A 47,552-nucleotide genomic window follows, 5' to 3' on the forward strand; every position below is an offset into this window, starting at 1 on the left:
TCTCCTCTGCCGCAAACCGTTTCCTTGGCATCGCTGCCTCCCTTTCCGTCCAGGCATTTTCCCACTTTGCGCCTGGTCTAGTTTTTGGGGGGCAGGTCACTTGAACCAATGTTCGTGAAGAATCTCGAAAACGTACAAGGGGACGAACGCGATGTCATTTTTATTTCAACGGTGTATGGCCCAGAGCAACCTGGTGCACGGGTACATCAGCGTTTCGGCCCTATCAACTCTGTTGTCGGCCATCGTCGCTTAAATGTCCTATTTACTCGCGCCAAAGAAAAGGTTGTAGTGTTCTCTTCCATGGATTCGACCGACATTCTTCCCAATGAGTCTACTGGGCGTGGGGTTGGCATTCTCAAAGACTATTTGGTTTACTCCTCCACCGGTAAGCTTGACGCCGGAACGACCTCGGGCCGAGAGCCAGATAGTGACTTTGAGATAGTTGTTGCAATGCGTCTTAGGCAGCAGGGCTTTGATGTGGTGCCTCAGGTCGGTGTGGCTGGATATTTCATAGATTTAGGGGTAAAAGATCCAAGAAACCCTGATGTTTTTCTTCTTGGAATAGAGTGTGACGGTGCTACATACCACTCAGCTAAATCCGCCCGAGACCGTGATCGACTAAGGGAAGAAGCCCTCCGGCAGAAGAAGTGGAACATATATAGGATTTGGTCAACCGACTGGTTCCGCGATCCTGACCGGGAGACCAGCAAACTGCTCGCATACATTAGGCAACTCTTGAGACCATAACTGGCCGTCGTTACAACCCAACGGACCAACTCGGGGTATGCGGCCTTTTATGAATTAGGAAGAGCCGGGCAGGATTCAACATACCTCGAAGTCCCCACCATCTAACAAATCCCCTTCCGAAAAGTAATCCTTCGGGGCCCCCTCTTGGCGAGGGCGAATCCCTTCGTTAGACTCGATGCACACTTTGGAGCAAATGTGCCCTTCCCCCGTCTCTAGTATCAGGGGGGATCAGAGTGCCGTGGGTGCTTCAGCATACTCCCTTGGAGTTATGGCGGCCAATCGGCCAGCGAAACTGACAACTCCCCGATAAGGCACTGCCCTAGACGCTTATGCCCGGCCTGACGGTAGTTCTGGAGCCACCACGTGCGGACGGCCTTGATCCCCGGCGCCAGCCTCCCATCCTTCTCCAAGTCCCGCAGCACTTCCCAGGCGTGCAACGCCGCCCCGTCCATCGCGACCAGCTTCTCCTTGACTGCCTGCTGCATGGCTTTCCTCCCCCGCGTGCGCAAGCGCGGTTTTAGGCTGTTTACCGCTTCCGGCGTCCCCGTTCCATTGAAGCGGCTGCCCCCTTGTCGCTAGAGCCTTCCCCGGCGCTTAAGGGCCATGACGATGATCCGGGGGTTTACCCGCCGCATACGAGGGTCCCCTTCGCAGGCCATATGCACCAGGGTCTCGTAGTAGTCGCCGCCCATGACTCGATAGGCCCATTCGAGCGCCTCCCTGAGCTCATGGTCATGCTGCATCCAGTCGTAGAGGGTGCTCCGTGATATACCGGCGATCTGCGCGGCAGCAGCATAGCCGTGGCCGTGAGCGAGGGCATCCAGGACCTTTCTGATGATCTCAGGGGTCTTTTTTTCACGAGGATCGGTTCTGTGGACGAGCTCCCGGCCATCCTCATTTTCAACGTGGGCCACTGCGCCTATCCCACCTTCTGGTTAGCCTGTAAAGGCCCCCCGCCGACCAAACCCGCCTCTTTAAGCCGCCACCACACTAGGCCAGGCCCTAGGCCCACGATTCGCGCCGTCGCCCTCACGCTACGAGTGCGCTCATAAGTGTCAATTATCAATTTGACGGGAGTATCGAGCCTTTTCCGACCAGTGCGGCTTTTCGATGCTCCGCACCTAGGGCAGCGGGCGCTATCGTTCAGCATTTGGTAGCCCATTTTTTCTTTTGGGCGGGGATAGAGACAGGGGTCTCCCGGAATTCATGAAGCCACCCGTCGTCTTGCTCGCGGGTACGGCCCAGGGGGGTACGGGGTACGTTGTCACTCCCGCGCAGTGCGGGCATGTAGACGCGGATGGCATCATGCGCCCCGGTGCAACCATCTGTTCCGGCGCGGCTTGTCCGAATGCCTCACTGTCGAATTCTCCAGTGGCCGCTCGCAGCTGTTGTTCTTCACCCAATGATCCGTGCGCCCTGCCTTTTTGCTTCGTGTAACAAACGCAGCGTCGAGAGGGTGGCCGCACCTTTCGTGAATAACTTCCTGAATTCGTCCGCGCTATAAACGACACAATTACGTGGAATTTCCGCCAGCGCCGAGATGTGGCTGTACACCGCCACGCGCCCATCCAGCCCTTCGACGTTGACGATAGCGAACACCAACCCTTTGGGCATGTCCGGCTGAGGGATGCGCTTATGCATTGCACAGCGGACCTCGACCGACTGGCCCACCGGGTCATATCCCGCCACGTCTTCGCTGCCGCATGCCGCGCAGTGGGTGAGTTGCCACTCGCTACGCAGCTGACCCAGCGTCGCCTTTTCGTCACCAAAACGTCCTACTTGCTCACCGCCAAAACCGACAATAGGGCTTTTGTCAGTTTTGTCAGTGGCTTTGCTAGTCGTTTTCGGTTCGTAGTTCAGCCACTTGGAAACGAACGGTTTGCTCATTGCACACCTCCAAAGTCTGGATGAAGTCTCACGACTTGCTTGGCACGCCCGCCAGTCTCGCCAGGTCGCACAACGTTTTCGCTCCGCGTCAGTTGTATCTGTACCCAACCAGACGCTTCCAGCACGTCCAGGCCAGCGCGAACGATGCTGGGCTTCGTGAGTCCAGCCCACTCCTTGCGAGTGATGTCTCTCACGGTGTCACCGTCCCGGACCATGCCCGCGCCGATCTTCTCAGCAAGCTTGTGGGCAGCATCTATGCCTGGGGCTACTTCGTCGGCGTAAATCTTCCTGGCGTGTTGCTCCAGAAACTCGCACCACGCCGCCGCCTTTTGCGCAGAAACCAACCCGACATTGCCGACAATAGGTGCTTTTCGAGCAGCCAAGTCGATAAGGTGGAACACAAGAGCCAGCGAGGGCATGAGGCTCCGATACTTCGACAGGTGCGCTTCAAGCGACGGGGTGTCTGCTAGTTCCTTGCCGCGTAGCCGATTCTCCAACTGCCGCCTCCAGTCGTCATAAACACCTTGCGCGGCATCGTCGAAGTACACGACGCCAACGCCGCGCGCATCTTTGGTGTCTGCAGGAAGCAGCTTGGATAGTCCATCAAGCCACTTGAAGATCTGATAGGCACGCTCGCGAGCTTCCTTATTCGGTGGATTCTGCGCTTCAACCCATTCGCCGATATCATCAGGCCAGACCGTTACTTGTAGGCGCTGGATCATCCCGTCATCGCCCATCGCCCCGTCCTGCGCCTCCGACACGTAGCGTTTGAGCTTCCCCGGCTGAATGCCGCCTACGAGGGAAAGCGTCATCGCCTCAATGTGGACGCTCCCCCTACCAACTCGATCTTGAACATATGGCCTGTCTCCGTCCCAGGTTTCGAGGTAAAGTTCCCTATCACCTTCGCGCCCTGGTTTTTCCAAGAGACTGAAGAAGCCCGCCAGTTCATCACGGAACTGGAGCAGTCCATTTGGATTTCCACGGAACAACTCACATAGCTTTTCGGTCGTGGCGTCCTGAACGATGTAGCGACGCTGCGGGGGTGCAGCCTGTTCAAGCTCGCCCTTCTTTTTGGCGTAGGCACTCTCCAAATCAGCCATCGACCGCTTGATGCTCGGCTTATTTGACATTTTCGGCCATCTCCTTCTTGATTTGCCCTAGCTCGGCTTCGAGGCGGACGCGCCGCGCCTCGTCATGTGCCTCACGCGCCTTGTGCTCATCTAACGCCTCTTCTACCAAGCGATAGAGCGGTTTGAGCGCCTCGTTGATGGAGGAAGTCTTCATTAGTCCAGGACGCGCCACGATGCCACCCCAGAGGTTCGGGATAACTCGATATTCCTCACGGCGCATCGGCTTTATAGCAACTTGCCGGCCGATTACAGAAGCCGTCGCGATGATCGCCGGAACCGCTACAAACTCGATGGGCAGGCAGCTTCGCTCAGTCACGTCGAGAAGCCAGTCTCGGAAGCCATCGGGAATCAACTCAGGGGGTAGCTTAGGAACGCCCTGTGGCTCCGGGAGGGGTTGCCGAGGCTCCCACTCCAAGGCAGGGAGTGACGACCGTATTTCGCCGCCGTTGGAGGATTGGCTCGAATCCGTCTCGCGCAATCTATGCGGTTTGGCTTGATTGATCACATCATGAACGGTTGTCATGCAACACCCCTCAGCACGTCGTTTAGGTCCAATCCCACCGGTGGCGTCGCGATGCGCACCTCCCGGCCCTGTTTAGTCCAAGTATCGGCGGCCTTATGCGCCGCGCTAAGGCCAGCATCATCAGCGTCGGCGGCAATAATGATCTCCCTGGCAAGAGGAAAAGGCGGTAATACCAGATTCGGCATGTTCGATGCGCATACCGTCGCCCAGGCGGGAATATTCGTGTCTTGCTGGCCGGACATCGCCGTTTCTATTCCCTCTGCAATCAGAAGTGTTTCACCGACAGTCCCAAGCCTGACAGCGCCGCCTTTGATTGGGCCAAGGGACATTTTGGGTTCAGCTACAGAAGCTTTGCCTTTGCCCCCGGAGGCCAAGTACGTCCTGTGGATCGCTTGGGGTTGAGGCTCCGGCCAAACGGTCACAGCGGCCACCATGCAGCCGTGGTAGGAGCCTTGCGGGTGGCGTAAGACCGAATATCGAAGCGATGGCGGAATTGCGCACGTCAGTCCCCGTAATCGAAGATAACTTTCAACCGATGTACCAGCCGCCGCCCGTGTCTTGCTCCATATCTCCCTCGCCCATGCAGACCGCTCACCGTCATTGACCACCCTCGGAGGGGCTAACCGGGGCGCATTCCCGCCATGAATGACGCCGCAGGTACAGCCGTCTTCGATCCGGTGGGCATACGTTGCAGCGCCAGTTTCCCGCAGCGCCCCGCGATACTCCGGACGGGTGCAATGGGCGTAACGTCCGTCGCCTGAAACGAAGCCATAGCAGCGAACGCCTCTCCCGCGTGGAGCCTCGGAAAACCCGCCACATATGGGGCAGGGGTGCCGACGTGTGAATCGTTGGGAAGAGGGGATTGCCATGTGCTTAGTCCTAGGCGTGACTCCCGCAGTCGGGTTGATCAAACACCGGCGGGCGTCTTAGCGCCTGCCCCGTACGAGGGGTCTCCGGCAAGCACGCGATCAATGGCCGCCTGGGACACCACGTACCTATGACCGAGCTTGATGACGCCTGGCAGCTTCCCTCCCCTCGCCAGTTCGTAAGCCAGTTGGCGACCTATCCCAAGCTGCTGGCCCGCATCTTCCACGCTGACGGTTCGAGCCTTTTCACTCATTCGGTGTCCTCCTGCTTTTGACCAGAACGGCTTCGTGCCGTACAATACCTCCAGGTTACGATTCATATGGGCGCATAACAATACATCAGTTCATACCGACATGAGCGCACAGCAAACCGCACAAGCCGCACAAGACATCCCCAGGCGTGTCAAAGTAACCGACGACATGGTGGCCAAGATACGCCGCCTGTATCGAGAGATGCGCGATCGGCGAAAAGGCACACCTCCGACAGCGCCCGAGCTCCTTGATGAGCTGCCCGTTAGATACGGAGCGCAGCCCTTCCCAAAGGTGCGCAAAATTCAAATGCTCATGGCGGACTGGGAGGGAAGGACTGCCCATGAATTCAAGGAAGAGTGGAAGCCTTGGACAGACCCCTACGAAACGCCGGAGCAAACCGCATACCTTCTTCTCATCGAGCCGCAATGCAGATCGATCGGAGGAACGTTCACGGTGGCGATGGCAAAGTGGGCACGCCGTTTCAGGCCCATCATCCAGGATGAACACTACGGGATGCAGGCCAATCTGGTATGGCTGGCCACGCGTTGCGAAGAGGACAAACTGCTTGGAGTTCGAGACCTCGGAGCGACCGAGACTCTGGAGGGTATACAGGCATTTATCACAATCCGTCATGCCCAAAAGTGCAACGTGTTGTGGTGGTCACTGCTCCGGCACACGCTGAAGGACACTTGGTGGGAGGTCGAGCGTTGGTATTGGGTATGGAATCGAGATACCGAACAGTTTTACTTTGGCCCGCTTCCGCGTGAGTTGAAAGAATACTTTGGGGAGCAGTACGCAGTTTACGCAATGGGTGGTGAGTTCTTTATCAGTAACTTGAAGGACTACGGGGAGCGGGATCGAGTAACCCGGTACATTGCCGAGGGCGCATATAAGGGCCCGTGCGATTTCGATTGGTCCTCGGTTCCATTCTGGATTCAGGAATACCTCTCAAGCGGACATTCCCGGCATGGCGAAGAATACTATTACCCAGGCTTCAGAGGCGGATGGGTGGCGGAGAAGCTGGATGAGGATGAGCGACAAGCCCTAGACGCATGGATGAAAGAACACAGAATCGAAACCAATTCAGGCGGTCATCGAGTGATAGGCGAGTTCCTAAAAGGCATCGGAAAAGAATCCATACTTGAACCTCCATCTGAACGCGAGCCGGAGAGAGCCATCGAACGCAATGAAGAGGAGAGGTAAACCATGATCGGACGCATACGCCGCCGCAGCAAACATAGCTGGGAGATTTGTATAGACATAGGCCGTGATGCCCAGGGTAAACGTCAACGTAAATTTGAAAACGTAAAGGGCAAGAAGGCTGACGCGGACAGACGTTTAAGAGAGCTGATCGCTTTGCGGGACGGCGGTATACCGCTTACCACAGAGAAGGCGACCGTGGCCGAGTTCTTCGAGGTTTGGTTTACTGCCCGTGAACGTAACATCAGACCGCGCACCCTTCATGGCTATCGCGGCTACGTTCGGCGGTACGTGCTTCCAAGCTTGGGCGCTATGCGATTATCGCAGTTGCAGCCCGCGCACCTCGATACCCTATATTCCGAAATGGAGCGCAAAGGCCTGTCCGGCACGACGGTCCTGCAAATGCACCGTATTCTGAGCGAGGGGCTCAAGCACGCTATGAGATGGGGGCTTGTCACCCGTAACGTTGCCCAAGCGGTCACAACGCCGAAGAAAGCTCGCCCCGAAATCAGATACCTGCTGGCCTCGCAGCTAAACCACTTGCTCTCTTCAATCAAGAATGAGTGGTTCGGACCAGCTGTGCATCTCGCCGCTTATACGGGCATGCGGCGTGGGGAATTGGTTGGCCTCCGCTGGTCTGACATCGATTTGGATCGGGGAACGATTTCGGTCCGTCGCTCAATGGTTCGCATCGGCGGTCAAGGGTTCGTAGAGACGGAGCCAAAGACGGCGAAGGGAAGAAGACTGATCTCCATTACGGACGCCGCCATACTCATGTTGAAGAAGCTCCGTGCCAACGAAGCCGAACGCCGACTCACAGCGGGTCCCGCTTGGCAAGAAAACGACCTGGTCTTCACGTCGGCGCTCGGTGCTCCCGTAGACCCAGACACGCTAAGCCACGCCTTCAGTGACGCAATCAAGGACCTGGGGCTACCCAAAGTCAGGTTGCACGACTTACGCCACTCACACGCCACGCTGATGCTGTCAGCAGGTGTCCACCCCAAAATCGTCCAAGAGCGCCTGGGCCACGCGAACATTGCAATCACACTGGACACCTACTCCCACATAATTCCGGGCCTTCAAGAGACCGCAGCCAAGACCTTTGACGGCCTAATGGCGGCAGCAAGGCGAGCGCCGGTTTCTTGAGCATGGCGGCAAAATGGCGGCAAAACCGGCCTCAAGCCTTCCCGGCCAACCGCGCATCAAAGACCATTCCACACCTGTTGGTGCCAAGGGTGGGACTCGAACCCACACGGGTTGCCCCAGCGGATTTTAAGTCCGCCGCGTCTGCCGTTCCGCCACCTTGGCGTATGCGGTGTATTGTACCGTCGAACTAGAGGACGCGGCGGACTTGGGGATTTTCTTTCTTTCGCCTGCGGCTGGCGCGTCTGCCGTTCCGCCACCTTGGCGTATGCGGTGTATTGTACCGTCGAACTAGAGGACGCGGCGGACTTGGGGATTTTCTTTTTTTCGCCTGCGGCTGGCGCGTCTGCCGTTCCGCCACCTTGGCGTATGCGGTGTATTGTACCGTCGGACTAGACGACGCAGCGGACTGAGGGATTTTCTTTCTTTCGCCTGCGGCTGGCGCGTCTGCCGTTCCGCCACCTTGGCATGCCACCTCATTATAGGTGGCGGGCGACCGGTCGGTCGCCCCTACCTAGGCCCGACTATGGGCCAGGGTTCTTTTGGCCGCCGGTGAGGCGCTCGTTGACATTATGGAGGTAGGTAAGGAGGCCGACGGGGATTCGGCTGCCGCCGGTGAGCTGAATGACTTCGCCAGTGATCCAGGCAGCCTCATCGGAGGCGAGGAAGACGCAGGCGTTGCCGACGTCTTCAGGGGTGCCTAAGCGGCGCAGGGGGACGGTCTCGATCTGCCGCTGGATGCGGCTGGGCTTGCTGAGCATGCCGCCGAGGGCGGTGAAGGTCTCCGTGACGACGACGCCGGGGGCGAGGGCGTTGACGCGGATGCCCAGATGCCCCCACTCGACAGCCATGGTGGCCGTGAGGTTTTCCACGGCGGCCTTGGCGGCGCCATACTGGCCGGTCATGGGGTTGGGCTGGGAGCCGCTGCGCGAGGTGATGTTGATGATGGAGCCGCCCTTGGTCATGCCGCGCGCGGCCGCCTGCGCGGCAAAGAAGGTCCACTTCATGTTCAGGTCCACGACGCGGTCCCACTGGTCGGGGCGCAGGTCTATGAGCGGGCCGACGTCCTTGGGGTCGGCGCTGCCGGCGTTGTTCACCCAGCAGTTGATGTAGCCGAAGCGGCGCGCCGCTTCCGCGATGATGCGCTGGATATCGTCGGGCTTGGTGACATCGGCCTGGAGGGCGAGGACCTTGCCGCCCATCTTCTTGATCTCATCGGCGACGGCGTTGAGGGGCTCGAGGGAGCGCCCGGCGACGACGACGTTCGCGCCAGCCTTGGCCATGCAGAGGCTGATCCCCTTGCCGATGCCGCGCCCGCCGCCGGTGACGACGGCTGTTTTGCCTGTAAGGGAGAACATGGGGGCAAGGATAACAAAAGGGCGCGCGATGTGACATCCGGGAGTTTTAAGAGGAGAAGAAGAGGCGGAGCAGAATTAGTTCTTGGTCTCGTTCACCACATAGGTAAAGCCGACGGCGCGGCCAGCGTGCTTGTGCATGTTGCCAGCCTCGTTCACCACCTCGCGGGCCTTGATGAGAATCATGTGAGGCTCAACGTTGATGGCCTTCTTGTGCTGGAACTTGTACTCTTTGCAGCTTACGACAACTTCAACGGGACGGGTGGCAGTGTCAGCCAGGAACCGGGTCTCCTTGGCGAAACTTGGACTACCGAAAGGTTTGGCGCCGAAACAATATACACCGAACGGTCGTAACCGGGTAGCCTGGGCTACTCTGAGGCGATCTTGGGAGGAGGCGCGACGGCCGGGCCGATCCAGAGGGTCTGGATGTTGACGAACTCACGGATGCCGACATCGGAAAGCTCTCTGCCGTAGCCGCTGCGCTTCACGCCGCCGAAGGGGAGACGCGGGTCGGAGGCGACCATGCCGTTGATGAAGACCTGGCCCGACTCGATGGAGCGGGACAGCTCTTTGGCGCGGGCGATCTCCCGCGTCCAGAGCGCGGCGCCGCGGCCGAAGACGGAGTCGTTGGCGAGGCGGACGGCTTCGGCGGCATCTTTGGCTTTGGCGATGGCGGCAACAGGGCCGAAGGTCTCTTCGCGGAAGACGGACATCCCGGGCGTGACGTTGGTGAGGATGGTCGGCTCGTAGAAGTAGCCCTTGCCCTTGGGCGGCTCGCCGCCGAGGAGGAGCTTCGCGCCGACATCGAGGGCACGCTTCACCTGGCTGTGGAGCTCATCGCGCAGGTCGCCCCTCGCCAGGGGGCCGATGTTGACGCTTCGATCCATCGGGTCACCGACTTTGAGGTCGCGGACGGCCTTCACGAAGAGCCGCTCGAAATCGGCGGCGACGGCCTCTTCGACGATGAAGCGCTTGGCGGCGATGCAGCTCTGCCCGGCGTTCTGGTTGCGCGCCCTGGCGCCGACGGCGGCGGCCTGCTCGAGATCGGCATCGCGCAGGACGATGAAGGGGTCGGAGCCGCCAAGCTCCATGACGGTCTTCTTGAGGCTCTTGCCGCTGAGCTCGGCGACGCGCGAGCCGGTGCTATCGGCCCGGGTGATGGTGACGGCGTGAATGCGGCTATCGCCAATCAAGGGCTCGATGGCGGCGCCGGGGACGAGGAGGGTCCGGAAGAGGCCGGACGGAAAACCTGCGGCGCGGAAGGCTTCCTCGATGGCGAGGGCGCACTGGGAGACGTTGGAGGCGTGCTTCAAGATGACGGCGTTGCCGGCCATCATGGCGGGACAGGCGGCGCGGAAGGCCTGCCAGAAGGGGAAGTTCCAGGGCATGATGGCCAGGAGCGTCCCCAGGGGCTCGTACTGGACGTAGCTCTCCGTGGCGGTGGAGGCGATGTGGCGCGGCTTGAGGAAGGCTTCGGCGTTTTCAGCATAGTAGTCGCAGTTCCAGGCGCACTTCTCCACTTCGGCATCGGCCTCGCCGATGGTCTTGCCCATCTCCGCCGTTGCCATAGCGGCAAGTCGCGTCTTATTGGCGCGGAGGTAGGCCCCGGCGGCGCGCATGGGCCTGGCCCGCTCGGCGAATGCGGTCTTGCGCCAAGAGGCGAAGACTTTCACCGCCCCGTCCAGGGCGGCTTCGATCTGCTGGGGCGTGTGGGGCGGGAAGGTGGCGATGACCTGCTCGGTGGCGGGATTAATGGACTGGATGGGCATGGGAGTCTCCCCTGTAAAGGTGCCGCTATGCTAGCGCGGAGGCGGGGAAAGAAAAAGCCCAGCACAAAGCTGGGCCTTTTCAGAAGGGCGCGAGGTGGAGGCGCCGAGCGGATTTGAACCGCTGCATAGGAGTTTTGCAGACTCCCGCCTTAACCGCTTGGCTACGGCGCCACTCCGGTTAGGATACCAGAGCCACTTCTGGCTTGGCAATGAAGAAAAAGAGGGGAATTTCTCCACAGATGACGCAGATGAACACCGATTTTAATGGAGTGAGGCGATCAAGAGAACGGGATGCGGAGCAGTCGCGGCAACAGGTGTGGGACGGGGGATTGTTGACCGGAATCGGGGGGCATCGGTATACTGAAAGGGTGGTAGTTGACCGAAATGGTCTACTTTAGCGCAGGCTAGCGGCTTTCCCCCTAGGTTGGAGTGAGCGATGCAAGCGACAGAGACAACCCATGAAGCGCCCAGCGTCTCCATCAGCGAGAGGGCGGCGGCGCAGCTGAAGAAGATCGCCCAAGCCGAGAGGCTGGAGGCGACGGGCGTGCGCGTGGCGGTGCAGGGCGGCGGGTGTTCCGGCCTCACCTACAAGCTGGCGATGGAGACGAAGGAGCGCGAGGGCGACAAGGTGTACGAGCAGCACGGCGTGAAGGTCTTTGTGGACAAGAAGAGCGTCATCTATCTGGTCGGCACGATGCTGGACTTTTCGGACGGTCTGAACGGCAAGGGCTTCACCTTCAGCAACCCGAACGCCAAGAAGACCTGCGGCTGCGGCACCTCCTTCGCGGCGTAGCACGACGATATCTGCGATATGCGAAGGGGCGCTATGAGCGCCCCTTCTTTTTTGGAAGGCACGATGCCGTTAGACCCTGAAACCGAGCGCGGATATTGGGTGGCCCGCAAGGGCGTGGCCGTCATGGACCTATCGCAGATAGGCAGGCTGAAGATGACGGGGGCTGACGCGCTGGACCTGCTGCACCGGCTCTGCACCCAAGACGTCAAGGGCTTGAAGGTAGGCGAGGGGGCCGGAGCCATCATCACGAACGAGAAGGGCCGCGTGCTGGACGTGATCAACGTCTACGTCTTCCCCGACCATCTCTTCCTGTACACCGGAGCAGGGAACCAGGCAAAGACGGCGGCGTGGCTGGAGAAGTACACGATCACGGAGGACGTCCAGACGACGGACGTGACCGGCGAAACGGCCCTCGTCTCCTTTTCCGGGGTGAAGGCGCGGCAACTAGCGGTGGCGATCGCGGGGCCGGAGCTGGAGCACCTTGGGCGCTACCAGCACCGCCCTGCGGACATCGGCGGGCCGGAGGCCTTCATCACGGTGGGCGGACCCTTCGGCGGCGGGACGAGCTTCAGCGTGGTGCTGCGGCAGCGCAAGTATGTCTCGAAGGCGCTGGACTATCTGCTGACCAAGGGCGAAAGCCTTGGGGCCGACCTTGTGGGGCCGCGCGTCCACTACGTCCTCCGCATCGAGGCGGGGGCGACGATGTTCGGGAGGGAGATTGACGAGCGGTTCAACCCGCTGGAAGCCGGGATGGGCCACCACGTGAGCTTCACAAAGGGATGCTATATCGGGCAAGAGGTCATCGCGCGGCTGGACGCCTACCACAAGGTGCAGAAGCACTTAGTAGGCCTGTTCTTGGACGACGAGCGGCCCGCGCACCGCGAGGACAAGCTCACGCGCAACGGGAGCGGGGTCGGCTTCATCACGTCAACCACGTACTCGCCCACCCTCAAGAAGAACATCGCGCTGGGCTACGTGCGCACAGCCGATGCTGCGCCGGGGACGAAGCTCATCGCGAAGACAGAGGCGGGGGAGCGCCCCGTCGAGATCACGCCGCTGCCGTTCCTGCTGTAGCGCTACCGGTTCTTGAACTGGGGCTTGCGCTTTTCGGCGAAGGCTCGCGGGCCTTCCTTGGAATCCTCCATCGTCATCAGGGGGCGCTGGATGTGCGTTCCCAAGGCGCGCGCCTGGGCGATGGGCATGCCGTGGCAGCGGTAGTACATCTCGATGAAGGAGCGCGTGCAGGCGGGGGCGCAGCGCTCGGCGATGGAGACAGCGATCTCCAGCGCCTTCTCCAGGGCCTTGCCCTTGGGGGCGACCCAGTTCACAAAGCCCATCTCGTAGGCGCGCCGGGCCGTGATGCGCTGGGGGACGACGCTGACTTCGATGGCGTGGCGGATGCCGATGCGGCTGGTGAGGTCGGCGGCCCAGGGGCCGGGAAGGTTCCAGAGGGCCTCCGTGATGCCGAACTCGGCCGTCTCATCGGCGACGACCATATCGCAGTCTTGGGCCATCCACCAGCCGCCGGCGAGGGCATAGCCGTTCACCGCCGCGATGGTGGGCTTGTAGATCTCCAAGCCGCGCGGCGTTGAAGGAGGGACGACACTGCCGCGCCCGCGGGACTTGGGCTTGGCGCCGGAGGCGTTGGCCTCCGCCATATCCTTGAGGTCGGCGCCTGCGCTGAAGGCCTTATCGCCCGCGCCGGTGAGGACGCCGACCCAGGCCTCCTCATCATCGGCGAAGCGGGTCCAGGCCTTGTTGAGCTCATCGAGCATGCCGACGCTGAGGGCGTTCAGGCGGTGCGGGCGGTTCATCGTGATGACGACGACGTGCCCGCGCTGTTCATAGAGGACGTCACCTTCTGCCATGGGAAGCCTCCTAGAGAATCTGGGCGCATGATAGCAAGCTAGGCAATCCGAATGGGAGGGCAGGCGCTACCGATAGCGGGTCGTTTACTGTGCTATCCTGTGCGCGCCATGATTACCGGGTACAACCATACGAGCATCACCGTGGGCGACATGGAGAAGATGCTCCACTTCTACCGGGACATCGTCGGCATGGAGCTGGTAGCCATGCTGGATAACCGCCACGAAGGCTCGGGTGCGCAAGGCTCGGGCTTCGAAGGCATGCACATGAAGGTCGCCAAGCTCAGGCTGGGCGGGCGCTTCATCCTAGAGCTCATCGAGTACGTGAACAAGAAGGGCGAAAAACTGGATACGCGCCCCACCAACATCGGCTCATTCCACATTGCCTTCACCTGCGTGGACATCATGGAGACCTACCGGCAGATGGTGGCCCAGGGCGTGAAGTTCCGCCAGGCGCCCCACGTGTGGGCCGGCGGCAAAGAGGGCGCCGTCTACGGCTTCGATCCCGATGGCAACCGCTTCGAGCTGACCACGGAGACGAAGTACTTCGCCTAGCGTGCGCCTTAGGCCCCGGCCGGCAGCGATGAGCCGTGGTGGTGCACCATCAGCCAGCGGCCGTCGCGCCGGGTGAAGACGTTGGTGGCCTGCACCTTCGCCTCGGCTACCTTGCCGTCCATGAGGGTGTTGATATTCTCGGTGCACATCACCCATGCCGCATCGCCTTCGATACGCACCACGGCGCCGGTGATGGTGAACTGCATCATGGAGATGTTTTCGAAGATGCGCTTCCAGCTCTCCATGACCTTCTCGAAGCCGGTGAGCAGGGGCCAGCCCGGATGGACGCAGGCGATTTCTTCGCTCTGGGCCCAGGCGGCGCGCATGCGATGGACGTCGAGGGACTCGAAGGCGCGGTAAAAGGCGCTGTTCGCCTGTTTGACGGCCTCGATATCGTCAAGAGACGGCATGGCTAATCCTACAGGAGATTGCCGGACATTATAACGGAGCAGAGGCCTTCGTTACTGGGGCGTCGCGGCCAGCGCCTGCCTGAGCTCTGCGCTGTTCATCTCGCGAACCATCCGCGCCTTGATGAGCCATCGGCCGTCTCTTTTGCGAAGGGCCCATCGGACTGCGCCGTAACTGGTGACGACAGCCTTTCCCCCATCCAGCCCAAGGGCAAAGGCGTAGCTGCTGGCGGTGGCCTCATTCCCGCTCAGGTGAACGACGACATTCGCGCTCTGAAAGTGCATGCGATTGTTCGGCTGATCGCGCCTCTGTTCGGCTGCGCCCTGCCGCCAGGCTGTCATCTCCTGCTTCCCGGCCCAGCGCAAGAGCCTGCCCTGGAAGTCGATCTCCTCAACGCCGTCATCCGTCCACAGGTTCAGCCATTCGCTCACGCGCCCGGCATCCGTGTGGATGGCATACCGCGAGATGAGGGTGCGGATGGCCCGCTCGTCCTGCAGTTCGGCGAGGGCCGCTTCGAGCTTGGCGATTTTGGCTTCAAGGCTGTTGCTCACACGGGCTCCTTCATCGAGCGTTGTCACGAGTATACCGATAGAAAACAAGAAGCCCCCGCGCTAAGCGCGGGGGCTTCTTCAGCGTCATGGGACGATACGCCTAGGCGTCCGCGTACAGGAAGAATTCGTAGGGGTGCGGGCGCAGGCGCATGGGGTCAATTTCCTTCTTGCGCTTGTAGTCAATGTAGGTCTCGATGAGGTCCTTGGTGAAGACGCCGCCGCGTGTGAGGAAGTCGTTGTCCTGCTCCAGGGCGCCGATGGCCTGCTCCAGGGAGCCGGGAACGGTGCGGATCTTCTTGAGCTCTTCAGGCGGCAGCTCGTAGATATCGGCGTCCAGGGACTTGCCCGGGTCAATCTTGTTGGTGATGCCGTCTATGCCGGCCATGAGCATGGCGGAGAAGGCCAGATAGGGGTTGCAGGTGGCATCGGGCGGGCGGAACTCGATGCGCTTGGCCTTTTCATCGTTGGCGTAGACGGGGATGCGGACGCAGGCGGAACGGTTGCGGGCGGAGTAAGCCAGGTTCACCGGCGCTTCAAAGCCAGGGACCAGGCGGCGGTAGGAGTTGGTGCCGGGCGCGCCGAAGGCCAGGATGGCGTGGGCGTGCTTCAGCAGGCCGCCGATGTAGTACTTGCAGGTCTGGCTGATGCCTGCGTAATCGCTCTTGGGGTCAAAAAAGAGGTTCTTCTTTGCCTTCCAGAGGGACTGGTGGGTGTGCATGCCGGTGCCGTTATCGCCGAAGAGGGGCTTGGGCATGAAGGTCAGGACCTTGCCGTGCTTGCGGGCGACGTTGCGGGCGACGTACTTGATGAGGCCCACGGTGTCCGCCTGGGTGACGAGGGTGTTGTAGCGCACATCGAACTCACCCTGGCCGCCGGTGGCGACTTCGTGGTGGTGGACTTCCATGCGGATGCCCAGGTCCACCAGCGTCTGCAGGACTTCCGAGCGGAAGTCCTGGTAGGTGTCCGTGGGGGCCGTGGGGAAGTAGCCTTCCTTGTTGCGGATGCGGTAGGCAAGGTTGGGGCTGCCGTCCACGGCGCGCTCAAGGCCGGTATTCCAGACGCCCTCATTGGATTCCAGGTAGTAGTAACCGCTGTTCTGGTTCTGGGCGAAGCGCATGCTATCGAAAACGAAGAACTCGAGCTCAGGGCCCCAGTAGCTGATTTCGGCGATGCCGGTCTTGGCGAGGTAGGCCTCGGCCTTCTTGGCGATGTAGCGGGCATCGCGGTCATAGGGCTTGCGGTTCACCGGGTCGGCGATATCGCAGTTGATGACCAAGGTGGGATGCTGATAGAAGGGATCAATGTAGGCGGTGTGCGGATCGGGCATCAAGAGCATGTCGCTCTCGTGGATGCTCTTGAAGCCGCGGATGCTGGAGCCATCGAAGCCCTTGCCGCCCTCGAAGGTCTTCAGGTCGAACTCTTCGATGGTGGAGGTGATGTGCTGGAGTGTGCCGAGGAGGTCAGTGAAGCGATAGTCCACAAAGCGAACGCCGTTCGCCTTGCACAGTGCGAGGACCTCGGCGGGTGTCCTCTTTTCGATGCCTTTCCCCATAGATGCTCCTTTAGCGGGCGATTTCTCGCCGGTACATTGTTCGTGCAACAGGATACGCACTCCTGGCGACGCGCACTAGGGCCGTATTATGCCTCAGATTCACCCTGGGTACTGAATCGTCATGTAACAACAGTGTTACGAGCTTCACAAACCAGGTGCTGAACCCGGTTCAGGTCTATCGTTGAAGCGATAGCCGACGTTGCGGACGGTGTCAATGAAGACGTAAGGGCCGTGCTCGATCTTGCTGCGGAGGCGGCGGATGTGGACGTCCACGGTGCGCGTGCCGCCATAGTAGTCGTAGCCCCAGACTCGGTTGAGGAGCGTTTCCCGGGTAAAGACCTTGCCGGGATTGGTGGCAAAGAATTTGAGGAGCTCGTACTCCTTGAAGGTGAGCTCCATCCGCTTGCCGCCCTGAAGTACTTCGTAGCGCGAGAGGTCAATGACAAGGTCGCCCACACGGATGACGGCGTCCGCGCCGACGCCCTCAGGGGCATGCTTGCGGAGAAGGGCGCGGATGCGGAAGGCGACCTCCGGCAGGCGAAAGGGCGAGACGGCGAAATCATCAAAGGGGCCGACCTGCTCGAAGGCAGGCAGGCTGCCGGCGGAGAAGAGGGCGAGGATGGGAAGCCTTTCGCCATCGGCGCAGGCGGCCAGGAACTGGGCGAGCTCCGGGTTGGAGGGGGCGACATCGTTTAGGTCGAGGATGGCGAGGGTGGGGCGGTCGCCGTCAAGCATTTCCAATGCGGCGGCGAGGTCGCCCGCGGAGACGGTCTGGGCGTCAGCCTGGGTTGACGCGGCAAGGGCGGCCTGAGCGCCAGGGGTTTCGCCGCCGATGATGAGGATGCGAGCCATAGGAAAAAGGACACCGCCACAGGGGGATGAAGGGACGCCCTATGATAGCAAAATCAGGGGCTGAACGGGAGCGACGAGCCGCAGCAGCAATCGAGCGGCCCTTTGCCTACCACCAGAGCTTGCCCTTCACCTGCTTTTCGATCTCTTCATAGCTCTTGGTCCAGAGGTGGGTGCTCAGGTACTTCCAGCCGCCATCGGCAAAGAGGCAAACGACGTTGCCCTTTTCCAGGCGGGCGGCGACCTTGAGCGCGCCGACGAGGACGGCGCCGGAGGAGATACCGGCGAAGACGCCTTCCTTCTCCGTGAGCTCGCGGGTGGCTTTGAAAGCCTCCGCGCTGCGGACGATGATGCGGCCGTTGAGGACAGACATATCGAGGACGGGCGGGATGAAGCCGTCCTCTAGGCTTCGGAGTCCCTGGATAAGCTCATCGGGATGGGGCGCGATGGCGACGACTTGCGTCTTGGGGTTCTTCTCTTTGAGGTAGCGCCCGATGCCGGTGAGGGTGCCGCCGGTGCCGAGGCCCGCAGCAAAGACGTCCACCTGGGGGAGATCGCGGATGATCTCCGGACCGGTAGTCTCATAGTGGGCCCGGGGGTTGGCCTCATTGCCGTACTGGTAGGGCATGAAGTAGCGCTTGTCCTTTGCCGCCATCTCCTGCGCAACGACGATGGAGCCGTTGGTGCCGGACTTGCCGTCCGAAAGGACGATCTCCGCGCCGTAGGCGCGCAGGAGCTCGCGCCGCTCCACGCTGACGTTCTCCGGCATCACCACTTTCACCTGGTAGCCGCGGGTCCGGCCGATCATGGCCAGGGAGATGCCGGTGTTGCCGCTGGTGGGCTCCAGGATAATGTGCTTCTTGGTGAGGGCGCCGGACTTTTCGGCGGCGTCCAGCATGTACTTGGCGATGCGGTCTTTCACGCTGCCGGTGGGGTTCTGCCCCTCCAGCTTGGCGAAGATGCGCACGCCCTTTTTGGGGCTGGAGTTGCGCAGCTCCACCAGGGGCGTTTTGCCGATGGCCTCGACGAGGTTGGCGTAGAGCATACGGGGTGTTGTGCGAAGCCCGGGGTTAGGCGCCGCCGCAAAAGACCTCGTAGTCTATGAGCTCTTTCACCGTCGGGTGGTTGCCGCAGAGGGGGCACTTGGGATCGCGGCGCAGCTTGACCTCGCGGAACTCCATCTCCAGCGCATCGAAGATCATCAGGCGGTTCACCAGAGGCCGGCCGAGGCCGAGGATAAGCTTGATCGTTTCGACGGCCATGATGGAGCCGACGATGCCGGGGAGGACGCCGAAGACGCCCGCCTCGGCGCAGCTGGGCACCATGCCGGGAGGCGGCGGGGCCGGGTACAAGCAACGGTAGCAACCCTTGCCGGGCTCGAAGACGCTGACCTGGCCATCAAAGAGGAAGATGGAGCCGTGGACGAGGGGCTTCTTGAGGAAATAGGCGGCATCGTTGCTCAGGTAGCGGGTGGCGAAGTTGTCTGTGCCGTCCACGATGATGTCGTACTGGCTGAAGACCTCCATCGCATTCTCTGAGTCCATCCGCTTGGCGATCTGAATGACTTTCACATCAGGGTTGATATCGTTCAAGGTCTCGGCTGCAGAAACGACTTTGGGACGGCCGACATCGTTGGTGTCATGGAGGATCTGGCGCTGGAGGTTGCTGAAGTCCACCACGTCAAAGTCCACGATGCCCAGGGTGCCGACGCCTGCGGCGGCGAGATAGAGGGCCGTGGGAGAGCCAAGGCCGCCCGCGCCGAGGAGCAAGACCTTGGCATCAAGGAGCTTGCGCTGGCCGTTGCCGCCCACCTGAGGCATGATGATGTGGCGCGAATAGCGCTTCAGCTGTTGCGGCGTGAATGTTTTGGTCATCGTCATGGCGAACGTCCTTCCTGCGGAAAGAGGCGGGACCCGAAGGCTGTCTCCACAGATCGCACAGATTCTTGAAGAGCGTGCGTTCCTATCGGCTTAGATGATGCCTTTAGCGGCTAAGGTGCAGGCGCTGTTGCCTCAGAGCCGCCCCTAGAGAAATCAGGGGAAGTATATCAGAGGGCGTCTGACGACGGCAAACGGCGGGAAGGATTTATGTTCACTCCTGCCGGGCGGCCTTACCTGCCAAAGTCGGCACAGACGGCCTCCTGAAGGCCTCGGGCCCTGGCTGGCTGTCGCAGACCTGCGCCCGGTGCTAGAATCTTTTCCGCAGCTTTCCCGAATGGAGTCCCACGATGCGTTTTGCCTTTTCTGCCGAGGACGAGGCCTTCCGCAAGGAGGTCAAGGACTTCTATACGAAGGAGCTGCCGCCCGATTGGTACGGCGGGTACGACGAGCGGGACGAACAGCACCACTTCATCGAAAGCGTCCGCAAGAAGCTGGCGGCTAAGAAGTGGCTGACGATGTCCTGGCCGAAGGAGTACGGCGGGACGGAATCGCCCATGAGCATCCAGCTTATCTTTGCGGAGGAGAGCGCCTACTACCGCTTCTATGCCCGTGACGCCGGAGTCGGCTATCTTGGCCCCGCCATCATGCGCCACGGGACGCCCGAGCAGAAGAAGCGGTTCCTTGCCCCCATCGCCAATGCCGAAATAAACTTTCACCAGGGCTTTTCCGAGCCGGACGCCGGGTCCGACCTTGCCGGGCTGAAGACCAAGGCCGCCCGCGACGGCGACGACTTCGTCATCAACGGCACCAAGATCTGGGGCGGCCACCTCCACCTGGCCGACTACAGTTTCCTGCTGGCCCGGACCGACCCGAATACGCCGAAGCACAAGGGCATCACCTTTTTCATCATCCCAGCCAAGACGCCGGGCATCCGGTATGAAGAGTTCGGGAACCTGGGCGGCGGGATGCAGAACATCGTCTATTACGATAACTGCCGGGTGAATGCCAAAGAGTGCGTCATCGGCGAGGTAAACCAGGGCTGGTACCTGGCGACAACGCTCCTCAACCATGAGCGGGTGGTCATCGAGCACGCAGCGACGAACCAGCGCCTCCTAGAGGAGCTTGTGGCCTTTTGGCGCGCCCAAGGAGGCCACAAGAGGCACGACCCGCAGACGGCCGTCCTGCGCCACAAGCTGGCGGATATCGCGGTGCGGATCGAGACGTGCCGCATGATGGCCTACCGCATCGGGTGGCTGCAAAGCATCGGCCAGGCGCCCACGTTCGAGGCCTCTGAGGTCAAGATCTTCGGCAGCGAGCTGACGCAGCGGTTCGCCCACGTGGCCGTTGCGGCGCTGGGCCTCTATGGACAGGTGGAGCGCCATACGGCGCTGAAGCGCTATGTGCAGGTGGACGGCCGTATGGAGCACAACGTGCGCCAGCAGCTCATGTTCAGCATCGTGGGCGGCGCGAACGAGATCCAGCGCGGGCTCATAGCCAATAGAGGACTGGGTCTGCCGAGGGCGTAAGAACAGGAAGCCTTGATCCACAGATGACACAGATTGGTGCGGATCTTATCGGCATAGAAGAAAAGGAGAGGCAGCCTCTGACCAGGCATCGGATGGATTACAATAACAGGGCTCTCTCGCTCCTCCAAACAGCACCCAAGCTTCGGCAGGTCCAATGATTTCCTACCAAGCGCTCGCCGACAAGTCCATCCGGGGCGAATGTCTCACCCGGGACGAATGCCATGGCGTCCTCCGCTCGCCGGACAGCGACATCATGGACCTGCTGGCCGCCGCCTACCGGGTGCGGCGCACCTTTTGCGGCAACAAGGTCCACATCCATGTCCTCATGAACGCCAAGAGCGGCCTCTGCCCGGAGGACTGCGGCTACTGCTCTCAGTCCAAGATCTCCAAGGCGGCCATCGAAAAGTACCCGATGGTGACACGGGAGAAGCTGGTGGAGGGAGCGAAGCGGGCGAAGAACGCCATGGCGAAGCGCTTCTGCATCGTCACCGCGGGGCGGGGGCCGACGCCTAGGGAGATTGATTTCCTCACGGGCGCGGTGCGGCAGATCGTGGACGAGGTGGGCATCAAGGTCTGCGTCTCCGCAGGCCTGATGGACGAGGCGAAGGCGCGCGCCCTTCGCGAAGCGGGCGTGGACCAGCTGAACCACAACCTCAACACGAGCGAGCGCTTCTATTCCTCCATCACGACGACGCACACCTACCAGGACAGGATGCAGACGCTCAAGGCGGCGCGCGCGGCGGGCATGAACCTCTGCACCGGGGGCATCGTCGGCATGGGGGAGACGGACGACGACATCATTGACATGCTGCTGGAGCTGCGCGACCTGAACGTCCAGTCCATCCCCATCAACTTCCTCATCCCCATCAAGGGAACGCCGCTCCAGGATGAAGGGCGCCTGACGCCGCACCAGTGCCTGCGCATCCTCTGCCTGGCGCGCTTCCTCAATCCCAGGCAGGAGATCCGTGTCTCCGGCGGGCGCGAGGTGCATCTACGCTCCCTCCAGCCGCTTTCGCTCTATCCGGCGAATTCCGTCTTCACTGAGGGCTACCTCACCACGCCGGGGCAGCACTGGAACGAGACCCTCCAGATGATCAAAGACATGGGCTTTGCAATCGAGCACGGCGACGAGACGCCCGCCCACGAACCGGCCGCCGCGCGCGCATAAGCCGCCGCTCCGCGAATCTTCCCGCAGGACCACCTGATGCCGTCACAGCCGCCGCGCCATTCAGCGATATGGCATCCCTTCACCCAGATGGCTCGCTTCGATGCGGAGCCGAAGCTCGTCATCGAGCGGGCGCACGGGACGCGGCTGGTGGCCAAGGACGGCAAGGAATACCTGGACGGTGTGGCCTCCCTGTGGACCATCGTCCACGGCCACGGCGAGCCGCGCATCGTGGAGGCGATCAAACGCCAGGCGGAGCGGCTGCAGCACAGCACGCTCCTGGGAGTCAGCCACACGCCCGCGATGGAGCTTGCCGAGCGACTGCTGCAGCATGTGCCCAAGGGACTGCGATGGTCGTTCTTCAGCAGCGACGGCGCGAGCGCGGTGGAGGTGGCGCTCAAGATGGCGGTGCAATACTGGGGGAACGCCGGCCTGCCGGAGCGCACGCGCATCGTCTCCCTGGACATGGCCTACCACGGCGATACCCTGGGCGCGAGCAGCGTGGGCGCGGACGGCATCTTCCGCAAGCCGTACGAATCCCTGCTGGTCGAGCCGCTGCGCATCCCGAGCCCGCACCGCTATCGCTGCTCCGCCTGCGCCGCCAGAACCGCCTGCGACCTCACTTGCGCAACTGCGCTGGAGCGGCTCCTGGCGGAGCGCGGGAAGGAAGTCGCGGCGGTCATCGTGGAGCCGCGCGTCCAGGGGGCGGCGGGCATCATCGTCGCGCCGGAGGGGCACCTGAAGCGCCTGCGGGAGATCTGCGATAGGCACGATGTGCTGCTTATCGCGGACGAAGTGGCAACGGGCTTCGGCAAGACGGGCGCGATGTTCGCCTGCGACCTTGAAGGCGTGACACCGGACATCATGGTGCTCGGCAAGGGCATCACCGGCGGCTATCTGCCCCTTTCGGCGACGCTGGCGACGGAGAAGGTCTATCGCGCCTTCTATGACGCCGGGCACTATGAAAAGACCCTCTTCCACGGCCACACCTACGCCGGGAATCCAATCGCATGCGCCGCCGCGCTCGCCAGCCTGGACATCTTCGAGAAAGAGCCCGTCATCGAGCGCGTCCGCGCTCGGGCGGAGCGCCTGCGCCGGCTGCTGGGCGCGGCCTTCGCGGAGCACCCGAACGTCGGCGAGGTGCGCCAGCAGGGGCTGATGGTCGGCATCGAGCTCGTCGCCGATCGCGCGACCAAGCGGTCCTTCCCGGCGGCGGAGCGCATGGGCTGGCGCTCCTGCCTGGCGGCGCGGGAAAAGGGCGTCTTTGTGCGGCCCTTGGGAGACGTTATCATCCTCATGCCGCCGCTGTGCATCAGCGAGGCGGAGCTTGACGAGCTTGTAGGAGCGGTGAGCTATGGCATCGGGCGCGCGCTTCGGTCTTCCCCCGGCTTGGGCTGACAGCCTGGCGGCGGAGCTGCGCGAGATCGAGCGGCTTTCGCTCACGCGCACCATCGTGACGCCGGAGAGCGGCCCGGAGGCGCGCGTCGCCCTGGGGGGAAGGCGCTGCCTGCACTTCACCTCCAACAACTACCTGGGGCTCAGCACCGACCCGCGCCTCATTAAGGCGGCGAATGCGGCGACACTGCGCTACGGCGCGGGCGCTGCCTCCTCCCGGCTCCTCTGCGGCTCGACGCCGCTGCACCACGAGCTCGAGGCGCGCCTGGCGAAGCTGAAAGGGATGCAGGCGGCATTGCTCTACAGCTCGGGCTACCTGGCGAATGTGGGGCTCATCTCCGCCCTAGCCGGCCCCGGCGATACCATCTTCAGCGATAGCCTGAACCACGCCTCCATCATTGACGGCACGCGCCTTTCGCGCGCGGAGACCGTCATTTACCGCCACTGCGACCCGAGCGACCTGGAGCGCTTGCTGAGAAAGTCGCGCGCGAAGCGGAAGCTCATCTACACCGAGTCGGTCTTCAGCATGGACGGCGATATCGCGCCGCTCCCGGACATCCTCACGCTCGCCAAGCGATACGGCGCGCTGCTGGTGATAGACGAGGCGCACGCCACCGGCATCCTGGGTCGCGATGGCGCGGGCGCGCTGAGCCATTCCGGCATCACGGGCGGGCCCATCGCCGTCATGGGGACGCTTTCCAAGGCCCTCGGCTCGGCGGGCGGCTTTGTGGCAGGCGATGCGACGCTCATCTCCTTCCTTATCAACCGATCGCGCACCTTTATCTTCAACACCGCCCTCCCGGCGGGCTCCGTGGGGGCGGCGCTGGCGGCGCTCGATATCGTCGCAAAGGAGCCATGGCGAAGAACCACCGGCTTAGCGCTCGCCCAAAGACTTCGCGAAGGCTTCCGCGACCTCGGCTATCCGGAGACGCCATCGCAGACGCAGATTGTGCCGCTGGTCATCGGCGCGGCAGATGCGGCAGTGGCGATGGAGCGGCGCTTGCGGAAGCGGGGCATCCTGGCGAAGGCCGTTCGCCCGCCGACGGTGCCGAAGGGCACTTCGCGGATACGATTCAACCTGATGGCGACGCACACCGAGCAAGATGTAGACGCCGTGCTGAAGGCCCTGGGGAAGAGCCGCCGTGGGTAGCATATACCTGGTCACCGGCACTGATACCGGCGTGGGCAAGACCATCGTGGCGGCGTGGCTGGCGAAGCGGCTCGCGGCAAAGCATAAGGTGGCGCTGGTGAAAGCGGTGCAGACGGGCGCACAGCCCCTGGTGGACGGTGATGAGGCGCAGTACCGCAGGCTGACGAAGAATCCGGCCCTCTCCACCTACACGCTGGCCGCCTATCCCGAGCCGCTAGCGCCCTTGATCGCGGCGCGGCGGGCCGGGGCGACGATAGACGCAAGAAAGATCGCGCGCGAGTGCACGGCCATCGCCAAGCGCCACGAGGTGACCATCGTAGAGGGCGCGGGCGGACTCCTGGTGCCGCTGGCGAAGGGCTACGACTTCGCAGATCTGGCGAGGACGCTCAACGCGCCGCTCATCATCGTCATCCGTCCGGGGTTAGGGACGCTGAACCATACGATGTTGACGGTGGAGGCGGCGGAGCGCAGAGGGCTGGCAATAGCAGCGCTGTTCTGCAGCGGCCTTTCGCCGAAGCCGCCGGTGGTTGAGGCGGAGAACGTGCGCTTTCTCAGAGAGCGCTACCCCAAGCTGCCGCTCATCACGCTGAAGAAGGCGACGAAGGGGCAACTGGCGAAGCTGGCGATGGGGGCAAGCGCGTATGGGAAAGTACCCGCGCTGCTACGCAACACCACCATCAAGCGCTCACGACTCCCGTAAGACCGCGCAAGGTCTACTTCGCCGGGACGCCGAGGAACTGCCGCACAGCCTTCTCGAAGGCGACGGGATTATCGCCCTGGACAAGGTGGCCCGCGTTGGGCACTTCAGCGAAGGAGCAGCTCTTCACCGCGGCCACGATCTTCTTGGCCGTCTGCGAAGTCAGGATGTCACTGTTGCCGCCGCGCACCAGGAGCACCGGACACGTGATGGCCTTGAGCTCGGCCCAGAGCTTGTCCGTGATCTCGCCGCCGCCGCGCTGGCGCAACCCTCGACGGCGGTCGTACTTCCAGGTCCACTTCCCGTCAGGCAATTGCTTCAAGTTGTTCAGCAGACTGCCGCGGATCTGCTTCTCCTCCCGGTGCGGATTGTAACGCTTCACCCGCTCAACGAGCCAATCGAAGGACTCGAAGACCTCCGTGTCCTGGAGAAACTCACCGATGCGCTTGGAGCCGGCCATGTTCACTTCGGGGCCGATATCGCAGATGACGAGCTTGCTCACCTTCATGGGGTGGCGGTAGGTGAAGCCGTAGGCGTTGCGCCCACCCATGGAAAGACCGACAAGGACAAACTGCTTGAAGCCGATGGCGTCTGTAAAGGCGTCAATGTCCTTGACGTGAGACTCCAGGGAATAGTCGCCCTCCTGGGACCAGTCGCTATCGCCGTGGCCGCGCTGGTCGAGCGCCACGATGTGGAACTGGTCGCGCATTCCGAGGGCGAAGAAGTCCCAGCTGTGGGCCGTCTGCGCGCCGCCGTGGAGGCAGAGGAGCTTGGGCTTGCCGTGGTTGCCCCAATCGAGATAGTTGAGCTTCATGCCGTTGGCGGTGACGGTCTTGCTCTCCGGGACGGCGTCTTGGGCGAACTTGATGCCGATGGCGCGCGCCGCCTTGTGGACTTCCATGCCGCCGAACTTCTCTGCCAGGGTCATTCCTGCACCTCAGATGTGAGATATGGCGTGGCTCAGTGGATGCCCGCCTCGTCAACCAGCTTCGCGAACTCTTCGATCGGCACGGCGGTCATCGTCTCGTACCGCACGTTGCCGTGGGAGGCCTCTTTCGCCAGGATCTTCATGGCGACCTTCTCGTTAGGGCAATCAAGGATGGCCAAGAAGTCATATTGCCCCATGAGGGCGTAGCTCGCCAGCAGCTTGCCGCCTAGGCGCTCGGCGTTGGCAGCGGCATGCTTGTGGCGGAGGGAAAGGTCCCGCATGTAGGCGGCTCCCTCCGTGGTCAGTTTGCCGAGGGCGACAAAAATCGGCATACAGCACCCCTAGAACTTGTGGCCTTTGCGCTTCAGGATGTAAACGTTGATCGCGATGGTCAGCACGAAGAAGACCAGGAATCCCCAGAGAACATTCCGCGCGGCCGCCATCACGATGAGGGCGATGGCCAGGGATATTCCCAGGCTCACCATACGCTCCTGAAACGTGAATGGCGAGGGCTCTTTCTTACGTTTGAGGTCGGGCACGGCTAGCGCAGCCCTTTCAATCGTTCGATATTCTTCGCGTCCGGCCCTTCGCCGTCGAAGCCGGGGACTTCCAGATAGAAGGGCACGTCCTTGAAGGCCGGATGCTTCATGATATTGGCGAAGCCCTTCATGCCGATGGGCCCTTCGCCGATGTTATCGTGCCGATCCAGGCCGCCCCCGAGGGGGCACTTGGAATCGTTGGCGTGAACGGCGACGAGCTTTTTGGCGCCGACCTCTTTCTCCAGCTCCTCCATCACCCGATTGAGGCCGTCCTTGGTGGCCACATCGTAACCGTTAGCGAAGGAGTGCTGGGTATCTAGGCAGACCTTCACCCTTGGATCGCCGACCTCCTTGATGACCGCGCCGATCTCCGCGAAGGTGGCGCCGATGGAGTTGCCCATCCCCGCGCTGTTCTCGATGATGAGGGAGACGTCCTTCGGCATGGCGTCCAACACCTTGTGGAAGGCGGCGGCCACCTGGGGAAGCACCTTTTCGAAGCTCTGTCCCTTGTGGCTCCCGATGTGGAAGATGGTGCCCATGGCGCCGATGTTGCCCGCCACGCGCTGGTACTGGAGCAGCGATTCGATGCCCTTGGCGACAAGATCGGGGTTCGGCGAGCCGAAGTTGATGAGGTAGACGCCGTGGAGGACGCATGGGCCGATGCCCGTTCTCGCCGCCTTTTCCTTGTAGGCCTGGAGCTCCTTCGGCGAGTGGTTCTTCACGTGCCAGTTGGTGGGGCCGGAGGCGAAGATCTGGATGCACTCCGCGCCGATCCTCTGGGCGTTGTCTATCGCCTTGTCCAGGCTGCCGGCCGCCGAGACATGCGCGCCGATCTTCACAGGGTTGCGCTCCTTCCAGCACAGCCGCCCACGGATGACTCACCAGGGTTGGGAGGCCGCTCGCTATGGTATCATGGCGGCGTTTTCTTGCCTACATCCTTGGGGGAGCAGCATGCCCATCACATTGCAGTTCGGAATGACCTTCGGCGGTCGCGGCGGATCGATCGCGGACGATGCGGTCCGCCTGGAGAACCTCGGCTTCGATTCCATCTGGGCCGGTGAGCACATCATCTGGCGCCATCCGATGCACGACGGACTCATGACCCTGGCCGTCGCCTCCTCAGTGACCAAGCGCGTCCTGCTCGGCACCTCCATCCTCTTGATGCCGCTCAAGCATCCGATTCTCGTCGCCAAGGCAGTCGTGACGCTGGACCATGCCTCCAACGGGCGCGCCATCCTCGGCGTCGGCGTCGGCGGGGAGTACCCGAAGGAGTTCATCGCCATGGGCGTGAAGCGGGAGGAGCGCGGCCCCCGGACGAACGAGGCCATGCAGATCATGAAGCGGCTCTGGACGGAGAACAACGTCACCTTCAAGGGCCGATTCTGGAATCTGGAGGACGTCTCCATCGAGCCCAAGCCGGTGCAGAAGCCCTGCCCCCCGCTCTTTGTCGGCGGGCGGCGCGGGTCCATCCCCCGGACGGCGCTCTACGGCGATGGATGGATACCGTATATGTACACGCCGGAGATGTACCGCGACGGCGTGAAGCAGATCGAGGAGATCGCGCACAAAGCGGGGCGTGACCCATCGAAGATCCAGAGAACGCTCTATGCCTTCACCAGCGTGGCCGACTCATTCGAAGAGGCGGCCGGATGGTCGGCGGCGGCGCTCGGCACGAACTACGCCCAGGACTTCACCCAGCTGGTCAAGAAATACCCCATCGTCGGCACGCCGAAACAATGCGCCGAGCGGATGCAGCAGTTCGTGGAGGCTGGCGTACGCCACTTCATCCTCGCGCCGTCAGGCCCGGCGGACAAGACGAAGGGCTTCGCGGAGATCTACGCGAAGGAAATCATCCCGACACTGCGGAAGTGGAACGCCTAATCGCCTCTGCGCAACCCGAGGCGCGATTGCCTTGTCAGCCATTCGCGCAGGCTCACGAAGAAGTCGTTCCGGGCGTGGCGCTCCAGCCAGGGATAGTGGCCACAGCGCTCCCATTCGCGATACTCAAGCTGGGGTAGGTAGGGCTTGAGGCTCTGGTAGATCATGGGCCCGGGGTGCGGGTCGTACGCGCCGTGGAGCATGATGACGGGTACCTTGATAGCTGCGAAAGCCTTGGGGTAGAGGCCGCTGTTCTGCAGCCGCACCATGTCCTCCCACGCCTCGCGCTGGAAGCCCGCCATGGTGGCCTCGCGGCGGTTCTCGCCCTTGGCCTCCCTGGGAATCAGGTCGTACGACTGCACATTCAGCATCGCCCTCGCTATCAGGGCCATGCGCCTGTTTGGGTCGCTCGCGCGCTCCACCTCTTGGAATTGGCGCTTGAGCTCGCCGACCTTCCGCGATTCGATGATTCCGTTCATCTTGGCGCGGGTGTTCTCGTCCAAGGTGCCGCAGCAGATGAGGGCGATGGCGGAGGCGGCAGTGGGATAGACGGCGGCGAAGGCGAGGGAGAGCATCGCGCCCCAGGAGTGGGCGACGATTATCGGCTGTTCCCCGGCACAGCGCTCCCGGATAAACTGATGCATGTCCTCCACATGGACGGCGACGGAGAGGCGCACCGGGCCGACCCCGCGCTGGTACGGCTCCAGGACGCGGAACGAATCGGAAAGCTCCCGGGCGACGATGCCCATGGAGCCCGTTGCGCCCGGGCCGCCGTGGACAGCGATGACCAGCGGGCCGGAGTGGCCGTAAGAGCGGTAGTGGAGGGCGGTCACAGGGCCATCAACCGCCTATCGCATTCTCGCCACGGATGATGCGCTGAATATCAAAGACGGAGATGATGACCATGATGGCGATGAGGGTGGCGAAGCCGATCATGTGAACCATCGCCTCTTTCTGGGGCGGGATGCGCTTGCCCCGGCGCACGAACTCGATGGCGACGAAGAGGAGGCGGCCGCCATCCAGGGCCGGGATGGGCAAGATGTTCATGATAGCGAGGTTGAGGCTGAGGAAGGCGGCGAACATGGTGAGGTCAACGATGGTGCCGTGCTCCGCCACCTCTCCCGTGACCCGCGCGATGCCGATGGGCCCGGCGACATCGTCCAGCGGATCGGCGTCACCGACGAACCACTTGGTGATGCCGTTGCGTGTCAGCACGAGCGTCTCGCCCGCCTGGCGGAAGGCGTGGGGCACCGCCGTGAGGAACGGCTCGCGGTAGCTGGCCGTCCGCTCGTCCTCAGGCTCAGCGATGCTGATCCCCGTGGGGCCTTGGCCCGCCGGTGGCTTCCAGCGCGGCGTCACGTTGATGGAGAGCAGCGCGCCGTTCCGTTCGACCACAGTAGTGGCCTTTGCCCCAAGGCGCAGTTGATATTGATATCGCAAGTCATTGATATTGCGAATCTTCCTGCCATTCACTTTCTTAACAACGTCTCCGGGCTGGAGACCGGCGAGCGCAACTGGGGAACCATCAGCAACGCTTTGGATGGCCACCGTGTGGAAGACCGCCTTCTGCGGCACCATAAAGACGATGGCAAAGAGGAAGAGGGCCAGGAAGAGGTTCATGAGCGCCCCGGCGCTGATAACCAGCGTCCGGACCCTGCGGCTCTTCCCGGCGAGGCTCTGGGGATGGCTGGGGTCCTCTTCCCCCAAGAGCTTCACGAAGCCGCCGAGGGGCAGCCAGTTGAGGGAGTAGACCGTCTCCCCGCGCGTGATGCCGAAGATGCGCGGCGGATAACCCATGCCGAACTCTTGGACCTTCACTCCGGCGAGCTTGGCCGTGATGAAGTGCCCAAGCTCGTGGATGAGGATGAGCACGCCGAAGACGATGAGGAAGGCAATGATCGTCACGCCGCCGACTCCACACCTAGCCCGGGGACGGGCCGCCTAGTCCACAACTTGGCGCCCGGCATAATCGCGGGCCCAGGTGTCCACTTCAAGGATATCCTCAAGGGAGGGGTATTTGATAGGCTTGTGCGCCGCCAGGGTCGCCTCGACGATCTTGGGCATCTCGCCGAAGGAGATCTGGTGGGAGAGGAAGAGGCTGACGGCGACATCATCAGCGGCGGCGAGAACGGCAGGGTAGGTGCCGCCCTTGCGGCCGGCATCCAGGGCCATCTTGAAGCAGGGATAGCGGCGCAGGTCCAGCGCTTCAAAGGTGAGCTTGCCGATCTCGATGGGATTGAACTGGGGCAGCGTGGGGTTCTGCCAGCGCGCCGGGTAGGAGAGCGCCAGCTGGATGGGGTAGCGCATATCGGGCGGGCCGAGCTGGGCCTTCACGGAGCCGTCCGCGAACTCCACCATGGAGTGGATGATGCTTTGCGGGTGGACGACGACTTCGATGCGGTCAATGGGGACGCCGAAGAGCCAGTTGGCTTCGATGACCTCAAAGCCCTTGTTCATCAGCGTCGCCGAGTCAATCGTGATCTTGCGCCCCATGCGCCACGTGGGATGGTTCAGCGCCTCTTCTTGGGTCACCTTGTCGATCTCGCTCAGGGGGCGTGTGCGGAAGGGGCCGCCTGAGGCGGTGAGGAAGATGCGTGAGACGTCCTTATCCTCGCCGCGCATGCACTGCCACATGGCGCTCGGCTCGCTGTCCACGGGCAGGATCTCGATGCCGTTGCGCTGGGCGGCTGACATGACGATGTTCCCCGCCATGACGATGACTTCTTTGTTGGCCAGGGCCACGCTCTTGCGGGCGTTCAGCGCGGCCAGGGTCGCCAGGAGGCCCTCTCTGCCCACGGTGCCCACCATGACGGCGTTGACGGAGGACTGGACGACCATCTCCTCCATGGGGGTGAACTTCCACCCGTTGGGCGGCAGGACCTCCCGCACGCCTTGGGTGTGAAAGACCATCTTTGGGTGGAACTCTTCCACCTGCTTGGCCAACAGCTCGATGTTGGTTCCCGCCGCAAGGCCGACGACTTTGAAGCGGTCAGGGAATGCGCGAACGATATCGAGGGTCTGGCGGCCGATGGAACCTGTGGAGCCGAGGACGACAAGGCCCTTCATGAGGCGTCACCCCAATCCGTAGGTCAGGAAGTAGTATAGCACGACAACCGATGGAATCAGGCTATCCAGCCGGTCCAAAATCCCGCCGTGACCCGGGATAAGTCCGCCAGCATCCTTCACGCCGGCCGCGCGTTTGATCATGGACTCCGCCAGGTCTCCCGCCTGGCCGAAGATGCCGATGAGCAGGCCGAGGACGACAGCCTTCCACGCGCCGATGGGGAGGCCGAAACCGGCCGTGACGGCAAGCGACGCGCCGATGCCGACCGCAAGCCCGGCGATCGCGCCCTCCCAAGTTTTCCCAGGGCTGATGCTGGGCGCCATGTGGTTCCTGCCGATGAGCCGCCCGACGAAGTAGGCGCCCGTATCCACCGCGAAGGTGAGGAGCGCCGCCGTGAGAAGCCATTCGCGGCCATCGGCGTGGCGGCTGATGCGGACGGCATGGGAGAGGGTCCAGGCGACATAGAAGACTCCGGCCAGGGTCCACGCCCAGTCCGAAAGGAAGCGCTCCCGCGAACCGAGCACCAGGAGAAGGAAGAGCGGGGCCAAGACTAGGCCGGTGATAAGGGCCATGGTGAAGTTGAAGTCCGTCCCGGCATCCACCACAAAGAGGACGCCGCCGATGGTGGCCAGGAAGAGGACGGGCGTTGGCCCGGCGCGGACGGCGAGCCGGTGGAATTCGCGGATGCCGATGACGGATGCGGCGGCGATAAGGGCCATGGTGGTCCCGGTGCCGAACCAGATCATGAGCACCAGGATGGGAAGCGCGATGCTAGCGGAAATAAAGCGCTGGAGGAGCATCAGCGCCCACCGCTTTCAGGGGCGGAGGCCCCGTTCGCATGGAGGAGGCCACCGAACTTTCGCTGGCGCCTGCCGTAGGCCTCCACCGCCTTGGCCGTCTCCGCCTCATCAAAATCAGGCCAGCAGACGGGGGAGGCGTAATACTCGGCGTAGGCCGATTGCCAGATGAGGAAGTTGCTCAGGCGCATCTCGCCGCCGGTGCGGATGATGAGGTCGGGATCGGGAAGGCCGCCGGTGTGCAGGCGGACGGCGATGGCTTCTTCCGTGACCTCGCCGGGGCGCAGGCCCTCCTGGAGCAGGCGGCGGACGGCCTCCACCAGCTCGGCGCGGCCGCCGTAATCCAGGGCCACGGTGAGGGTGATGCCGGTATTCTCCTTGGTCAGCTCCAGCGCCTGGTCTATTGCCTTTTGGAGGCTGGGCGGCAGGCGGTCCATCCGCCCGATGTGCCTGATGCGGACGTTGTTCTTGTGGAGGGCCCTGGACTCCCTGCCGATGACCTGTCCCAGGAGCCGCCAGAGGCCCTTGACCTCTTCCGGCGGGCGCGTCCAGTTCTCCGTGGAGAAGGCGTAGATGGTGACATAGCGGACGCCCAGGCCATCGAAGGCTTTGAGGACGCGCCGGATGTTCTTGGTCCCGGCGCGGTGTCCTGCCAGGCGCGGCAGGCCGCGCTCCTGTGCCCAGCGCCCGTTGCCGTCCATGATGATGGCCACGTGGCGCGGGACGGCGCTGGAGCGGGCGCTCTGCTCTTCAGCCCGCTCTTGTGCGAACGATTGACGAGGGGGCATCCCCTCACACCCGCAGCACTTCTGCCTCTTTCGCGTCAGAGGCTTTTTGCGCCTTATCCGTAGAGGTGTCCGTGTGTTTCTGGAGCTGGGCTTCGGCGCGCTTCTGGTCGTCCTGGGAGATGCGCTTATCCTTCTCCAGGGCGCGCAGCTCTTCGATGGCGTCCCGGCGGACGTTGCGCACCGCGATCTTGGCCTCTTCCAGGCGGCGGTGGACCATCTTGACGATCTCCTTGCGCCGCTCCTCCGTGAGGGGCGGAACGGCCAGGCGGATGGTCATGCCGTCTATGTTCGGCGTGAGGCCGATGTTGGCCTTCTGGATGGCCTTTTCCACAGCGGAGACGGCACCCTTATCCCAGACCTGGATGGTGATGAGGCGGGCCTCCGGCGTGTTGATGGTGCCGAGCTGCTTCATGGGGGTCATGGTGCCGTAATAGTCCACCATGATGCCGTCCACCAGGCCGGCGCTGGCCCGGCCCGTGCGCATCCCGGCTAGGTCGCGCTCAAAGGCCTCGACGCTCTTCTTCATCTTGTCTTCCGCTTTGCGCAATACGTCCTGCGACATGATGGCTGCCTTTCGCCTTTGCGGCCGTTCGCCCGGTAGGGGTGACGGGGCCGCGATAGATTGCCTGTATTGTACCTAGGAAATCACCGTGCCGACGGATTCGCCCAGGAGCGCCCGCTGCACACCGGTGGGATCCTGGATATCAAAGACGACGATGGGGACCCTGTTGTCCATGCACATGGAGAGGGCTGTGCTGTCCATCACCTGCAGGCGGAGGTTGAGCGCCTCCAGGTAGCTGAGCTTGGCGAACTTCTTGGCGCCGGGGTTCTTGCGGGGGTCGGAATCGTAGACGCCGTCCACGCCGTTCTTGGCCATGAGGAGGACGTTGGCGCCGATCTCCGTGGCGCGCAGGGCGGCGGCGGTGTCCGTGGTCATGTAGGGGTTGCCGGTGCCGGAGGCAAAGATAAGGACGCGCCCCACTTCCAGGTGGCGCATGGCGCGGCGGTAGATGAAGGGCTCGGCGACGGCGTCTATGGGGATGGCCGTTTGGGTGCGGGTGACGACGCCGATCTTCTCCAGGGCGTCCTGGAGGGCGAGGGCGTTGATGACGGTGGCGAGCATGCCGGCGTAATCGGCGGTGGTGCGGTCCATGCCGAGCTTGGCGGCTTCGGCGCCGCGCCAGATGTTGCCGCCGCCGACGACCACGCCCATCTCCACGCCCAGATCGCGGGCCTGTTTGACGTGGTTGGCCACGAAGCGAAGGGTGGTGAGATCAATGCCGGAACCGCCCTCGCCTTTGAGGGCTTCACCGCTCAGCTTGAGCACGGCGCGCTTGTACCGTGGCTCCGGCATGGCTCACCCCTCGCCGGCCTTGGTCCGGCCGGGTCTAGCCGCCCAGTTCGAAGCGGACGAATCTGCGGACGCGGATGTTTTCGCCGACCTTGCCGATGAGCTCGGCCAGGAGGTCTTTGATGGTGCGGGTAGGCTCGCGGATGAAGGGCTGGTGGAGGAGGCTGACCTCGGCCAGGGGGCCTTCGGGCTTCTCGGGAAGGTCGCCATCGCCGATGTACTTGGGGTTCATGGCGGCGATCTGCATGGCGACGTTGTGGGCCAGGGCCTTGAACTCTTCCGTGCGGGCCACGAAGTCAGTCTCGCAGCTGAGCTCGATCAGAACGCCGATGCGGCTGCCCTGGTGGACATAGGAGGCGACGACGCCCTGCCCGCCTGCGCCGGCCTTTTTGGCGGCGAGTGCGTTGCCCTTGGCGATGCCCTTCTTGCGGAGGGCTTCGACGGCCTCTTCGATTTTGCCTTTGGCCTCTTCGAGGGCGTTCTTGCACTCGACGACGCCTGCGCCGGTGCGCTCGCGGACAGCTTTAACTGCTTCTGCGCTGACAGCCACGGGGGACTCCTGTGCTACGGACCCGGCTAGGACTTGGCGGACGCGGCGGCTTCGGCCTTGGCGCCCTCGGCGGCCTTGACCTCTTCGATGAGGCGCTGCTGGCGGAGGGTGTTGCCTTCCAGGACCGCATCGGCGATCTTGCCGGTCATGAGGCGGACGGAGCGGATCGCGTCGTCGTTGCCGGGGATGGGGTGGTCAATGAAGTTGGGGTCGCAATCGGTATCGTTGATGGCCACGATGGGGACCTTCATGCGGCGGGCCTCGGCGATGGCGATGGCTTCCTTGCCGGGGTCCACGACGAAGAGGGCATCGGGCAGCTTCTTGAGGGCCTTGATGCCGCTTAGGTGGTGGTTGAGCTTCGCGAGCTCTTCTTCCAGCTTGAGGGCGTCCTTCTTGGAGTAGCGGGCGAATTCGCCCTTGGCCTTCTGCTGTTCCAGCTGTTCGAGGTAGGTGATGCGCAGGGCAATGGTGGCGTAGTTGGTGAGGGTGCCGCCGAGCCAGCGCTGGCTGACGAAGGGCATGCCGCAGCGCTTGGCTTCCGACTCCACGGCCTCCTGGGCCTGCTTCTTGGTGCCGACGAAGAGGATGACGCCGCCATTGGCGACGGTGGTCTTCACATAGTCGTAGGCCTTAGCGAGGAGGCCGACGGTCTGCTGGAGGTCAATGATGTGGATGCCGTTGCGCTGGGTGAAGATGTACTGCTTCATCTTGGGGTTCCAGCGGCGGGTCTTGTGCCCGAAGTGGACGCCGGTTTCCAAGAGGAGCTTCATGCTGACCAGCTCTTGGGTGTTGCTGTTGCCCTGCTGTTTCTGTTCTAACGCTTGCTGCATACCCCTCCCAATTCGAAAAAGACGCGCAGAAAGGCCACGGTCGAAGATGAGTGCGACGGAAATCGTACCACAAAGGGAACAGAGGGGCAACCGGAGGAGGGTGAAGGCACAGGGAGCGAGGAGGGAGTATTCATCCACTGAGCACACTGAACGCACTGAAAGGAGCAGGAAATGCACTCGGGGACTTTCACGGATGGAGACGGATTTTGAATGGCCTGGAGCTGCTAGGCAGGGTAGAACTTGTGAGGAACGGCGCAGAGGAATAGAGCGGGCACAGGAAATTGACCTGGTGGAGGACGTACCCTATATTGGCAGCACAGGGATCCCTATGACTAGCGTACAGCGACTTGTGAAGGAGCTCCGGGGGCTTTCCCGCAACGAGCGGAAGAGCCTGCGCCGGTGGTTCGAGCGTTTCGACGCCGCGGCCTGGGATGCGGAGTTCGAAGCGGACGCCAAAAGAGGAAGGCTCGACCGGCTTGCCGAGCGGGCGCTGCGAGAGCACGGGGCGGGCAAATCGAAGGCGCTTTGCAGCCGAGTATGACCGGCTGGTGGGATAGGTGGAGGGCGCTCGATTAGAGAGAACGGGAGCGTTTGTCCAGGTGTGTAACATGCTTTGGGTGCGACACGCGGGGTGACGCGCCAGGTACGCCGAACGGGTGATCGTTGGACGTGGCAATGGGAAGGGCAGAGAGGGCGGGAAAAACGGTCGCGTGGACGGCAGAGGGGTCTCCGCTAGGCAGGAGAGCAGGCACCCTCCACATCATGTAACGGGCCTTCGGCGACGAGGCGCGTCAGGCCCGGATAGTCCCGATGGCTCGGGCGAGTACTCCTTTTTCAGGCGTTCGGAACGCCCGGTGTGCGGCCGCCGCAAGAGGAGTGATGTCTCCGGTGAGAGGCGGGCCGAGCGGTGGCGTGGGCCGGCGGCATTCCCAGCAAGGGCGCCCTTCCGGCGCCGTTGCCCTCTCTGCCGACAGGGAGCGGAGACCTATCCCATGCGGTATGCCGAAGCGGCAGGGGCCGGATGGAAGGAAGGCCCGGAGTCCATGCCGGGCTTGCGAGACGATGCCGGCATCGGCGACCACCGAAGGTCCCGGCATCCCAAAGGGTCCGCGACGCCACGGTCCGCTCAGGGCGTTGGGGGTGTGCCCAAGGCTTGACTCCCGCGCGTTCGCCTTCTGCCGAACCGCACCGGAAGCGGTCCGGCATTGGGGCGAGTGCGGGGAGCTGACGGAGGCGGCCGGGCGCGGGCCCTGTGCCGAAGGCCGTCCACGCGACGCCCAAACGGAGGTGAGTCTTGCACAGCGCCTATGCACCGGGCTCGGCATCCTTCACCTCGTTTGTCCTTGCAACAGCCTACACATCAATATACACACGAACATCTGTTCGCATGTCAAAGGGGTGGGGGCGAACGAAGGGCCTGTTGGGTAAATCCCTTGGGGGAGTATGCTTGAGGATGTCGTGCTCCACCTTAATATTTGGATAGGCCATAAGGAACATACGAGGAAGACCAGCTAGCTCTCGAAGATGGCTGCCGTGCTTGTTGGATACGGAGCGCTGCGGCCCACTTCTCTGCTCTCGCAGGGAGAGGTCTCCCCTACCCCACCCACCGCACACTCGCGCCCCAGCGTTGGGCATGCTCTTGCGCCAATTGCTCGTACCGCGCCCTGTACGCGGACGAGCCGATCGCCTCCGTCGTCATGATCAGCGCATCTTCCTTGTTGTCCGTGTAATAGCCCTTGCGCACCCCGGCCGCCTGGTAGCCGTACTTCTTATACAACCCCTGCGCCGCCTGGTTGGAGACCCGCACCTCCAGCGTCATCACGTGCGCCCCACGCTGGAACGAAACCTCCAGCGCCGCCAGCAGCAACAGCTCGCCGATCCCGTGCCGCCGGTGCTCATCCCGCACGCCGATCACCGTGATATGCGCCTCATCCACCATAAACCAAACCCCAACAAAACCCACAATCTTCTGTCGCTGGTCCTCCGGCGGCGGCTCCGGCTGGCTAAAGACCCCCTTCACCAGCTGCAGCAGGCCACCCTTGGCGGGCTCTTCAGGCGCGGGCGCATGGTCGAAGGCGTGAGCCTCGGCCAGGGCATTCTTGGGGTCCGCCGCCTCGCACGCCACCAGATATACGGCTGAACGATTCTTGAGTTCCTTTTTGAACGGCGTCGCGATCCAGCCGGCCGGAAAACAGGCGCGCTCCACGGCTGAGGTCTGGGGGATGTCTTCCATCCGCATGGGCCTCACGAAAAAGCCCATCGGCGGGGCGGGGGAGCCGTAGGTGGAGATGGCCCTATCCATAAGAGGTGCTACAGATTCGGATTCTAGCACACCCCCCCTCCAGGCCGCTATCCTTGGCTACTCTGGTGCGTTACTATTGGTGTGAGCGACGAGACGACCGCAACCCGCCATCTCCCACAGGCCGCTTGGGCTAATCCAGGGGGCGCCAGTTTGGGCATTGAAGAGAGCCTCGTCCTTGAGGTTCAACGCGGCGACCTGAACGCCTTCAGCGGCATCTACGAAGCCTACTACGACCGGGTCTTCCGCTACATCCTCGTCCGCCTCAACAACCAGGCCGAAGCCGAAGACCTCGCCTCCGAAGTCTTCCTGAAGGCCTTCGAAGCCGTCCGTGATTTCAAGCTCAAGGGCGTCCCCTTCGCCGCATGGCTCTTTCGCATCGCCCACAACCTCGTCATTGACCACGTCCGCCGCCGCAACAAGCGCCCCACGACGGAGCTCGATGAAAGGCTCCCCCTCACTCAAGACTCGCCCGATGAGCTGGTGGAACTGGGCCTGACCTCCGACGACGTGAAGAAGGCCATGACCGTGCTGACCGATTCCCAACGCCAGGTCATCGCCCTCCGCTTCGGCGCCGGCCTCTCCCTGATCGAAACGGCCAACGCCACAGGCAAGAAAGAGGGCGCCATCAAGGCGATGCAGCACAGCGCCATCCAAGCCCTTCGCCGCGCCATGGCGAAGCGAGGGCACGATGTCCCGGGTATCGAGAAGTAGACGCGCCATGTTCGCCCTACCGCACAAGAAAGCGCGCCAAGAGGCCCTCGAAGGTTCCCTTGCCAGGCTTCAGCAAGGGGCCAAGATCGAGGAGTGCCTGGCCGCCTACCCCGCCCACGCCGCTCACCTGCGCCCCCTCCTGGCAACCGCCCGGATGATGCAGGCCCTCGCCTCCGCCGCGCCTTCGCCCCAGGCCAAGGCCTTCGGCAAGGCGCAGCTCCAGCAGGCCATCCAGGCCCGCCTGGCGGCACAGCCCGCCGCCCCTGCCGGCGCGCCCACCGAGGCGGAACTGGAGCACGTCCTGAACACCTGCCTGGAGCGCATGCGCCTGGGCGAGACGATGGAGCGCTGCCTGACCGATTACCCCTCCTTCGCCGCGGCCCTGCGGCCGCTCTTGTCGGTCGCCATCGCCACGCGGAGCATCGCCGGCGCCCAGCCGCGCCCGGAGGCCAAGGCCCTGGGCAAGGCGCGCCTCCAGGCCGCCATCAATGCCAAGCTCGCCCAGGCCGCCGCCGCGAACACGGCCCCTGAGGCCGAGTTCGATACGATCCTGAACACCTGCCTGGAACGCCTGGGCAAGGGCGCCACGGTGGAGGCCTGCCTGGCCTCCTACCCCCGGCACGCCGAGCGCCTGCGCCCGCTCCTCCAGACGGCCCTTGCCGCCCAGGCCACCTATCGCGTCAAGCCCGATCAAAAGGCCAAGGCCGCGGGCCGCGCCAAGCTGCGGCAATCCGCCGCCCACGGTTCCGGCGGCGGCATCTGGCGCATCCCAACGGCCCTCATGCCTCTGCGGGCCTGGGGCGCCAGCGCCGCCGTCCTCGTCATCCTCTTCGGCGGCTACGGCGTCGTCCACGCCTCGGGAGATGCCAAGCCCCGCGGCGTCCTTTACCCGGTGAAGCGCACGGTGGAAGACCTCCAGGAGCGCGCCCCCTTCCGCTCCGATGACAGCAAGGCCAAGCTGGCCGCCCAGTTCGCGGAGCGGCGCACGGAGGAGATCGCCTACCTGGCGGAGCGGGGCGAAAGCGCCAAGATCCCCGCCTTGACGGAGGACCTGAACCGCCAGGTGGAGCGCTTCGCCCACTTTGAGACCAAAGGCGCGCAGAAAGAGGTCCAGCGCCTCCAGGCCAGGATCGAATCGCGCCTGCCGCAGGAGAGCGCCTCTCTGCCCATCGCCGCCGGCGAGCCTCCCGCGGCGCCGCCTGCTGCCACACGCCCCGCGATCGCCGCCGGCGAGACGCCGGCGGCCACGCCGAGAGCCACTCGCCCCGCAGCCGCCGCGACCCCTGAGCCAACGCGAGTTCCGCCCACCCGGGAGCAGACGCGCCCGCCCATCGCCACGGACGGCCCTCGCCCGCCGCTCGTCTTGAGCGAAGGCGAAGCCAAGAAGATTGACGCCCAGCGCCAGAACCTGGAGCAGAACAAGGCCAGGCTCACGGAGCAGTATCAGAAGACCGTGGCGAAGCTGGAAGAGGCGAAGAAGATGGCCCCGCCGGAGCAGGCCGCCCGCTTCGACGAGACGCTCGCCACGCTGGAGGCGCGCCACAACAATGAGATCGCGAAGCTGGACGAAGGCCTTTCCAAGCTCGCCGCTCTAGAGTCGAACCCGTCCATCGTCCGCCCGCAAACGCCCTCGCCCACGCCCGGCGTGACCCGCCCCGCCTTGCAGACGCCTGCAACACGCCCGCCCACGCGTATCCCGGAGACCCGTCCGGCTACACGTCCAGTTGAGACGAAGGCTCCCACACAGGTACCAGCCACCCGCCCAATAGAGACCAAGCCGCCGACTCAGGTCCCGGCTACTCGTCCGGCAACGCTGCCGCCTACCCGTGTCCCGGAGACTCGGCCTGCGGAGACCAAGCCGCCGACGCGCATCCCAGAAACCAGGCCTGCGACGCAGCCTGCCTCCCTCACCGTCCCGCCAACGCGCGTGCTGGAGACCAGACCCGCCACCCAGCCACCGACGCTTCCTCCCACCTTGCCCTCCACTCGCCCGCCGGAGACGCGGCCTCCTACACAGCCTCCCACGTCCACTCCACCGCCTACGCGCCCACCCACGGAGCCGCCCAAGACGCCGACTCCTGCGCCGACAAAGCCTCCTGACAGCACGCCGCCGCCTACTTCGGCGGCGCGCACTCCCGTCTCCCTAGAAACTCCGGCAGGGGCAACGTCGGAGCTTCGCACGTCTGCGCCCCAGACGCAGCAGCCCACCCAACCGCCAACGCGAAGGCCGGAAGAGACGCGTCCGCCCACCCGAGCGCCGACCCAGGCTCCCACTCGCCGCCCCGAAGAGACCCGCCCGCCCACTCAGCCACCGCCGACACGGCAACCGGAGCCGACACGCCCCGCGCCGACAGCCGCAGGCAACCAGGGGAACCCCAACCGGCAACCTGAGCCGACTTCGGCGCGTCGCTAGTCGCTTGCTCTCAGAGCGGTTCGCCTGACCACCCCTGTTCATCCAGCCGCGCTTGTTACCGTTCCGTTACCGACCTATTCCCACTTCATACCCGCACGAAGCCTTGCCGAAAAGAGCGGTGGGCTAGAATGGAAGTGGTGCAAAAGATATGCGTTACCCGGGCGATAGGCCCTGGGGCAACGCATCCGCTCTCCGTTCGCGCGCTAGCTAGCCGAAGGCCAATGGAAGAACCACAGGCTCAAGAACCGCACACTTCGGAACAGCCGCAAGGGCGGCGATGGGGGCTCTACGCAGTCGCCGCCGCCGTGATTGGGGTCTTTTTGCTTGCCGTGATCGGCCCCATCTTCGCCGCCTCTGTCACCGTGAAAGGCGACCCTGTCGTTAACTCCGGGACCGATTCGGCGTTGACCTTTACATCAACGCTCTTCAACTCAGGGCATATCAACCGCTTCAACGGCGTCACCTTCACCGTATCGGGCACCAGTATCACCGCAGTGGGCTTTCAGGGCTCCAAGAGCAGCACCGCCACCAACGATTCGAGCGTCATCAAGGCGACGCTCCAGGATTCGGCAGGCGGCACGCTCAAGACAGCCACAACCACGCTGAGCACGGGTTCAGGCAGCTTTGCGGTAACCAGCACTATCGCCTCGGCATTCCCAACGTATCAACGGGTGGCAAAGGTCGTTGTCGGCCTCACGGAGACCCTCAAAACTACAAAAGATGCCACGATACGCTCAGCCGTCGCGAACACGAACTTCGGGGCCGCGACCACTCTCAGCGTCGCCGCCACAAGCCCGATTGATCGGGCGCTCCTCGGCTTTGACCTCTCCAACGTCGGGACCAATGGGCTTCAAAGCGCAACGCTGACGCTCACTGTGGCAGCAACCGCTACCTGGACCAATGGCCACACCCTTACGGTCCAAGCCTTCAACCTCACCTCCCCCGGCAGCGCATGGACGCAAGGCGCCTGCACCGGCTCCTCTTGCGCCGGTTCGGGTGTCACTTGGAACAACGCGGTGGACTCCAACACTAACAACACGTCCGATAATATCGGTAAAACTGGACGGCCAACGGCGGTCTTTCAGATGTCCGCAGCGCCACTGCCACGGCGGTCAATCCGGGCGCGAACCCGCCTGCCGGCACGCAGGTCAGCTTTAATGTGACGACCGACGTCCGGAACGGCGCCGCCAGCGGATGGCTCCTGAAAAAGACGGACGAGACGACGACGGGCACGATCACTTTTACGTCCAATAACGGCACCATTGCCAACGCCCCAACACTGGTGCTGGTCTATGAGCCGGGCTAGGCGGAAGCCATGAAGGTGAGTCGCCTGCGTATCTTGTTAGCCATCGCCGTGGCGGCCGTCATCGGGACCCAGATCTACGCCACCGGCATCACCGGCTCCAGCAACCGCCTCGGCGGCGGGACTGATTCCGTGCCCAGCTGCACGCTCTCCAAGGGCGTCATCAACGGCTCGGGGACCATCAGCAGCTTTACGGCCAGGGTCGCCTGCTCAACCTCGGGGACGTACAGGGTTCTGGCAACGGTCACCTCCGGCGCATCCTCAAGCAGTGGAAGCGCAAGCGCCTCCCTCAGCTCAACGGCCACGGATGTCTCGATCACGATCTCACCGGCCGTGACCATCGCGACATCAGGCTACTACGTCACCGTAAAAGTGAAGAAGTAGGGGCCATGGGCGCGCCTCACGCGCCCTACTCGAACCGCAGGGCGTCCGCCGGGTCAACCCTGGCGGCCTGGCGGGCAGGCAGGTATGTGGTGAGCCAGGAGAAGAGGTACGAGCCCACCACAATCACCACGAGCCGCATCCACGGGATGACCAGCTGCACGTTCGGCTCATTCTCTTTCACATCGGTCATCACGTTGATCGAGGTGATGAGGCCCAGGATCAGGCCGACGGCGATGCCCAGCAGGGCGATGAAGGACGATTCCAAGAGAAAGGTCGTCTGCACCATGCGGCGCGAGAAGCCGATGGCCCGCATCACGCCGATCTGCTTGCGGCGCTCCACCACCGCCCGGGCGCTGATGACGCCCAGGGCCGCCACGCCCACCACCAGGCCTAGGGCCATGAAGCCCGTCAATAGGTTGTTGAAGGCGATATTTTGCGCCCGGGACTCGTCTATCCGCTCTGCGATGTCTATGGTGTCCATCGCGTTCTGAAAGAAGGCCGCCTCCACGCGGCTCGCGGCGTCGGGCGTGCCGGGGCTCACGTGGATAAAGAGGCTCGTCAGCGGGATATCGCGCTCGAAGGCCTTCTGCAGCGTCTCCGATGAGGCATAGATACCGAAGGGCATGAAGAACTGCGACGCCAGGTCGTCCACCACACCGACGACCGTGAGCTCCACGCTCTTCCCGGACTTCGCATCCTGCACCGTGACCTTCACAGGGTCCATGACCTCGTTCTCTATGTAGAGGCCCTCCGGGTCAAGGCGGAAGCCGTCCCCCAGGAACTGCCGGCCGAAGTTCGCGCGTGTCGGCACCAGCAGCGAGTTGACGAGCGCCGTTCCGGGGCGCTTCTGCAGCGTCTCCCACACAGCGGGGGCATCGAAGCCCTCCCCTTTCTTGAAATCCTCCGTCGCCAGCTCGATGCGGAAGTTGTTGGAGGCGATGAAGTTCGGGTCCACGCCGCTGAGGATAGCGTTCTTCAGCTCCCTCTCGCCATCAGCCAGTTTGGCCTTGGCGGTGAGGATAGTGCGCAGGCCGCCCACGGAGGGCAGGCCGTTCACCCTGGTCACGAAGGCCAGGTCCGGGTTGCCGTTGATCGCCGCGCTCACATCGGCGATGGGATTGATCTCGCCCTGGGAGATGGCGATGACGTCGTACCCGCCCGCGATGCGCTCCGTATCGTCGAAGAGCTTCTCGAAGCTGAAAGTGAGGGTGGACATGACCACAATGGAGAAGACGACGACGGCGAACATCGCCACGGAGAGGCCCGTCCTGAAGGCGGAGCGCAAGGGATAGGAGACGGCGCTCTTCACGATAGGGGCCAGGCGGCGGAACTGGCCCAGGCTCTTCATCACAGCGCCAAGGATGAAATCGGCGTTGTTCATCAGGGCCATCACCGCGCCCGTGACCACCATGCCGCCGGAGATGAAGAAGATGGAGATATCCACGTTCCAATCGTCCCTGCCGAAGCGCACGGCCTTGGTGGGCAGGAGCCAGTAGACCATGAGCACGATGCCGACGGCGCTCCACACGGCCCGGGAGGAGACGCCGCGGTAGCGGAGGATGTTGGCGATACCGAAGGGCAGGATGGAGAGGCCGACGCGGAAGCCCGCGATATTCCGCGCATTCCAGCCGTTGAGGGCGATGAAGAGTCCCAGCAGGATAAAGATGATGCCCCAGATAAGCGTCCGGCGTCCTTCCTTCACGAGCTTCGGCTCCGGCACATCGCGGATGGCGCGGACGATGTTCAGCTTGCTGATGCGCCAGGAGGCGATGGCGACGGTGATGAAGGTGACGATGATGCCGATGAAGAAGGCCACCATGACGCTGCCGGGCGTCGCGTGGAAGATGAGCTTGAAGTCCTCCGTCTCGCTTGATTCGGCGAAGGCATTGGCCACCGCCGCCACCAGCCCCCAGCCCACCAGCATGCCCACGATGGCCCCCACGATGGCCGCGCCGAAGCTGTAGACGGCCCCCTCCATCACGAACATCCGGATGAGGTGGCCGCGCTTCATGCCGATGGCGCGCGCCATGCCCATCTCGCTCTTCCGCTCCGCCGCAAGCATGGAAAAGATGAGGAAGATGAGCAGGATGCCGACGCCGATGGAGAAGAGGCCGAAGGTGGTGAAGAAGCTGACAAAGATGGTGGCGATGAGGTTCGCCAGGTCAATCAGATCGGCCTTGAGGCCGAAGACCTCCAGGCCCGTATCGCCCAGGGGGGCGCGGTGCTCCTCCGCCTCCCGCGCCTGGGAGCCTGCGGTGGCGAGGGCATCCTTGATGCGTTGCTGCACCGCCGCTGTCCTCTCCACGCCGGAGTCCACGTCGCCCTTGTTCGAAATGAGGATGTAGGAGATCTCGCCTGGGTGGCTGAGGAACTTCTGCGCCTCGGCCAGGGAGAGCATCAGAACGGCCTTCGTCTCATCCCGCTTGAAGTAGTAGCCGTCCACGATCCCTTTCACCGTCAGCCGGCCGATGGCCCCCGGCCCGCTGGGGACGCCCAGCGCCGTGCCCGCCTGCGCCTTCAGCCGTTCGGCGCCTTTGGAATCGAGGTAGACTTCGCCTGGGGCGAGGGACGCAAGGTCCACGGGGCGGCCATCCCGCAGTCTCAACTGCTCGAACGTCGCCGCCCGCGCCGGATCCAGGCCCGTGATCATGACGTTCACTTCGAAATGCCGGCCCGCCACGTTGATGGCCGCGACGTTCTCCGTCAGAACGGGCAGGACGCCATCCACATCCGGGTCGCTGTCCAGCGCCTTGACGATGGCCTCCACATCCGCGGCGGCGAAGCGCTCGGGCGTGGGCTTGCCCTCCCATTTGGGGGCATCGCGGTCCACGCGCACCACCTGGTCCAGCGTGCGGAGGCTGTCCTTCACCGAGCCTTCGATGCTGTAGGAGATCGAATCGCCGGTGGTGAAGGCGCTGGCCATGATCGCCGTCGCCAGCATGAGGCCGACGACGATGAGGGCCGTCTGCGTCTTGCGGCGGGGGACGTTGCGGACGCCCATCCGCGCCACGATGGGCGAGCGGACGGCGATGTAGGCAACGACGGCCGCGATGATGACGAAGAGGACGCCCAGCCCCATCGCGATGGAGCTCATGGGCGTGCCGAAGAGTTCCTTCATGGCAGTGTATCCCCTTCGCTCCGTGAAAGCGTCGCCCCAAAGAGGGGCAAGGCCTCCGCTCCTCCTCTCCATCGATGGGAGAGGAACTCGAGCGTAGCCCGAGAGGAGAGGGTGTTGTTCTGTTTTAGTCCCTCGATGCGGGAAGGGCGGTGCGCCACACTGCCTTTGGCCGAGGAGACGTCCGGCGCAGGTTGCGCCGAAATCCCCCTCTCTTTACTTCTCTCCCGCCAGGGGAGAGAGGGGGTGGAGCGGACCCACTTCCACCCATTAGTTAGCCTGTTTGAAGAGACCAAAGTCGCGAACACTTTGAACTTACCTGCTGTTCCGGCTCTCGTTGACGATGACGCCGTCCCGCATCCGGATGATGCGATGGGCCCGCGCCGCGACCGAGTCATCATGGGTGACCAGGACAAAGGTCTGGTTGTTCTGCTTGTTGAGCTGAACCAGGAGGTCCATGATCTCCTTCGAGTTCGTGGTGTCCAGGTTGCCCGTCGGCTCGTCGCCCCACACGATCTCGGGATCGTTCACCAGCGCCCGCGCGATGGCGACGCGCTGCTGCTGGCCGCCGGAGAGCTCGGCGGGGTAGTGCTTCGCCCGGTCGGCAAGGCCCACCAGCGTCAGCGCCTTCATCGCCTTCTCCCGCGTCTCCTTGGGGTTCGCGCCGGAGACGAGCATCGGCAGCTCCACGTTCTCCAGGGCCGTCAGCACCGGCAGGAGGTTGTACGATTGGAAGATATAGCCCATCTGCCGCGCGCGGTAGGTGGTCTTCTGGTTGTCTGACATCGTGGTCAGCTCGCTGCCGGAGATCTTGATGGAGCCGCCTTCGTCCACATCGTCCAGGCCGGAGAGGCAGTTGAGGAGCGTGGTCTTGCCGCAGCCGCTGGGACCCATGATGGCGACCATTTCGCCCCGGGTGATAGTCAGGTCAACGCCCTGCAGGGCCGCGACCTTCACCTTGCCCGTATCGTAGGTCTTCTTCACGCCGGTGGCGACGATGATGGAATCGGTCTTGACGGTGGTGGTCATGTGAACCTCGCGCTTCCAGGAAAAGGGGCGGCTCGTGAGGGCGTTCACAATTGTAGGGCAAGCACGAACTTTCGACAATTCCTTAAGTAGTGGGTGAGGTTGACCTTTCGCGTGGCAGTACAATGTCCTCAATGGATAACTGTCAGCATTGATATTGGCTGATTTCGTAAGATTCTGTCATCGGCTTGGGCTGTGAACCGCCCCGGGTTTGATGGAGGGCTCGTTTATTGAGTCCCGGCTCTTGCCGGGGCCGGTATAGCACCGTTGGTGGCCTCATACTCCGCTGGTGGCAGGTAGCCGATGGCGCTGAAG

The 47,552-nt window shown here is 63.1% G+C and carries 48 protein-coding genes and 2 tRNA genes; 17 read left to right on the forward strand and 33 right to left on the reverse strand.

Annotation, left to right across the window (positions count from 1 at the left end):
- Nucleotides 1–84: 84 nt before the first annotated feature.
- Nucleotides 85–747: a hypothetical protein gene (locus tag FJ039_05675; GenBank protein MBM4405658.1), complete on the forward strand. Its 663-nt coding sequence runs from the start codon at nt 85–87 to the stop codon at nt 745–747.
- 266 nt (nt 748–1,013) lie between these two features.
- Here the strand turns inward: FJ039_05675 and FJ039_05680 are convergent, their stop codons facing one another.
- From FJ039_05680 to FJ039_05710, 7 genes are all read right to left on the reverse strand, one after another.
- Nucleotides 1,014–1,232 carry a hypothetical protein gene (locus FJ039_05680; protein ID MBM4405659.1) on the reverse strand — a complete coding sequence of 73 codons (219 nt, stop codon included), beginning with the start codon at nt 1,230–1,232 and terminating at the stop codon, nt 1,014–1,016.
- A 90-nt stretch (nt 1,233–1,322) separates the two neighbouring features.
- Nucleotides 1,323–1,670, reverse strand: a complete 348-nt coding sequence (locus tag FJ039_05685; protein MBM4405660.1) for a helix-turn-helix domain-containing protein — start codon at nt 1,668–1,670, stop codon at nt 1,323–1,325.
- A 472-nt stretch (nt 1,671–2,142) separates the two neighbouring features.
- The gene (locus FJ039_05690; protein MBM4405661.1) at nt 2,143–2,634 is read right to left on the reverse strand and encodes a hypothetical protein; all 492 of its coding nucleotides are present in this window, start codon (nt 2,632–2,634) and stop codon (nt 2,143–2,145) included.
- Nucleotides 2,631–3,764, reverse strand: a complete 1,134-nt coding sequence (locus FJ039_05695) for a DUF3987 domain-containing protein (protein ID MBM4405662.1) — start codon at nt 3,762–3,764, stop codon at nt 2,631–2,633. The genes FJ039_05690 and FJ039_05695 overlap by 4 nt, the downstream gene beginning before the upstream one ends.
- Nucleotides 3,754–4,287: a DUF3987 domain-containing protein gene (locus FJ039_05700; GenBank protein MBM4405663.1), complete on the reverse strand. Its 534-nt coding sequence runs from the start codon at nt 4,285–4,287 to the stop codon at nt 3,754–3,756. Before FJ039_05700 ends, FJ039_05695 begins: the two co-directional genes overlap by 11 nt.
- The gene (locus tag FJ039_05705) at nt 4,284–5,156 is read right to left on the reverse strand and encodes a toprim domain-containing protein (GenBank protein ID MBM4405664.1); all 873 of its coding nucleotides are present in this window, start codon (nt 5,154–5,156) and stop codon (nt 4,284–4,286) included. The genes FJ039_05700 and FJ039_05705 overlap by 4 nt, the downstream gene beginning before the upstream one ends.
- Nucleotides 5,157–5,194: 38 nt before the next feature.
- Nucleotides 5,195–5,407, reverse strand: a complete 213-nt coding sequence (locus FJ039_05710; protein MBM4405665.1) for a helix-turn-helix domain-containing protein — start codon at nt 5,405–5,407, stop codon at nt 5,195–5,197.
- Nucleotides 5,408–5,507: 100 nt separating this feature from the next.
- Between FJ039_05710 and FJ039_05715 the strand changes: the two genes are divergently transcribed.
- Nucleotides 5,508–6,608: a hypothetical protein gene (locus FJ039_05715; GenBank protein MBM4405666.1), complete on the forward strand. Its 1,101-nt coding sequence runs from the start codon at nt 5,508–5,510 to the stop codon at nt 6,606–6,608.
- Between the two features lie 3 nt (nt 6,609–6,611).
- Entirely contained in the window at nt 6,612–7,751 is a 1,140-nt protein-coding gene (locus FJ039_05720) for a site-specific integrase (GenBank protein ID MBM4405667.1), read from the forward strand.
- A 78-nt stretch (nt 7,752–7,829) separates the two neighbouring features.
- Here FJ039_05720 and FJ039_05725 read toward each other — a convergent pair.
- From FJ039_05725 to FJ039_05740, 4 genes are all read right to left on the reverse strand, one after another.
- Nucleotides 7,830–7,913 (reverse strand) — tRNA-Leu (locus tag FJ039_05725).
- A 359-nt stretch (nt 7,914–8,272) separates the two neighbouring features.
- Nucleotides 8,273–9,106, reverse strand: coding sequence for an SDR family oxidoreductase (locus FJ039_05730; protein ID MBM4405668.1), 834 nt, complete (start codon nt 9,104–9,106; stop codon nt 8,273–8,275).
- A 365-nt stretch (nt 9,107–9,471) separates the two neighbouring features.
- Nucleotides 9,472–10,872, reverse strand: a complete 1,401-nt coding sequence (locus FJ039_05735) for an NAD-dependent succinate-semialdehyde dehydrogenase (GenBank protein ID MBM4405669.1) — start codon at nt 10,870–10,872, stop codon at nt 9,472–9,474.
- 95 nt (nt 10,873–10,967) lie between these two features.
- A tRNA-Cys gene (locus FJ039_05740) sits at nt 10,968–11,043 on the reverse strand.
- A 265-nt stretch (nt 11,044–11,308) separates the two neighbouring features.
- On the opposite strand from FJ039_05740, the gene FJ039_05745 reads away from it, so the two are divergent.
- Both FJ039_05745 and FJ039_05750 read left to right on the forward strand, forming a co-directional pair.
- Nucleotides 11,309–11,665 (forward strand): iron-sulfur cluster assembly accessory protein, encoded by a 357-nt coding sequence (locus FJ039_05745; GenBank protein MBM4405670.1) that lies wholly within the window; start codon nt 11,309–11,311, stop codon nt 11,663–11,665.
- 18 nt (nt 11,666–11,683) lie between these two features.
- Nucleotides 11,684–12,739, forward strand: coding sequence for an aminomethyl transferase family protein (locus FJ039_05750; GenBank protein MBM4405671.1), 1,056 nt, complete (start codon nt 11,684–11,686; stop codon nt 12,737–12,739).
- A gap of 2 nt (nt 12,740–12,741) precedes the next feature.
- On the opposite strand, the gene FJ039_05755 is transcribed toward FJ039_05750, so the two are convergent.
- Nucleotides 12,742–13,533 carry an enoyl-CoA hydratase gene (locus tag FJ039_05755; GenBank protein MBM4405672.1) on the reverse strand — a complete coding sequence of 264 codons (792 nt, stop codon included), beginning with the start codon at nt 13,531–13,533 and terminating at the stop codon, nt 12,742–12,744.
- A gap of 51 nt (nt 13,534–13,584) precedes the next feature.
- On the opposite strand from FJ039_05755, the gene FJ039_05760 reads away from it, so the two are divergent.
- Nucleotides 13,585–14,085 (forward strand): VOC family protein, encoded by a 501-nt coding sequence (locus tag FJ039_05760; protein MBM4405673.1) that lies wholly within the window; start codon nt 13,585–13,587, stop codon nt 14,083–14,085.
- Between the two features lie 8 nt (nt 14,086–14,093).
- Here FJ039_05760 and FJ039_05765 read toward each other — a convergent pair whose 3' ends face one another.
- From FJ039_05765 to moeB, 6 genes are all read right to left on the reverse strand, one after another.
- Entirely contained in the window at nt 14,094–14,495 is a 402-nt protein-coding gene (locus tag FJ039_05765) for a nuclear transport factor 2 family protein (protein MBM4405674.1), read from the reverse strand.
- A 51-nt stretch (nt 14,496–14,546) separates the two neighbouring features.
- Nucleotides 14,547–15,092 (reverse strand): nuclear transport factor 2 family protein, encoded by a 546-nt coding sequence (locus tag FJ039_05770; protein ID MBM4405675.1) that lies wholly within the window; start codon nt 15,090–15,092, stop codon nt 14,547–14,549.
- A 52-nt stretch (nt 15,093–15,144) separates the two neighbouring features.
- A complete protein-coding gene (gene glnA / locus FJ039_05775; GenBank protein ID MBM4405676.1) occupies nt 15,145–16,596 on the reverse strand; it encodes a type I glutamate--ammonia ligase in 1,452 nt (483 codons plus the stop codon).
- 144 nt (nt 16,597–16,740) lie between these two features.
- Nucleotides 16,741–17,331, reverse strand: coding sequence for a response regulator transcription factor (locus FJ039_05780; protein ID MBM4405677.1), 591 nt, complete (start codon nt 17,329–17,331; stop codon nt 16,741–16,743).
- A 223-nt stretch (nt 17,332–17,554) separates the two neighbouring features.
- Nucleotides 17,555–18,490, reverse strand: a complete 936-nt coding sequence (locus FJ039_05785; protein MBM4405678.1) for a cysteine synthase family protein — start codon at nt 18,488–18,490, stop codon at nt 17,555–17,557.
- A 25-nt stretch (nt 18,491–18,515) separates the two neighbouring features.
- Nucleotides 18,516–19,319, reverse strand: a complete 804-nt coding sequence (gene moeB, locus FJ039_05790; protein ID MBM4405679.1) for a molybdopterin-synthase adenylyltransferase MoeB — start codon at nt 19,317–19,319, stop codon at nt 18,516–18,518.
- 353 nt (nt 19,320–19,672) lie between these two features.
- Here moeB and FJ039_05795 point away from each other — a divergent pair, with 353 nt between their 5' ends.
- The 5 genes from FJ039_05795 to bioD all read left to right on the forward strand — a co-directional run bounded on the left by FJ039_05795 (nt 19,673) and on the right by bioD (nt 25,261).
- On the forward strand, nt 19,673–20,851 hold the full coding sequence (locus FJ039_05795) for a hypothetical protein (protein ID MBM4405680.1): 1,179 nt from the start codon (nt 19,673–19,675) through the stop codon (nt 20,849–20,851).
- A 154-nt stretch (nt 20,852–21,005) separates the two neighbouring features.
- Nucleotides 21,006–22,019: a biotin synthase BioB gene (bioB, locus tag FJ039_05800; GenBank protein ID MBM4405681.1), complete on the forward strand. Its 1,014-nt coding sequence runs from the start codon at nt 21,006–21,008 to the stop codon at nt 22,017–22,019.
- Between the two features lie 36 nt (nt 22,020–22,055).
- Complete coding sequence (gene bioA / locus FJ039_05805) at nt 22,056–23,414, forward strand: adenosylmethionine--8-amino-7-oxononanoate transaminase (GenBank protein MBM4405682.1); 1,359 nt, start codon at nt 22,056–22,058, stop codon at nt 23,412–23,414.
- A complete protein-coding gene (gene bioF, locus FJ039_05810) occupies nt 23,371–24,561 on the forward strand; it encodes an 8-amino-7-oxononanoate synthase (GenBank protein MBM4405683.1) in 1,191 nt (396 codons plus the stop codon). The genes bioA and bioF overlap by 44 nt, the downstream gene beginning before the upstream one ends.
- Nucleotides 24,554–25,261: a dethiobiotin synthase gene (bioD, locus tag FJ039_05815; protein ID MBM4405684.1), complete on the forward strand. Its 708-nt coding sequence runs from the start codon at nt 24,554–24,556 to the stop codon at nt 25,259–25,261. The genes bioF and bioD overlap by 8 nt, the downstream gene beginning before the upstream one ends.
- A 13-nt stretch (nt 25,262–25,274) precedes the next feature.
- On the opposite strand, the gene FJ039_05820 is transcribed toward bioD, so the two are convergent.
- From FJ039_05820 to FJ039_05830, 3 genes are all read right to left on the reverse strand, one after another.
- The gene (locus FJ039_05820; protein MBM4405685.1) at nt 25,275–26,186 is read right to left on the reverse strand and encodes an alpha/beta hydrolase; all 912 of its coding nucleotides are present in this window, start codon (nt 26,184–26,186) and stop codon (nt 25,275–25,277) included.
- 32 nt (nt 26,187–26,218) lie between these two features.
- Entirely contained in the window at nt 26,219–26,518 is a 300-nt protein-coding gene (locus tag FJ039_05825; GenBank protein MBM4405686.1) for a GYD domain-containing protein, read from the reverse strand.
- A gap of 209 nt (nt 26,519–26,727) precedes the next feature.
- On the reverse strand, nt 26,728–27,564 hold the full coding sequence (locus FJ039_05830) for a deoxyribonuclease IV (protein ID MBM4405687.1): 837 nt from the start codon (nt 27,562–27,564) through the stop codon (nt 26,728–26,730).
- Between FJ039_05830 and FJ039_05835 the strand changes: the two genes are divergently transcribed.
- Complete coding sequence (locus tag FJ039_05835) at nt 27,482–28,606, forward strand: LLM class flavin-dependent oxidoreductase (protein ID MBM4405688.1); 1,125 nt, start codon at nt 27,482–27,484, stop codon at nt 28,604–28,606. The two genes, FJ039_05830 and FJ039_05835, sit on opposite strands and share 83 nt — an antisense overlap.
- Here FJ039_05835 and FJ039_05840 read toward each other — a convergent pair.
- The 9 genes from FJ039_05840 to rpsB all read right to left on the reverse strand — a co-directional run bounded on the left by FJ039_05840 (nt 28,603) and on the right by rpsB (nt 35,983).
- Nucleotides 28,603–29,436 (reverse strand): alpha/beta hydrolase, encoded by an 834-nt coding sequence (locus tag FJ039_05840; GenBank protein ID MBM4405689.1) that lies wholly within the window; start codon nt 29,434–29,436, stop codon nt 28,603–28,605. The genes FJ039_05835 and FJ039_05840 overlap by 4 nt on opposite strands.
- A gap of 7 nt (nt 29,437–29,443) precedes the next feature.
- Nucleotides 29,444–30,508 carry an RIP metalloprotease RseP gene (rseP, locus tag FJ039_05845; protein MBM4405690.1) on the reverse strand — a complete coding sequence of 355 codons (1,065 nt, stop codon included), beginning with the start codon at nt 30,506–30,508 and terminating at the stop codon, nt 29,444–29,446.
- A gap of 36 nt (nt 30,509–30,544) precedes the next feature.
- A complete protein-coding gene (locus tag FJ039_05850) occupies nt 30,545–31,669 on the reverse strand; it encodes a 1-deoxy-D-xylulose-5-phosphate reductoisomerase (GenBank protein MBM4405691.1) in 1,125 nt (374 codons plus the stop codon).
- A gap of 6 nt (nt 31,670–31,675) precedes the next feature.
- Nucleotides 31,676–32,467, reverse strand: a complete 792-nt coding sequence (locus FJ039_05855) for a phosphatidate cytidylyltransferase (protein ID MBM4405692.1) — start codon at nt 32,465–32,467, stop codon at nt 31,676–31,678.
- On the reverse strand, nt 32,467–33,252 hold the full coding sequence (locus tag FJ039_05860; protein MBM4405693.1) for an isoprenyl transferase: 786 nt from the start codon (nt 33,250–33,252) through the stop codon (nt 32,467–32,469). The genes FJ039_05855 and FJ039_05860 overlap by 1 nt, the downstream gene beginning before the upstream one ends.
- A gap of 4 nt (nt 33,253–33,256) precedes the next feature.
- Nucleotides 33,257–33,814 (reverse strand): ribosome recycling factor, encoded by a 558-nt coding sequence (locus FJ039_05865; protein MBM4405694.1) that lies wholly within the window; start codon nt 33,812–33,814, stop codon nt 33,257–33,259.
- Nucleotides 33,815–33,889: 75 nt separating this feature from the next.
- Nucleotides 33,890–34,606 carry a UMP kinase gene (locus FJ039_05870; protein ID MBM4405695.1) on the reverse strand — a complete coding sequence of 239 codons (717 nt, stop codon included), beginning with the start codon at nt 34,604–34,606 and terminating at the stop codon, nt 33,890–33,892.
- Nucleotides 34,607–34,640: 34 nt separating this feature from the next.
- Complete coding sequence (locus FJ039_05875) at nt 34,641–35,153, reverse strand: elongation factor Ts (GenBank protein ID MBM4405696.1); 513 nt, start codon at nt 35,151–35,153, stop codon at nt 34,641–34,643.
- Between the two features lie 26 nt (nt 35,154–35,179).
- Nucleotides 35,180–35,983, reverse strand: coding sequence for a 30S ribosomal protein S2 (rpsB, locus tag FJ039_05880; GenBank protein ID MBM4405697.1), 804 nt, complete (start codon nt 35,981–35,983; stop codon nt 35,180–35,182).
- A gap of 328 nt (nt 35,984–36,311) precedes the next feature.
- Between rpsB and FJ039_05885 the strand changes: the two genes are divergently transcribed.
- Entirely contained in the window at nt 36,312–36,524 is a 213-nt protein-coding gene (locus FJ039_05885; GenBank protein ID MBM4405698.1) for a hypothetical protein, read from the forward strand.
- Nucleotides 36,525–37,577: 1,053 nt separating this feature from the next.
- Here FJ039_05885 and rimI read toward each other — a convergent pair.
- Entirely contained in the window at nt 37,578–38,285 is a 708-nt protein-coding gene (gene rimI, locus FJ039_05890; GenBank protein MBM4405699.1) for a ribosomal-protein-alanine N-acetyltransferase, read from the reverse strand.
- Between the two features lie 150 nt (nt 38,286–38,435).
- Between rimI and FJ039_05895 the strand changes: the two genes are divergently transcribed.
- From FJ039_05895 to FJ039_05910, 4 genes are all read left to right on the forward strand, one after another.
- Nucleotides 38,436–38,996, forward strand: coding sequence for a sigma-70 family RNA polymerase sigma factor (locus tag FJ039_05895; GenBank protein MBM4405700.1), 561 nt, complete (start codon nt 38,436–38,438; stop codon nt 38,994–38,996).
- Nucleotides 38,997–39,003: 7 nt separating this feature from the next.
- The gene (locus FJ039_05900; GenBank protein MBM4405701.1) at nt 39,004–41,409 is read left to right on the forward strand and encodes a hypothetical protein; all 2,406 of its coding nucleotides are present in this window, start codon (nt 39,004–39,006) and stop codon (nt 41,407–41,409) included.
- Nucleotides 41,410–41,630: 221 nt separating this feature from the next.
- Complete coding sequence (locus FJ039_05905; GenBank protein MBM4405702.1) at nt 41,631–42,572, forward strand: hypothetical protein; 942 nt, start codon at nt 41,631–41,633, stop codon at nt 42,570–42,572.
- A gap of 152 nt (nt 42,573–42,724) precedes the next feature.
- Nucleotides 42,725–43,096 (forward strand): hypothetical protein, encoded by a 372-nt coding sequence (locus FJ039_05910; GenBank protein ID MBM4405703.1) that lies wholly within the window; start codon nt 42,725–42,727, stop codon nt 43,094–43,096.
- 25 nt (nt 43,097–43,121) lie between these two features.
- On the opposite strand, the gene FJ039_05915 is transcribed toward FJ039_05910, so the two are convergent.
- Nucleotides 43,122–46,286, reverse strand: coding sequence for an ABC transporter permease (locus FJ039_05915; protein ID MBM4405704.1), 3,165 nt, complete (start codon nt 46,284–46,286; stop codon nt 43,122–43,124).
- A gap of 240 nt (nt 46,287–46,526) precedes the next feature.
- Nucleotides 46,527–47,240 (reverse strand): ABC transporter ATP-binding protein, encoded by a 714-nt coding sequence (locus FJ039_05920; GenBank protein ID MBM4405705.1) that lies wholly within the window; start codon nt 47,238–47,240, stop codon nt 46,527–46,529.
- Nucleotides 47,241–47,552: the final 312 nt, after the last annotated feature.

It is taken from the genome of Chloroflexota bacterium, from assembly GCA_016875535.1.
Classification (GTDB): Bacteria; Chloroflexota; Dehalococcoidia; order SHYB01; family SHYB01; genus VGPF01.

Coding starts and splice junctions, on each gene's coding strand:
- FJ039_05700 (MBM4405663.1), bottom strand. CDS start 4,287: ATGACAACCGTTCATGATGTGATCAATCAAGCCAAACCGCATAGATTG.
- FJ039_05715 (MBM4405666.1), top strand. CDS start 5,508: ATGAGCGCACAGCAAACCGCACAAGCCGCACAAGACATCCCCAGGCGT.
- FJ039_05680 (MBM4405659.1), bottom strand. CDS start 1,232: ATGCAGCAGGCAGTCAAGGAGAAGCTGGTCGCGATGGACGGGGCGGCG.
- FJ039_05795 (MBM4405680.1), top strand. CDS start 19,673: ATGCGTTTTGCCTTTTCTGCCGAGGACGAGGCCTTCCGCAAGGAGGTC.
- FJ039_05865 (MBM4405694.1), bottom strand. CDS start 33,814: ATGTCGCAGGACGTATTGCGCAAAGCGGAAGACAAGATGAAGAAGAGC.
- FJ039_05860 (MBM4405693.1), bottom strand. CDS start 33,252: ATGCCCCCTCGTCAATCGTTCGCACAAGAGCGGGCTGAAGAGCAGAGC.
- FJ039_05870 (MBM4405695.1), bottom strand. CDS start 34,606: ATGCCGGAGCCACGGTACAAGCGCGCCGTGCTCAAGCTGAGCGGTGAA.
- bioA (MBM4405682.1), top strand. CDS start 22,056: ATGCCGTCACAGCCGCCGCGCCATTCAGCGATATGGCATCCCTTCACC.
- FJ039_05745 (MBM4405670.1), top strand. CDS start 11,309: ATGCAAGCGACAGAGACAACCCATGAAGCGCCCAGCGTCTCCATCAGC.
- FJ039_05910 (MBM4405703.1), top strand. CDS start 42,725: ATGAAGGTGAGTCGCCTGCGTATCTTGTTAGCCATCGCCGTGGCGGCC.
- FJ039_05780 (MBM4405677.1), bottom strand. CDS start 17,331: ATGCTTGACGGCGACCGCCCCACCCTCGCCATCCTCGACCTAAACGAT.
- FJ039_05915 (MBM4405704.1), bottom strand. CDS start 46,286: ATGGAGAGGAGGAGCGGAGGCCTTGCCCCTCTTTGGGGCGACGCTTTC.
- FJ039_05750 (MBM4405671.1), top strand. CDS start 11,684: ATGCGAAGGGGCGCTATGAGCGCCCCTTCTTTTTTGGAAGGCACGATG.
- bioB (MBM4405681.1), top strand. CDS start 21,006: ATGATTTCCTACCAAGCGCTCGCCGACAAGTCCATCCGGGGCGAATGT.
- FJ039_05785 (MBM4405678.1), bottom strand. CDS start 18,490: ATGCTCTACGCCAACCTCGTCGAGGCCATCGGCAAAACGCCCCTGGTG.
- FJ039_05920 (MBM4405705.1), bottom strand. CDS start 47,240: ATGACCACCACCGTCAAGACCGATTCCATCATCGTCGCCACCGGCGTG.
- FJ039_05885 (MBM4405698.1), top strand. CDS start 36,312: ATGACTAGCGTACAGCGACTTGTGAAGGAGCTCCGGGGGCTTTCCCGC.
- rpsB (MBM4405697.1), bottom strand. CDS start 35,983: ATGCAGCAAGCGTTAGAACAGAAACAGCAGGGCAACAGCAACACCCAA.
- FJ039_05730 (MBM4405668.1), bottom strand. CDS start 9,106: ATGTTCTCCCTTACAGGCAAAACAGCCGTCGTCACCGGCGGCGGGCGC.
- FJ039_05900 (MBM4405701.1), top strand. CDS start 39,004: ATGTTCGCCCTACCGCACAAGAAAGCGCGCCAAGAGGCCCTCGAAGGT.
- FJ039_05850 (MBM4405691.1), bottom strand. CDS start 31,669: ATGAAGGGCCTTGTCGTCCTCGGCTCCACAGGTTCCATCGGCCGCCAG.
- FJ039_05695 (MBM4405662.1), bottom strand. CDS start 3,764: ATGTCAAATAAGCCGAGCATCAAGCGGTCGATGGCTGATTTGGAGAGT.
- glnA (MBM4405676.1), bottom strand. CDS start 16,596: ATGGGGAAAGGCATCGAAAAGAGGACACCCGCCGAGGTCCTCGCACTG.
- FJ039_05835 (MBM4405688.1), top strand. CDS start 27,482: ATGCACTCCGCGCCGATCCTCTGGGCGTTGTCTATCGCCTTGTCCAGG.
- FJ039_05855 (MBM4405692.1), bottom strand. CDS start 32,467: ATGCTCCTCCAGCGCTTTATTTCCGCTAGCATCGCGCTTCCCATCCTG.
- FJ039_05690 (MBM4405661.1), bottom strand. CDS start 2,634: ATGAGCAAACCGTTCGTTTCCAAGTGGCTGAACTACGAACCGAAAACG.
- FJ039_05765 (MBM4405674.1), bottom strand. CDS start 14,495: ATGCCGTCTCTTGACGATATCGAGGCCGTCAAACAGGCGAACAGCGCC.
- FJ039_05905 (MBM4405702.1), top strand. CDS start 41,631: ATGGAAGAACCACAGGCTCAAGAACCGCACACTTCGGAACAGCCGCAA.
- bioF (MBM4405683.1), top strand. CDS start 23,371: ATGGCATCGGGCGCGCGCTTCGGTCTTCCCCCGGCTTGGGCTGACAGC.
- FJ039_05720 (MBM4405667.1), top strand. CDS start 6,612: ATGATCGGACGCATACGCCGCCGCAGCAAACATAGCTGGGAGATTTGT.
- FJ039_05755 (MBM4405672.1), bottom strand. CDS start 13,533: ATGGCAGAAGGTGACGTCCTCTATGAACAGCGCGGGCACGTCGTCGTC.
- rimI (MBM4405699.1), bottom strand. CDS start 38,285: ATGGATAGGGCCATCTCCACCTACGGCTCCCCCGCCCCGCCGATGGGC.
- FJ039_05705 (MBM4405664.1), bottom strand. CDS start 5,156: ATGGCAATCCCCTCTTCCCAACGATTCACACGTCGGCACCCCTGCCCC.
- FJ039_05825 (MBM4405686.1), bottom strand. CDS start 26,518: ATGCCGATTTTTGTCGCCCTCGGCAAACTGACCACGGAGGGAGCCGCC.
- FJ039_05735 (MBM4405669.1), bottom strand. CDS start 10,872: ATGCCCATCCAGTCCATTAATCCCGCCACCGAGCAGGTCATCGCCACC.
- FJ039_05710 (MBM4405665.1), bottom strand. CDS start 5,407: ATGAGTGAAAAGGCTCGAACCGTCAGCGTGGAAGATGCGGGCCAGCAG.
- FJ039_05820 (MBM4405685.1), bottom strand. CDS start 26,186: ATGACCCTGGCAGAGAAGTTCGGCGGCATGGAAGTCCACAAGGCGGCG.
- moeB (MBM4405679.1), bottom strand. CDS start 19,319: ATGACCAAAACATTCACGCCGCAACAGCTGAAGCGCTATTCGCGCCAC.
- FJ039_05760 (MBM4405673.1), top strand. CDS start 13,585: ATGGGAGGGCAGGCGCTACCGATAGCGGGTCGTTTACTGTGCTATCCT.